Below are 55,296 nucleotides of genomic sequence, written 5' to 3' on the forward strand. Positions count from 1 at the left end.
CCCCCCCCCCCCCCCCCCCCCCCCCCCCCCCCCCCCCCCCCCCCCCCCCCCCCCCCCCCCCCCCCCCCCCCCCCCCCGGTCCGAGCCGACGGTCAGTAACGGTTCGCGATCGGCAGTTCCTCGGCGGGAAAGAGCGAGATCACCTCCACCCCGGTCTCGGTGACCACGACCTCCTCCTCGATCCGGGCGGCGGAATAGCCGTCCGCCGCCGGGCAGTAGGTCTCCAGTGCGAACACCATGCCGGTCTGGATCTCCATCGGGTGCTCGAGGCTGACCGCCCGGCTGATGATCGGCCGCTCGTGCAGCGCGAGGCCGAGCCCGTGGCCGAACTGCAGGCCGAAGGCCGCGTCCTCGGAGGGGAAGCCGAACTCCTCGGCCCGGGGCCAGACGGCGGCGACCTTGTCGGTGGTGACGCCCGGCCTGATCATCTCGATCGAGGCGTCGATCCATTCGCGTGCCTTGACGTAGGCGTCGTGCTGGGCGGGGGTGGCGCGGCCGATGTTGAAGGTCCGGTAATAGCAGGTCCGGTAGCCCTGGTAGGACTGCAGGATGTCGAAGAAGGCCTGGTCGCCGGGGCGGAAATAGCGGTCGGTGAAGTTGTGCGGGTGCGGATTGCAGCGCTCTCCGCTGATCGCGTTGATCGCCTCGACGTCGTCCGACCCCATCTCGTAGAGCATCTTGTTGGACATGGCGACGATGTCGTTCTCGCGGATGCCCGGCTTCAGCTCCTCGTAGATCATGTGGTAGACGCCATCGACCATGGCGGCCGCCTGGGTCAGAAGCTGGATCTCGTCCCAGTTCTTGATCTCGCGCGCGGCGAGCATGATCTGCTGGCCGTCGACGACGTGCAGCCCCTCCTCCTGGAGCGCGTGGAACATCGCCGTCTCGGCGTAGTCCACGCCCACCGGCATGTCCGCCATGCCCGCATCCTTGATCAGCTGGGCGATCTGACGCGCGTATTTCCGCATCAGCCCGAACTCGGGCGGGATGGTGCCGCGCATGCCGACGACGCCGGCGAGGCAGTGGTCGGGTTCCAGCCAGTCGGAAAATTTCTGATGGTGCACGGCGGCCGAGCCGAAATCCCACACATAAGGCGACTCGTCGCCCGTCAGCAGGCAGAAGCGGCACATCTTGTCCCGTTCCCATTCGCCGATCTTGGTGGCCGAGACGTAGCGGATGTTGTTCACGTCGAAGAGCAGCAGCGTGCCCGCGTTCGACGCTTCGAGCGCCTGTCGCGTCCGGGCGAGGCGGTAGCGGCGAAGCCGGTCATGGTCGATGCGGCGCTCGAAATCCACCGACATGTGGCCCGGCGCGGGCAGGCGTCCTTCCCAGCGCCAGTTGGGTTCGAGGTCCTGCGGCGTCAGCACGTTGGGTTTTAGGGCGAGGTTCATGGGTGTTCTCCCTGAGGCTGCGTGTCTGCACGCAGTGTCGTCCGGGGGTTTCGGGGTCGGGGGGCGTGCAAGCACGCTCCCCGCGGTGTCACTGGATGCACCAGCCGCCGTCGATGTGGATCATCTGGCCGGTCATGTAGTCGCTGTCACCGCTTGCGAGGAACGCGGCCGTTCCCTTCACGTCGTCGGGGTAGGAGACCCGCTTGATCTGCAGCGCTTCGCGCACGATGTCGTCGTAGGCCTGGCCCTCGCGCTCCTTGAAGCCGATGTCGATCAGGTCCTTGTCGAGCTGCTCCCAGAGCGGCGTCACCACGACGCCCGGCGCGTAGCCGTTCACGGTGATGTTGTGCTCCGAAAGCGCGACCGCGCCGCAATGCGTGAGCGCGAGGCAGCCGTATTTCGAGGTGCAGTAGACGGTGACGTCGACCAGCGGCTTGCGGCTGGCGATGGAGCCCACGTTGATGATCTTGTAGGGATAGTCGCGCTTGCCCTGGGCGATCATCTGGCGCGCGGTCTCCTGCATGCCGAGCCACATCGCCTTGGTGTTGACGTTCATGATCATGTCCCAGTTGTCTTCGTCGATATCCATGAAGAACCGGGGCTTGTTCATGCCCGCGTTGAAGAGGCCCACGTTGATCTCGCCGAAGGCGTCCACCGTGGCGGCCACGGCGGCGGCGTTGTCCTCGCGTCGCGTCACGTCCATCTTCACCGCGATGGCCTGCCCGTTGCCGCGGGCGTTGATCGCCTCGGCCACCTGCTGCGCCTCGTCGATGTCGATATCCCCGATGCAGACGTTCGCGCCCTGCTCGGCGAAGTGCTCGGCATTGGCCGCGCCCATGCCCTTCGCGGCGCCGGTGATCAGGATGTTCTTGCCCTTCAGGCGGTTGGGGTCCATTCCGTTCCTCCCTTGGTCCCGCGTCTCTCAGAACAGCGCGTCGGCCCGGGACTGGGCCGCGCGCAGCGTCTCGCGCGGGGTTTTCAGGCCCCGCAGCATGTCGTGGAATTCCTCGCCGCAGATGCGGATGATGTCGCTGATCGCGGGGATCGGCGGGCGCGGCCAGAACTGAAGCTCGTCGCGCCACGACATCGCCTCCACCGCCTCGAAGATGGTCGAGATGCGGCGGACCTCCGGGTCGGCGCCCACGGAATAGCGCGGGTTCGTGCGGCCGCCGTTGAGCACGAAGAGCTTCTGCGCTTCGGGCGAGGTGAAGACGGTCAGCGCCTCGGCGGCGGCCTCGCGCCGTTCGGGCGAGAGATTGGCCGGGATGCCGAGTGCGTAACCGCCCACCGGGGCGACCGGGCTGCCGCCCGGCCCGGGCGGGTGCGGCAGGTAGCCCGTCTGCCCGCAGGCCGGCGAGGACGGGTCGAGCTCGAAATAGGGCGCGAGCAGCGTGTAGCCGTAGGTCATCGCGATCGAGCCCGCGGCGTAGGGGCGGATACGCTCGTACCAGGACATCGAAAGGATGTCGGGCGGCGAGTAGTCGAGCAACTCGCGCAGGAATTCCGCGGCCGCGAGCCCGGCCTCGGTGTCGATCGTCGGACGATGGTCGCCGCTGGCGAGGTCGGCGCAGTCGTAGCCGCCCGAGATCGGCGCGAGGTCGAGCACCGGCTGGCCGAAATCGGCAAGCGTCATCAGCACCGTGTGGCCGAGCGCGGTGCCGCGCGCGGCGTTCCAGGCGATGCCGTGCACGCCGCGCGCCGGGTCGTGCAGCGCGCGCGCTGCGGCAAGCAGGGACCCTGTCGTCGTCGGCGGCTCCAGCCCCGCCCGCGCGAACATGTCCTTGCGATAGAAGAGAAGCTCGGGCGTCGTCTGCGCCGGCACGCCGTAGGGACGCCCGCCCCAATGCGTGGCCGCCCAGCCGGCGGTGTGGAAGTCGGCCGGATCGAGGCGGGCGACGTCCATCACCTCGTCGAGCGGCAGCAGCACGCCCTTCTCGACGAATTCGCCGATCCAGGGCAGGTCGACCGCCACGATGTCGTAGCGGCTGGCGGCACGCTCCGCGTTCTTGAGCGCCTCGTCGCGCAGCCGGTCGATCGAGAAGGCGCGCTGGTGTATCGAGACGCCGATCGACTGCTCGAACTGGCGCTTGAGATTGTCCATCACCATGAAGGTCGGGTCGCCATGCGCGAGCACCCGCAGCCCCCCGGCCAGGCGTAGCGGCTCGTTGCGCACGCCGAGTGCCGGAAGCGCGTAGGCCACCCGGTAGGAGCCGCCGTAGTAGTAGTCTTCCGTCGCGGGGTCGCGCGCGCCCTGGCCGAGGCGCGCCTCGGTCAGCCGGCGGAGCCGGTCGGAAAGCTGCGTCCAGGCCTCCAGAAGGGTCGGGCTGGGATGAAGCGAGAAGGTCTTGCCGCTCGCCGTGCGCGGGCGCTGCTCGACCAGCCCGGCCGCGACCATGTCGCGCAGACGACGGTTCGCGGTCGCGTAGGGAACGCTGCTGGCGCCGATCAGCGAGGTCGGCGTGACGGTTCGGCCCTCGAAATGGCTCCGCAGCAGGTAGAGCGCCATGCGCAGATGCGGATCGGTCGAGACCAGGTCGAGCGTGCCTTCGACCTCCTCGCAGAGATCCTCCATGTAGCCGATCAGGCGCAGCGCGTCGCCCTTCACGGCGGGCGGCGCTTTGGAACCTGCATCTAAAGGGCGTATCATGGTCACGGCGGAGGTCGCTCTGGGCGGGGCAGGCGCCTTGGCGCCCGCGATTTTATTCGATCTGGATTTTTTCGGCTGCGTCATCGACGGCCTCCACAGCATGTTCATTCCGGATGGAGCTTGATATCACCACCTTATCCGAAATGGACATTATACTATTCAATATGGACATGTTCCGGGCATCGCCGCCGGACGCCCCGACGCAGAGTCAACGTCGTTCGCCGCCTCGAAAGACGGCGATTCCCCCGCCTGGAGGAGCGTGGGGGCGAAAACGGATTGCAGACGAACCGGGAGGAGAAACTTAATGAAACTGCGCAGCACCCTTGCCGCCACCACCGCCGCGGGCCTCGGCCTTGCCGGCGCCGCGGCCGCTCAGGACTACACGATCGGCATCACGCAAAACAACGTGGGCGTCGACAGCTACCAGACCACCTACGAGAAGGCCTTCATCGCCGCGGCCGAAGCCAACGACGCCGTGCAGGCCGTGGTGCTCGACGCGGGCGGCGACGTGGCCCGCCAGATCGCGCAGATGGAGGACCTGATCCAGCAGGAGGTGGACGCCATCATCATCTGGCCCACGAATGGCGAGGCGGTGATCCCGGCGGTCCGCAAGGCCTTTCAGGCCGATATCCCGGTGATCGTCACCAATTCCAACATCGCCGAGCAGGGCTTCGACTTCGTCGCCTCCTTCTCGGGCCCGGACAACATCACCCAGGGCGCGCGCTCTGCCGAGATCATGTGCGACCGCTTCAAGGAGATGGGCATGGAGGATGAGGCCGAGATCGTGCAGATTTCCGGCCAGCCCGGCTACACGACCGCGATCGAGCGCGCGAAGGGCTTCGAGGATCGCCTGCCCGAGGTCTGCCCGAACGTCACCCTCATAGAGACGCAGCCGGGCGACTGGAACCGCGAGAAGAGCCAGCAGGTGATGGAGGCCTTCCTCGTTAAGTACGACAATATCGACGGGGTCTACGCCGGCGACGACAACATGGGCGTGGGTGCGCTCAACGCCGCGAAGGCCGCGGGCCGCGCCGAGGACATCGTCTTCGTCGGCGCCACGAACTTCGCCGTGGGCTATGACGCGATGGCCGCCGGCGACTACTGGGGGTCGATCTACCAGTCGCCCGTGGACGACGCCGAGGCCGCGCTGCAAACGGCGATCGACGTGCTCGAGGGCGGGGACGTGCCCTTCCTGAACTATTTCGACACGCCGAAGATCACCCAGGAGAACATGGGCGACTTCTCCAAGCCCGTCTTCTGAGCGGGCCTCCCTGGCCGGCTGCGGCGCCTCGGCGCCGCGGCCGCTTCCGAAAAGGCACGGAGACGTCGAGCGGGAGGTCGGCATGGGACGCGTATCGGGGCGGGTCTGCCTGGTGACGGGCGCGGCCCGGGGGATCGGGCGAGCCATTGGCGAGGCGCTTCTGTCGGAGGGCGCGCAGGTCTGCTTCGCCGATCTCGACGGCAATGGCGCGGCGCAAGTCGCCGAGGCGGCGAATGCGCGCCTCAACGGCAATGCCGGCAACGCCATGGCCGTCGGGCTCGACGTGCGTGACCGCGCCTCGGTGCGGAACGCGATTTCCAAGGTGGCGGAGCGCTACGGGCGGCTCGACGTGACGTTCAACAATGCGGGCGTGAACAAGCCCATGAACTTCATGGACGTGACCGAGGAGAACTGGAACTTCGTCATGGGCGTGAACGGTCTGGGCTGTCTGATCGGCATGCAGGAGGCGGCGCGCCAGATGATCGCGCAGGGCCGGGGGGCGGACGGGATCGCGGGCAAGATCGTCAACACCGCCTCGATCGCCAGCCGCCAGGGCTTCGACAACGTGGCGCCTTACTGCGCGTCCAAGTGGGCGGTGGTCTCGCTCACGCAATCGGGGGCGCGGGACCTTGCGCGCCATGGTATCACCGTGACGGGTTTCGCGCCCGGCGTGGTGGCCACGGAGATGTGGGACCAGGTGGACCACGACCTGATGGAGATCGGCGCCGCCGAGCGGCCCGGGCAGGCGATGGAGGAGTTCGCCGCCGACATCCTGAAGGGACGCGTGGCGACGCCCGCCGACATCACCGGCACGACGACGTTCCTGGCGTCCAGGGACAGCGACTACATGACGGGGCAGATCGTGATGATCGACGGGGGCATGACCCTCGTCTGACGGACCTGCCCGCCATTCGCCCCGCCGGGGCACGGGAGGAGTTGAGCCATGAGCGAGGCCATGCAGAGCCGGCCCGCCGCCAGGGCGGGCAGCCTGACGGGGGCGAGGGTGGGGACGTTCCTCGCCCGCCAGGGGATCCTGATCGCCTTCGTCCTTTTCATGATCGGGTTCACCATCGCCAACGACCGGTTCCTTCAGCCCGACAACATCCTGGGCGTGATCCGGTCCTCGGCCATTCTCGGGGTCATGGCGCTCGGGGTGACCTTCGTGGTGATCAGCGGCAATCTGGACCTCTCGGTGGGCTCGCTCATGAGCTTCTCGACGATCGTGGTCCTCGACCTGCATGACAAGATCGGGCCGGCGCTGGCGATCCCGGCGATGTTCGCCATGACGCTGGCGATCGGGGCGGTGATCGGCTTTCTCGTGGGGTATCTGCGGCTCAACTCCCTGATCGTGACGCTGGGCATGCTTTCGGCGATCCACGGCCTGACGCTGACCTGGTCCGGCGGCCAGAACATGGACATCGCCGACAAGGGAGAGACCTGGTTCGCCGTGTTCGGACAGGGCGAGGCGATGGGCATCCCCGTGCCGATCCTCATCTTCGCGCTTCTGGCCGCCCTTCTGGGGATCGTGCTGGCCAAGACGCCCTTCGGGCGCAAGGTCTATGCAGTCGGCGGCAACGGCACGGCGGCGACCTTCTCGGGCATCCGGCGGGCGCGGGTCGTCTTCTCCTGCTACCTCGTCTCGGCCTTCTGCGTGGCCACGGCCGGGCTCATCCAGGCCAGCCGCTCGATGGGCTCGCAGAACACGGTGGGGCAGGGAATGGAGCTCGAGGTGCTCGCGGCCGTCATCCTTGGCGGCGCCTCGCTGATGGGCGGCTCGGGCACGATCTTCAAGACGGTGATCGGCGTGCTGATCCTGGGCTTCATCCAGAACGGGCTGCTGCTGATCGGGCTCGAATTCTACGTCCAGTACGTCGTGACGTGGATCATCATCATCCTGGCGGTCTGGCTGGACGTCGCGGCAAAGCGCGGCCGGCTGCTCTCGCCCGTCGCGTGAAGGAGGGGATCATGGCACCGGGACAACTGAGCGCCTTCCTGAAGCGCGGCGCGATCTGGGGCTTCATCGTGCTCGAGCTGATCTTCTTCTCGGTCGCGGGGGAATTCCTGTCGATCTCCGACAAGGCGTTCGTCAACTGGGACAACATGCTGCTTCTGCTCAAGCAGTCGGCGCCGCTGGGCATCATCGCCATGGGCATGACGCTGGTCATGGTGAACGGCAATATCGACCTGAGCGTCGGCGCCATCTTCGCGCTGGCTGCCGTGATCCTGCTGGACAGCATGACCTGGCCGTTCATGGCCGCGATGGGCGACTGGGCCATCCCCTTCGCATGGATGTTCGCGCTGCTCACCGGCGTGGCGGTCGGCGCGATCAACGGCTTCATCGTCTGGAAGACCGGGGTGGACGCGTTCATCGTGACACTGGGCGCGATGCTCGGCTTCCGCGGGCTCGTCTTCATGTACAACGGCGAGCAGCCGACCTCGCATCTCAACTGGACGCTCGTGGACTTCGCAGAGGCGCAGTTCCTGGGCCTGCACACGGCGACCTGGTTCCTGCTCATGGTGACGGCCGCGATGTGGTACCTGATGAACCGCACCGTCCACGGGCGCAATGCCTACGCCATCGGCGACAACCGCGAGGCGGCGGTGAACGCGGGCATCCGCGTGGGCCCTCACATGATGATCAACTTCATGATCATCGGCTTCCTCGCCGCGCTGTCGGCGGTGGTCTTCTACTCCGAGTCGGGGTCGGTGAACCCCAATGACGGCACGCTCTACGAGCTCTGGGTCATCACCGCCGTCGTCCTGGGCGGGACCAAGCTGACGGGCGGCTCGGGCTCCATCATCTCGACGCTCGGTGGCGTGCTGGCGATCCAGATCCTGCGCCGCGGGCTCAACCATATCGGCGCGGACACAGAGACGGTGAACCTCGTGATCGGCCTCATCCTGATCGCGGTGCTCTTCCTCGACCGTCAGCTCAACGTGAGGGGCAAGGAGGCCCTGCGGATATGACCGACAAGACACCGGCGCTCCGGCTCGAGAACATCGTGAAGACCTTCCCGGGCGTGCGCGCGCTCGACGGGGTGTCGTTCGAGGTCGTCCCGGGCGAGGTCCATGCGCTCATGGGCGAGAACGGGGCCGGCAAGAGCACCCTGATGAAGGTCCTGGGCGGCATCCACCAGCCGAACGAGGGCCGCATCCTCGTGGGCGAGGCGCCCGTGGTGATGGCGAACCCGCTGGAGGCGAAGGCCAAGGGCATCGTCTTCATCCACCAGGAACTGAGCCTCGCCGAGGAACTCACCGTGGCCGAGAACATCTATCTCGGTGAGCTGCCGCGGAAGTCCTTCGGCCGCGTGGACTGGAAGACGCTCTACGCCCGCACGGACGAGATCCTCGCCCAGCTCAAGGTGGGCTTCGACGCGCGGACGGTGGTCGGTACGCTCTCCATCGCGAACCAGCAGATGGTGGAGATCGCCCGCGCCCTGACGGTGGACGCCAAGGCGGTGATCTTCGACGAGCCGACCGCCTCGCTGACCGACGCCGAGAAGGTGGTGCTCTTCGAGGTGATCGAGGACCTCAAGCGCCAGGGCGTGGGGATCATCTACATCTCCCACCGCATGGAGGAGATCTTCCGGATCACCGACCGGATCAGCGTGCTGCGCGACGGGCAGTATCGCGGCACGCTCGTGACGGCGGAGACGAACGAGGACGAGGTGACGCAGCTGATGATCGGCCGCGCGCTCGACCTGTCGCGCAACGAAAACCATGCCGAGCCGGGCGACGTGGCGCTGGAGGTCAGGGGCCTTTCCTGCGGGGATCTCTACCGCGACGTGAGCTTCGAGATCCGCCGCGGCGAGGTGGTGGGGTTCTACGGGCTCGTCGGCGCCGGCCGCACCGAGATCGCCGAGACGCTTTTCGGTCTGCGCGCCCCCTCCGCCGGGCAGATCCTTCTGGAGGGAGAGGAGGTCCGGCTGCATTCGCCCGCCGACGCTATCTCCCGCGGCATCAGCCTCGTGCCCGAGGACCGCAAGGGGCAGGGGCTGGTGCTCGGCATGAACTGCCGGGACAACATGACCCTGCCGCAGGTGAACGACCTGAAGGCCGGACCCTTCGTGGCCGAGGGCGCCGAGGTCGCGATCTTCGACCAGTACCGCGACCGGCTCGACATCCGCACGCCGGGCTGGCGCCAGCTCGTCGGCAACCTGTCCGGCGGCAACCAGCAGAAGATCGTGATCGGCAAGTGGCTGTCGATGCATCCGACGCTTCTGATCGTGGACGAGCCGACGCGGGGGATCGACGTGGGCTCCAAGTCGGAGATCCACAAGCTCATCCGCGATCTCGCGGGGCAGGGCTACGCGGTGATGGTGATCTCCTCGGAGATGCCGGAGGTGCTCCATGTCTCGGACCGGATCGTGGCGATGTATCACGGCGAGCTGATCCGGACCTTCACCTCGGACGAGGTGACGGAGGACAACCTGATCCAGGCGATCTCCGGCATCCGCCCCGACGACAAGGCCGCGTGATGGGCGATTTGGCGACCCCGGCCTGCGCCATGGCAGGGCGGCGGACGGCTCCGGCCTTTCGCGGTGACTGAAAGTCGGACGCGCGCGGCGGACGGCGACGGAGAGACGTCCGCACCGGCTCCTCGACCAAGACGCATCGGCAAGCCCGCGCCGCTGGCCCCGGGCGACGAACCGCGCTATCCGGCGCCGGGACCATCCGCTCGGACCAACTGGACGCGACTCCCCGCAGCCTAGGGCGGCGCGACCTGCTTGCGCTTCGCCAGTTCTGGGGCAGGCTGCTAGACTGGGTCGCCGTGGGCGCGTCGGACCGCGGATGCGTGGCCCGACGGGAAGAAGCAAAGGACATTCCGATCATGGAAGACTGGGTGCGGCCAACCTTGATTCTCGGCGCGGTCGCCGTGCTGCTGGTGCTGAACGTGCTGGAGTTCCGATCCAAGCGGCGCGCGGACCGGGCCGAAACGGCGCGCTTCGCGGAAGACGACAGCTCGACAATGTGGTTCGCGCGAAAGCGTCATGCCACGTTGCAGAACATCGAGCAGGTGCTGCACATCATCAACACGGTGCTGATCGCCATCCTGATCGCGATCCTCACCGCGTGAGGGACGGCGCGCTCCGGGAAAGGAACACGCACTGGGGGGACGGACATGAACATCCTCGTCTTCGGAGCAACGGGCGGATCGGGCCGGGCCGTCGTGGCGCGCGCCCTCGACGCGGGGCACGAGGTGACGGCCTTCGTGCGCGATCCCTCGCGCATGGAGGCCGCACCGCGCCTGACCGTCGTCGCGGGCGACGCGACATGCGCGGACGACGTGGCGCGCGCGCTGCCGGGGCACGATGCGATCGTAATCAGCCTGGGGGACCGGCCGAAACCGTTCGACTGGTTGCCCGGACGGCGCCGCGCCGCCTCGAGCCGCGTCTGCGAAATCGGCACGCGGAACATCCTGGCCGCGATGCCGTCGGACGCGCCGCCCCGTATCGTCGTGGTGAGCGCCTTCGGCGTCGGCGACACGCGCGAGACCGCGCCCTGGTATCATCGCCTCTACCTGCGCCTGTTCATGGAGGATCTCATGGCCGACAAGGAGCGGCAGGAAACCTTGCTGAAGAAGGCCGATCCCGACTTCCTGATCGTGCAGCCGGTCGCGCTGACCGACGCGGGGGCGAGCGGGCGATGGACGGCCAGCACGGAGGGCGCCATCGGCAGGCAGCAGGTCTCGCGCGGCGACCTCGCGGCGTTCATCGTGGACGAGTTGACCGAAAGACAGCACCGGCGGGAAACCGTGGCGTTTTCCGGGTGAACGGTCGCCGGCGCGCCTCGGGCGTGGCGACGGTCCGGTCCGGCAGTGGCGCGCGCCGCCCGCGGGACGGGCCGGGCCGCGGTGACCCGCGCCCGATCCCCGCGCCGCCGCGGCGTCAGTCGCCGGGCCCGATCCCGAAATAGAGCAGGTATTTGTCGATCGCCTTGGCGATCGCGTCCTCGGGGTCCTCGGGGCCGTTCATCCCGTAGATGTGCGTCCTGATCCCGATATAGACGATGCCGCCATGCAGGTTCCAGATATCCTCCATGCTCGGCCGCGCGCCGCCGCGCGCCAGCGCCTCGGTCTCGTCGAGGACCGGGCGGAGAATCACCTCGCCCAGATGCTCGAGATAGCGGTGGTTGAGCGCCGCCCCGGCCAGACCGGAGAACATGAAAATCCGCATCCAGTCGCGCTCGAAGATGAGGGCGCTGTATTCCGTGTAGAACGCGAGTAGCCGCTGCCGCAGCGGCACGGAGCGATCCGTGAGGCGGTCCGGCCAGTCCGGCGAGAGCCGGTCGAGGTAGACCTTTTCATAGACCGCTTCGAGCAGGTCGTGCTTCGTCGGGAAGTAGTTGAAAAGTAGAGATTGCGTCACCCCGAGCCGCTTGGCGAGCTGGCGTGTGTTTCCCTCGAGGCCGACCTCGGCGAAGAAGCGCACGGCTTCTGCCACGATCTGCTTGCGACGCTCCTCGGGGGGCATGCGCCGACGCGCCGCGCCTTCGATGGAATGTATGTTTTCGCTGTCCAACCCGGCACCCATGATCCTGCCAGCCCGCCCCTTTAAACACTTTTTCCTTGAAACGCGCATCTTTTTAAAGATCATGCGATCAACAAGGGTGAGCATCCGATCAATAACGCCGGCGACCGGCGCGGGACGCGGATGGGGAGGATTACCGGATGAAGGCATCGGCGGGCGGATATGCCCGGGCCAGGGACGTGCCGCACGCGCTCGACCTGCTGGCGGCGTCGGACGGCGCGGGGCGGATCCTGGCGGGCGGGCAGAGCCTGATCGCGGCGATGAACATGCGCCTGTCGGAAGGCGACATGCTGATCGACATCTCCCGCATCGCCGGTCTGCAGGGCGTCACCGAAGAGGCGGACACGCTGCGCATCGGCGCGCTGACCCGCCACGCGGCGGTCGGGGCCGATCCGCTGATTTCGGCGCACGCGCCGCTGCTGGCGGAGGCGGTGGGCTACATCGCCCATGCCGCCATCCGCAACCGCGGCACGATCGGGGGCGCGCTGGCGCATGCCGATCCGGCCGCGGAGTTTCCCGCCTGTGCCGTCGCGCTGGGCGCGACGATCCATGTCGAGGGAAAGGGCGGCGCGCGGGAGATCCCGGCCGAGGCGTTCTTCGAGGACGTCTTCACCACGGCGCTCGCCGACGACGAGATCCTGACGGCGATCTCCGTGCCCAAGGCGGAGCCGGGCGAGGTGCAGCTTCTCGAAGAGGTCGCGCGGCGGTCGGGCGACTACGCGCTGACGGGGCTGTGCCTGGTCAGGCGGGCGACGGGGCACCGCGTGACGGTGTTCTCGGCCGGGCCGACGCCGCTTCTGGCGCGGGACGCCATGACCGCGCTTGACGGGGGCGACCTCCACGGCGCGGTGGCGGCGCTCGTCGAGGCGCTCGACCCGCCCTCGGACACGCAGGCGAGCGCGTCCTATCGCAGACATCTTGCAGGGGTTCTGCTGCGCAGGGCCGTGGCACGGATCGAGGAACAGAAGGCATGACGGCGGCATTCTCGAACAAGGTCGACATCGAACTCACGGTGAACGGAGAGCCGGTCGAGGCGCGCGTTCCGGCGGGCCAGCACCTGGTGGATTTCCTGCGGCTCGACCTCGGGCTGACCGGGGCGCACGCCTCCTGCGAGCACGGCGTCTGCGGCGCGTGCACCCTTCGCGTCGACGGAGAGGCCGTGCGCGGCTGCCTGATGCTCGCCGCGCAGGCCGACGGCGCCGAGGTCTGGACGGTGGAGGGGCTGACCGATCAGGGAACGAGCGCGGATCTGCAGCAGGCCTTCGTGGCGCGAAACGCGTTGCAGTGCGGCTTCTGCACGCCGGGCATGATCGTCGCGGCCGAGGACCTGCTGGCACGAGGCGATGTGCCCACACGGGCGGCGATCCGCGAGCACCTGTCGGGCAACTACTGCCGTTGCACCGGCTACGAGGCGATCATCGACGCGGTCGAAAGCGTGGCGCGGGCGCGCGCTGGAAAGGATGCCGCATGACCATCCAGTTCGGAAACCCCGATCGGCCCAATTCCTATATCGGCAAGACCGTTCCGCGCCCCAACGCGGAAAAGCTCGTGCAGGGGCGCGGGCGCTATGTCGACGACATCGTGCTGCCGCGGATGGTGCATGTGGCCTTCGTCCGATCGCCGGTGGCCCATGCCCGGATCAGCGGCCTCGACACTGAGGCGGCGAAAGCGGTGAAGGGCGTTCTGCGGGTCTTCACCGGGGCCGACCTTGCCGATGTCTGCACGCCCTGGGTCGCGGTGCTGGCGCATCTCAAGGGCCTGAAATCGCCGCCGCAGCACGCCATGGCCGTGGACCGGGCCTGCTGGGTGGGCGAGCCGGTGGCGGCCGTCGTCGCCACCACGCGCGCCGCGGCTGAGGAAGGCGCGGCGCTCGTCGATGTGGACTACGATCCGCTTCCGGTCGTCACCGACACGATGACCGCGCTGGATGACGACACGCCGGTGATCCATCCCGACCTCGGCGACAATCTTGCCTTCCGGCGGCTGCACGAGGAAGGCGACGTCGAGGCGGCCATGGAAGCGGCGCACAAGGTGGTGTCGGCCCGCTTCCGCACCGCGCGCCATACCGGGGTGACCCTGGAGCCGCGCTCGATCCTCGTCGACTGGAACCCGGCCGAGGAGCAGCTGACGGCCTATCACGCGACGCAGGCCCCGCACATGATGCAGACGGTGTTCGCGGAGCATCTGGGAATCCCCGAGGGCCGCGTCCGGGTGGTCTGCGGAGACGTGGGCGGATCCTACGGGATCAAGGTCCATGTCTATCCCGACGAGATGGCCACCGCCGCCATCGCGAAGGTCCTGGCGCGTCCGGTCAAGTTCATCGCCGACCGGCTGGAAAGTTTCACCACCGACATCCATGCCCGCGATCACGAGATCGAGGCACGGATCGCCGTGGACGCGGAGGGCAAGATCCTCGCCATCGACGTCGACGACTGGACCGGGATCGGGCCCTACTCGGTCTATCCGCGCACCTCGGCCATCGAGGGCAACCAGGTCGTGAACCTGTGCGGGGGCCCCTACGACTTCTCCAATTACAGGGCGCGGACCACGGTCGTGTTCCAGAACAAGACGCCGACCTGCCAGTACCGGGCCGTCGGCCACCCGATCGCCGTGGCGATCACCGAAGGGCTGGTGGACATGGCCGCCGCCGCCATCGGGATGGATCCGGTCGAGATGCGGCGCCGGAACATGTATGCGGACGACGCCTATCCCGTGACGTCGCCCGCGAAGATGAAGTTCGAGGGGCTGTCGCATCACGCCTCGATGGACCGGCTGATGGAGCTGATGGACTACGACGCGCTGCGCGCCGATCAGGAAGAGGCACGCAAGCAGGGCAAGCATCGCGGCATCGGCATCGCGTCCTTCATCGAGCTGACGAACCCCTCTCCGTTCATGTACGGGATCGGCGGCGCGCGCATCTCCGCGCAGGACGGCTGCACCGTCCGCATGGATCCCGACGGCTCGGTCGTGGCGCTGTCGGGCGTGACGGAACAGGGGCAGGGCACGGAGGCGATGCTGTCGCAGATCGTCGCCGAAAGCGTGGGCGTCACGCCCGACAAGGTCCGGATCATCACGGGCGACACCCAGGTCACGCCCTATGGCGGCGGCACCTGGGCGTCGCGCGGGGCGGGGATCGGCGGCGAAGCCGCGCTTCAGGCGGGACGCGCGTTGCGCGGCTCGATCCTCGAGGTGGCGGCGGCGATGCTCCAGTCCGACGAGGGCAGGCTCGACATCCGCGACGGCCAGGTGGTCGACGCCGATACGGGCGAGACGCGGATGCCGCTCGAGGAGCTGGGCCGCATCGTCTACTTCCGTGGCGACACGCTGCCCAAGGGCCTGCCGCGCGAACTGGTCCAGACCCGGCACTTCATCACCATGGACTATCCCTTCGCCTTCACCAACGGCGTCCAGGCCTCCTATCTGGAGGTGGACACGGATACCGGTGTCGTGACATTGCTGAAGCACTGGTGCGTGGAGGATTGCGGCCGGATCATCAATCCGCAGCTCGTCGACGAGCAGATACGGGGCGGGATCGTGCAGGGCCTCGGGGGCGCGCTTTTCGAGGAAATCCACTACGACGAGGACGGGCAGCTGCTGAACGGCTCGATGGCCGACTACCTCGTGCCCATGGCCGCCGAGATGCCCGACATGATCGTCGGTCACGTGGAGACGCCCACGGCGGAAAGCGAGCTTGGGGCGAAGGGGGCCGGAGAGGCCGGCACTGCCGGGGCCCCTGCCGCGGTGATGAACGCGATCAACGACGCCTTGCGCCCGCTTGGCGCCGAGGTCACCGAAATGCCCTTCACGCCGGAACGCATCCTGCGCGCGCTGGGCAAGATCAAAGACTGAACCAAGGGGGCGCGGGAGGCGCCCCGACAAAGGGAGGGAAACACATGAAGATCACGGCATTCGCGACGGCCACGGCCATACTGACGAGCGGTGCGGCCTTTGCCCAACAGCAGATTACCGTCAACATCGGCTCTTCGCACCCGGAACAGAACATCTGGGTCTACGCGATGAAGAACACGTTCCAGCCCGAGGTGAACCGCATCCTCGCCGAGAACGGCAACGACTATCAGGTCAACTGGGTCGAGAGCTACGCCGGCACGCTCTACAAGTTCACCGACACCCGCGAGGCGGTGATGGACGGCATCGTCGACGTGGGCATGGTCGGCACGGTCTGGGAGGGGGCCAACATGCCGCTTCAGAACGTGACCTACTTCACCCCCTTCGCCACCGAAGATCACCGCATGATCATCGAGATCTTCGACGATCTGTCGGAAAACCTTCCGGCGCTGAAGAACAGCTGGTCCGAGAACGGCATGGTGCATCTCAGCTCGCTCATCACCGACAGCTACGACATCTACGCGACCTTCCCCGTGACCTCGATGGAGGATCTTCAGAACCGCAAGCTGAACGCGCCGGGCACCTCGGCGAACTGGCTGCGCGAGACCGGGGCCACGCCGGTCGACGGGGCGCTGACCACCTATTACACGAACATCCAGACCGGCGTGACCGAGGGAACCCTGTCCTTCGCCTCGGGCATCCGCCCGACCCGGGTCTACGAAGTCGCGCCAGAGCTGACGCGCGTGGGCATCGGGTCGATGTATTTCGGCGGCATCGCGGCCAACGAGGATTTCTTCGACGCCCTGCCGGAAGAGGTGCAGCAGGCGATGCGAGAGGCCGCGCAGGCCACCTCGGTGGCGCATGGGGACTATGTGGCCGATCTTGCCGCGACGGCGATCGACGAGATGCAGGAGGCCGGGCTGACCATTCACCAGCTGCCCGACGAGGAGAAGGCCAAGTGGGTGAACGGCCTGCCGAACATCGTGGAGCCGTGGCTGGAGCAGACCGGCGAGGACGGCAGGATCGTGCTCAAGGCCTATTTCGACGCGTTGCGCGAACGCGGCGCAACGCCGCTGCGGGACTGGGACGAAGGTCTCTGATCGGCTGAAGACAAGCAATGACAAGGCGATGCCGCCCGTCGCACCGCGCCGGGCGCATCCGTCATGGACGGCGGGATCGTGGCAATGAGCAATGACGACGCGGCCGGGCTGGAAGACGACGACGGCTTCGTTCCGGCCTTTTTCGACGCGCCGGTCGGCGCCGTGCTGGCCACGATCGCGGCGACGCTGTCGGCGATCGGGACCGCCGCGATCGGCGCGCTGATGCTTCTCATCGTGGCGGACGTGATCGGGCGGAATTTTCTGGACGCGCCCGTCACCGGCGTTTCCGAGATCGCCGCCCGCGCGGTGGTCGCGATCGTGTTCCTTCAGGTGCCTGCGGCGATCCTGCAAAAGCGCCTCACGCGCGCCGATTTCCTGCTGCGCCGGATCGAGCGCGTGTCGCCGCGCGTCCTCTGCCTGCTGGAGACGTTCTTCTGCATCGCCGGGGCCGTGGTCTTCGCGCTCATCCTGTGGCCGTCCTGGCCGAAACTCGTCGAAAGCTGGGCGTCGGCCGAATTCTTCGGCGTCCAGGGCGTCTGGACGATCCCCACCTGGCCGTTCCGCCTGATCACCGTGGTCGGATCGGCCGTGGCGGTGCTCTGCGCGCTTTACCGCGCGAGCGAGGAAATTCGAATGATGCGAAGACCGGCATGACCACGCTCGCCTTCGGTTTCGTCCTGATCGCCGTTCTGGTGGCCCTGGTGCTGATGGGCCTGCAGATCGCCTACGCGCTCTTCGGGGTGGCCTTCGTCGGAATCTGGCTGATCCGCGACAATATCGGGCTGGCGTTCCGCATGCTCGAGCTGACCGCCTATTCCGGGATCGCCGATTACCTCTTCGCCACGATCCCGCTTTTCGTTCTGATGGGCCTGCTCGTCAGCGTCTCGAATGTCGGGCGCGACACGTTCGAGGTGGCGGAGGAATTGCTGCGCCGGATGATCTGCGGGCTCGGGGTCGCGACCGTCGCGGCCAACACCATCTTCGCGGCCGTCACCGGCGTCTCCATCGCGTCCGCGGCGGTCTTCACCCGGGTCGCGGTGCCCGAGATGACGCGCCACGGCTACCGCCCGGCCTTTTCTGCGGGAACGGTCGCGGGCTCGTCCGTGCTGGGCATGCTCATTCCGCCGAGCCTTCTGCTGATCATCTACGGGGTGCTGGCCGAGGTTTCGATCGGCGGCATGTTCATAGCGGGCATCGTGCCGGGCTTCATGCTGGCGGGCGGCTTCGTCGCCATGTTGATCGCCATCACGATCGCCTTTCCGAAATTCGTGCTGATCGATCCCGAGGACACGAAGGCGCGGCGCCTCGACCGGGACCATACCCCGATGCCCGCGGGCGAGATGCTGCGCAAGCTCGTCCCGATCGTCCTGCTCGTGATCCTGGTTCTGGGGGGCCTTTACACGGGCTTCTTCACGCCGACCGAAGCCGGCGGGGTCGGGGCGTTCGGCGCGCTTCTCGTGGCGCTGTCGCGGCGCAGCCTGGATCGGAAACGGCTCTGGAAGGTGATGAAACAGACCGGCGTCATCTCCGTGTCCATCCTGCTTCTCCTGATCGCCGCGTCCTTCTATTCGCGCATGCTGGCCATCGCCGGGCTGCCCAACGCGATCTCGGGGCTCGTGACCGACTCCGGCTTCGGGCCCTTGGAGTTCCTCTTCTTCTACGCGCTCATCATCCTGCTGATGGGGATGATCCTCGACAGCACCTCGATCCTGCTGATCATGGTGCCGATCGCGGCGCCCATCGCCCAGGGCCTTGGGATCGACCTAATGCATTTCGGCATCGTGACCGTCATCGCGGTCGAGATCGGCCTGCTGACGCCACCGTTCGGCATATCCGTCTTCACCGTGCACAACACGCTGAACGATCCGTCCGTGACGGTGGAGCAGGTTTTCGGCGCGACGCTGCCCTTCATCGCGGTGATGCTGATCGTGCTGGTCATCGTGGCGCTGGTGCCGGGAACCGTCACGGTGTTCCTGTAGGCCGCATCGCGCCGGCGCCTGCGCTCCGACCCCCCCCCCCCCCGCGACGCCCCCTCGGCTTGGACCAGAAGACCGGCAAGGCCGCGGGAGGTCGGTCCGATCGGTGGGCGATCATCCCGGCCGCGCGGCCCCGTCAAGACGCCGTGCTTTTCCGTTGCCAATTTGTTATGCATGTGCAGCATTCAGAACCTGCGTGCGTGTGGCGCGGCGGCGGGGCCTGCCGCCAGAAGGGTGAGGCAGAGGTCGACCCATGTCCGGCTCGACAAGATTCCTGATCGCGGCGCTCGTGCTGGCTCTCTCCGGGGCGGCGCTCTGGTACGCGGTCTTGAGGGACGGTGACGACCTGCCGCCCGGCTTCGCGAAGGCCAACGGCCGCATCGAAGCCGGGCGCGTGGACGTCGCGACCAAGTTCGCGGGACGTCTTGCCGAAATCCTCGTGAGCGAGGGCGACCGGGTCGAGGCCGGGCAGATCCTGGCGCGCCTCGACGATGCGCAGATCAGGGCGCAGCTTCGCGAGGCGGAAGCGCAGGTGAGTTCGGCCCGCCAGACGCTGGCGGAGCGCCGCGCGGTCCTCGAGGAACGAAAAAGCGCCCTCGTTTTCGCGGAAAAGGAACTGTTCCGCGCGCGCGAACTGGGCGAACGCGGCTTCGCGCCGGAGGAACGCATCGATCTTCGCCTGTCCCAAAAGGAGTCCGCCGCCGCGGCCGTGACCTCGGCGAAGGCCGGCATCGCGGCCGCCGAAGCCCAGGTCGAGGCGGCGCAGGCCACCGTCGACCGGTTGCGCGCCGATCTCGAGGATTACGCGCTCCACGCGCCGCGGGCCGGGCGCGTGCAATACCGCCTGGCCGAGCCGGGCGAGGTTCTGGGCGCGGGCACGCGGGTGCTGACGCTGATCGACCTGACCGATGTGGTGATGACCGTGTATCTGCCGACAGGTGCCGCGGGCCGCCTGGCCTACGGTGCCGAGGCGCGGCTGGTGCTGGACGCGGCCCCCGAATACGTCATCCCCGCAAGCGTCACTTTCGTCGCGGGCGAGGCGCAGTTCACGCCCAAATACGTCGAGACGGAGGAAGAGCGCGAGACCCTGATGTTCCGCGTCAAGCTCCGCATCCCGCCGGAAATCCTCGCCGACTACCAGGATGTGGTGAAGACCGGGGTGCCGGGCGTGGCGCATGTTCGGGTCGATCCGTCCGCGTCCTGGCCCGAAGAGCTGACCGTCCGCCTGCCCGATGCCCGCTGAGCCGGTCGTCGCGGAACTCACCGGTCTCAGCCATCGCTACGGCGCGATCACGGCGCTGGACGATGTCAGCCTGAGCTTCTCCGAAGGGCGCATGGTCGGGCTGATCGGGCCCGACGGGGTGGGCAAATCGACCCTACTGGGGCTGCTGGCCGGGGTGCGCCGGATCCAGCAGGGCCGCGTCGAGGTGCTGGGCGGCGACATGGCCTGCGCCGCGCATCGCTCGGAGAGTTTCTCGCGCATCGCCTACATGCCGCAGGGGCTGGGACAGAACCTCTATCCCACGCTGTCGGTCCACGAGAATGTCGATTTCTTCGGGCGGCTCTTCGGACAGGGGGCTTGCGAACGAGAGGCGCGCATCGCGGAGCTGCTGGAAAGCACCGGGCTCGCGCCGTTTTCCGGCCGCCCGGCGGGCAAGCTTTCGGGGGGCATGAAGCAGAAGCTCTCGCTGTGCTGCGCGCTGATGCACGCCCCCGACCTGCTCATCCTCGACGAACCCACGACCGGCGTCGATCCGCTGTCGCGCAAGCAGTTCTGGGAACTGATCGACCGGCTGCGCGAGCGTCGTCCGGAGATGACGCTGGTCACGTCGACCGCCTACATGTCAGAGGCGGAACGCTTCGACCGGCTGGTGGCGATGGATGCGGGCCGGGTGCTGGCCACCGGAACGCCGGACGAGTTGCGCGGCGAGGCCGGGGCCGACACGCTGGAAAAGGCGTTCATCGCCTTCCTGCCGCCGGAAAAGCGCGAGGGCCATGGCGAGGTGCACCTGCCGCCGCGCCCCGAAGGCGACCGCCCCGTCGCGATCGAGGCCGAGGGCCTGACCAAGCGGTTCGGTGACTTCACCGCCGTCAACGATGTCAGCTTTCGCATCGAGAAGGGCGAGATCTTCGGCTTTCTGGGCTCGAACGGCTGCGGCAAGACCACGACCATGAAGATGCTCACGGGCCTGCTGGAGCCGACGGAGGGCCACGCGGAACTTTTCGGAAAGCCGGTCGACAGCTCCGACCTCGCGACGCGGCGGCGGGTCGGCTACATGTCGCAATCCTTCTCGCTTTACGCGGAACTCTCGGTGCGGCAGAACCTCGTGCTGCACGCGCAGCTGTTCCAGCTGAGCGCCGCGCGGCAGCGCGAGCGGGTGGCCGAGCTGCTGGAGCGGTTCGACCTCGGGGACGTCGCCGGCAGCCGCCCCGCGAACCTGCCGCTCGGCGTGCGCCAGCGCCTGCAACTCGCCGTCGCCGTGCTGCACGAGCCCGAGATGCTGATCCTGGACGAGCCCACCTCCGGCGTCGATCCGGTGGCGCGGGACCGTTTCTGGGAGTTGCTGATCGCGCTGTCGCGGGACGACGGGGTGACGATCTTCATCTCGACCCATTTCATGAACGAGGCCGAGCGCTGCGACCGGATCTCGCTGATGCATGCGGGAGAGGTTCTGGCGGTCGGCGCGCCCGGCGACCTGCGCGACCGCCGTGACGCCGAGAGCCTGGAAGAGGCGTTCATCGCCTATCTCGAGGAGGCCGCCGACGACGCCACGCCCGAGCAGGCGCCGGATCCGGGTTCGGAGCGGACAGGCGCCGGGCACCGGCGCGGCCTCTTCTCCGCGGCGCGGTCCTGGGCCGTCGCCCGGCGCGAGGCGATGGAGCTCGGGCGCGACCCGATCCGGCTGGCCTTCGCCCTGCTGGGGCCGGTCATCCTCATGATCGCCGTGGGCTTCGGCATCTCCTTCGACGTCGAGGACATCAACTACGCCGTCGTCGACCAGGACCGAAGCGCCGAAAGCCGCATGCTGGGGCGCCAGTTCTCGGGTTCGCGGTATTTCCTCGAGCAGGCCGAACTGGACACGCCCGCCGGGATGGACGCCCTGCTGCGGCGGGGCGAGATCACCATGGCGCTGGTCATCCCGCCCGACTTCGGCCGCGACCTGCTGGGCGGCGACGACCCCGAGGTGGCGCTGTGGCTCGACGGGTCGAACACGGTGCGCGCCGAAAGCGCGCGGCGTTACGCCGAGGCCGCCTTCGCGGGGTTCCTGAGCGAACTTGCGCAGATCGAAACCGGGCGTGTGCCCACGCTTTATCCCGCGACCATCGAGCCGCGCTTTCGCTACAATCAGAGCTTTTCCTCCGATTACGCCATCCCGCCGGGGGTGCTGATGATGATGCTGATCATGATCCCGACGATGATGACGGCGCTGGGCATCGTGCGCGAAAAGGAGCTCGGTTCGATCACCAATCTCTACGCGGCCCCGGTCCGGAAGCTGGAATTCCTGATCGGCAAGCAGGCCCCCTATGTCGCCGTGGCCATGATCAGCTTCGTGATCCTCGTGGGCATGCTTCTTGCGGTGTTCGGATTGCGGATCGAGGGCAGCCTGCCGGCGCTGGTCCTGGGCGCCCTGCTCTACACGGTGGCGGCGACGGCCTTCGGGCTGGTGATCTCGACCTTCGTGCGCAGCCAGATCGCCGCGATCTTCGGCAGCGCGATCATCGTCATCATCCCGACGGTCAATTTCTCGGGGATGCTCTACCCCGTCTCGACGCTGGACCCGCTGACCCGGACGATCGGGCAGTCCTTTCCGCCGTTCTACTTCCAGCGGATCAGCACCGGCGTGTTCAACAAGGGGCTCGGGGCCGGTGATCTCTGGCTCAACCACCTTGCCCTCGCAGGGTTCTGCCTGCTGTTCTGGGCGCTTGCGGCGCTGCTGCTGAAAAAGCAGGAGGCTTGAGGCGATGCGCGCTCTTCGCAACATCTTCCGCCTCGGCCTCAAGGAACTGTGGAGCTTGTTCCGGGACCCGGTCCTGATGGCGCTGGTGGTCTACACCTTCACCGCGGCGGTCTACGCCGTGGCGCACGGCGTGCAGACGGAGGTGCGCAACGCCGCGATCGCCGTGGTCGACGAGGACAGGTCGATCCTGTCGGGCCGTATCCGCGGGGCTTTCCTGCCGCCGCAGTTCCGCGACGCCGACCTCATCGGGATCTCCGAGATGGAGCAGGCGCTCGATACGGGGCGCTACAGCTTCGTGCTGCACGTGCCCGCGCGGTTCGAGGCCGACGTGCTGGCCGGGCGCCAGCCCTCGCTGCAACTGAACGTCGATGCGACCGCGATGACGCTGGCGGGCAACGGCACGGCCTACATCCAGCGGATCGTCCAGGACGAACTGGCCGTCTTCCTGTCGGGCGACGACGCCGGCACCGCCCTTCCGGCGAGCCTCGTGCCGCGGGCGCGGTTCAACCCGAACCTGCAGTCGCAATGGTTCTTCGCGGTGATGCAGGTGATCGGCAACGTCACCATCCTGTCGGTGGTGCTGTCGGGCGCCGCCGTGATCCGGGAGCGCGAGCACGGCACGATCGAGCACCTGATGGTGATGCCGGTCACCGCGCTGGAGATCATGCTGGCCAAGATCTGGGCCAACGGGCTGGTGATCGTCGCCGCGGCGGTGCTTTCGCTTCTTGTCGTGGTCGAGGGGCTGATGGGCATTCCGGTGCCGGGGTCGATCCCCGTCTTCGCCGTCGGCGCCGCCGTCTATCTCTTCGCGGTCACGTCGCTCGGGATCATGCTGGCGACCTTCGCGACCACGATGCCGCAATTCGGGCTGCTCGCGATCCCTGTCTTCGTCGTTCTCTACCTGCTCTCGGGCGGGGTGACGCCGCTGGAGGCGATGCCCGACCTGCTGCGCAACCTGATGCAGCTGTCGCCCGCCACGCATTTCACGAGTTTCGCCGAGGCGGTCCTTTACCGCGATGCCGGACTGCTTCTTGTGTGGAAGGAACTCCTGGCCGTCGCCTGCATCGGCGGCGTTTTCCTCGCCCTCGCCCTCAGCCGGTTTCGCGGGACGATGGCGGCCGCACGCTGAGCGCGCCCCAGGCACGCGCCGGCCGGCGGCGATGTTCCGGTCTCGGCGACCGGCGGCGAAGGCGGGCTTTCACAGTGGGCCGCGATGGGCGGGCGATCCCGCGCCGGGAAGGGCAGGGCGCCTTCAGTGGGTGCTCGACCCGCGCCGGATCTCTCCGTGATCGAGGACCGGGGCGGCGTCGAGGTCGGCGGCGTTCAGCATCGAGGCCACGCGCTCGAGCGAGGCCACGATCATCGCCTGCTCCCAGTCCTCGAGCGCCTCGAAGGCCTTCACGTATTGCTGCTGAAGCGCGTCGGGCGCGCGCCCGATCACGTCGCGCCCGTTTTCCGTCAGTTCCACGTTGGTCTGCCTGCGGTCGGTCTCCGAGCGTTCGCGCCGGACCATGCCCTTGGCGGCGAGGCGGTCGAGCAGGGTCGAGATCGTCGCCTGGCTCACCCCCATCTGCGCCGAGATCTGTTTCGGCGTGACGACTCCGTGGGCCGAGACGATCTGCAGGACCCGGATCTGCACGGGGGTAAGGCCCGCGACGCGGGCAAGCTCCCGGCCGTACAGTTCGGTCGCGCGCAGGATGCGGCGCAAGGCGATCAGGCTCGTGTCTGTGCGGTCCACGTCGGGGCCCATCGGCTGGTGAAATGTCATGACTGTGTCAGCCTCCGTCCGGTCGGACAAGATATCATTAGTTAGTCTAATTAAGGAAAGCGCGGCAGGATTCCAAGGAAAAAGGCGCCGTCGCCATCCGGTAGCGAAGCCATGCAAAGGTATAAATACCAGAAGAACAAGATTTTAGACGTCACATGCCGTGATTTGTTTAGCCTAGTTGATTTTCTTTGCGTGATGCGTATATCTTCCGGCAACGCAGCAAGAGAGGAAGCAGTCCCGTGAACCAGATCCGCTCGATCGACATGCGCCGCCCCGGCGCAATCGCTTTTCGGAAGCCGATGCCGCAGGACGGTGCCGCGGTCTGGCAACTCGTGTCGGCCTGCAAGCCGCTCGACGAGAATTCGATGTACTGCAACCTGATCCAGTGCGACCACTTCCGCGACACCTGCGTGGTGGCAGAGCGCGACGGCGCGCTTCTGGGCTGGATCTCCGCCTACGTGCTGCCCAACGACCCCGAGACGCTCTTCGTCTGGCAGGTGGCCGTTTCCGAAGCGGCGCGCGGCGAGGGCCTCGCCGGACGCATGCTGACGCATCTGCTCTCGCGCGAAGAGGCGCGGGACGTGACGCGCATCCAGACGACGATCACCCGCGACAACGACGCGAGCTGGGCGCTATTCAAGCGTTTCGCAAGCAAGCACGGTGCAGAGCTCGACGCGCAGGCGCACTACGCGCAAGACACCCACTTCCAGGGCGCCCACGCCACCGAACACATGGTGACGATCAAGCTGCCCGCGGCGATGGGCCGCGCGGCCTGACGGCCGTCCCCAACACCCGCACATTCCAGAATTTCAAAGCGAGGATATCCTCATGACCGCTGACATGTCAGCCGACAAAGCCATTTTCCACCGACGCGAGTCGCAGGTGCGCAGCTATTGCCGCAGCTTCGACACGGTGTTCGCCTCCGCGAAGGGGGCGATCCTGATCGACACCGAGGGCCGGGACTACATCGACTTCCTGGCCGGGTGCTCGTCGCTCAACTACGGTCACAACGATCCGGACATGAAGGCCGCGCTGGTCGATCACGTCACCTCGGACGGCATCGCCCACGGGCTCGACATGTATTCGCGCGAGAAGGCGGCCTTCCTCGAGGCGTTCGAACGCATCGTGCTCGCCCCGCGCGGCATGGACCACAAGGTGATGATGACCGGGCCCACCGGCACCAACGCCGTCGAGGCCGCGATCAAGCTCGCCCGCAAGGTGACGGGCCGGACCGAGGTTGTTGCCTTCACCAACGGGTTCCACGGCATGACGCTGGGCGCGCTCGCGCTGACCGGCAACCGCGGCAAGCGCGCGGGTGCGGGCCAGCCGCTCGGCAACGTGACCCATCTGCCCTATGACGGCGCTCTGGGCGAGGATGTCGATACGCTTCCCATGATCGAGGCGATGATCGAGAACTCGTCGAGCGGGGCCGACCTGCCCGCCGCCTTCGTGGTGGAGCCGGTGCAGGGCGAGGGCGGTCTGAACGCCGCCTCGGCCGCGTGGCTCAAGGGGCTCGAGACGCTGGCGCGCAAGCACGGCATCCTGCTTATCGTCGACGACATCCAGTCGGGCATCGGCCGCGCCGGAGGCTTCTTCGCCACCGACGGCATGGACATCGAGCCGGACATGATCACGCTCGCGAAGTCGCTGTCGGGTTTCGGGCTGCCTTTCGCGCTCACCCTCGTCAGGCCCGAGCACGACATCTGGAAGCCGGCCGAGCACAACGGCACCTTCCGCGGCAACACCCATGCCTTCGTCACCGCCCGCGTGGCGCTGGAGAAGTTCTGGGCCGACGACGCCTTCGAGACCGAGGTTGCCCGCAAGGGCGCGCATCTGGAAAAGCGTCTGACCGAGATGGCCGCGATGATCCCGGGCGCCCGGCTGAAGGGGCGCGGCATGATGCGCGGCATCGACGTGGGCTCGGGCGAGCTGGCCGGCGAGATCTGCGCCCGCGCCTTCCGCGACGGTCTGGTGATCGAGACCTCGGGGGCCGACGACGAGGTGGTGAAGGTGCTGGCGCCGCTCACCATCGAGGACGCGGTGTTCGACCGCGGCCTCGACATCCTGGAGGCCGCGATCCGCGAGGAAACGGCGAAACCCATGGCGGCGGAGTAACACAATGATCGTTCGTGATTTCGAAGACCTGAAGACCGGCGACAGGACCGTGAGCGACGCGCAATGGACGAGCGTGCGCATGCTTCTGGCCGATGACGGGATGGGATTTTCCTTCCACATCACCTTCCTCGACGCCGGCAGCGAGCACACGTTCGAATACAAGCACCATTTCGAAAGCGTCTATTGCATGTCGGGCACCGGCGCGATCACCGATCTGGCCACCGGCGAGACCCACGCGATCAAGCCGGGCGTGATGTACGCGCTCGACAAGCACGACCGCCACACCGTGCGCGCCGATCCCGAGGCGGAACTCGTGATGGCCTGCGTCTTCAACCCGCCGGTCACGGGCAAGGAGGTGCACCGCGAGGACGGCTCCTACGCCCCGGCGGAAGAACAGGCCTGACCCTGCGCAAGGCCGCCGCGAACCGGCGGCAGGCAAACCTGAAATGATCCGCGACCGCGCGCGCCTCGCGCCCGGTCGCGGTTTCGAAAAGGCAAGAACCATGACCGAGCGCCACGCCCACACCGTCGAGAAGATCGGCGGCACCTCCATGAGCCGCTCTCGCGAGCTTCTGGAGCCGCTTTTCCTCCACGGCGGTGCAGACCCCTACAACCGCGTTTTCGTCGTCTCCGCCTATGGCGGCATCACGGATCTGCTGCTCGAGCACAAGAAGAGCGGCGAGCCGGGCGTCTATGCCCTTTTCGCCAACGCCGAGAACGATCACGGCTGGTCGGATGCCCTCAACCGCGTGGCCGAGGCGATGAAGGTCGCGCACCGCGAGGTGCTGGAAGCCCCCGGCGACATCCAGGAGGCCGACGATTTCGTGCGCGAGCGCATCGAGGGCGCGCGCTCCTGCCTGATCGACCTTCAGCGACTCTGTTCCTACGGGCATTTCCGTCTGGACCAGCACATGGGGCTGATCCGCGAGCTGCTTTCGGGGCTGGGCGAGGCGCATTCGGCGCAGGCGACCGCGCTTCTGCTGCGCCGCGCGGGCGTCAACGCGCGGTTCGTGGACCTCTCCGGCTGGCGCGACGAGGCCGAGGTCTCGCTCGAAGAGCGGATCGCGCGGGGGTTCGAGGATATCGACCTCGCGACGGAACTTCCCGTCGTGACGGGCTACGCGCAGTGTTCCGAAGGGCTGATGAAGCATTACGACCGCGGCTATTCCGAGGTCACCTTCTCGCGCATCGCCGCGGCCACCGGTGCGGCAGAGGCGATCATCCACAAGGAATTCCACCTCTCTTCCGCCGATCCGCGGCTCGTGGGGCTGGAGAACGTGCGCAAGCTCGGCCGCACCAATTACGACGTGGCCGACCAGCTTTCCAACATGGGGATGGAGGCGATCCACCCGTCGGCGGCCAAGACCCTGCGCCAGGCGGGTATCCCGCTGCGCGTGACCAACGCCTTCGACCCGGCCGATCCCGGCACGCTGATCGACGAGGCGCCGGCCGAGGCGCCGGCGGTGGAGATCGTGACCTCGCTGCCGGTGATCGCGCTCGAACTCTTCGAACCCGACATGGTGGGCGTGAAAGGCTACGACGCGTCCATCCTCGAGGCGCTCACACGGCACAAGGTGCGGATCGTGGCGAAGTCGTCGAACGCCAACGCGATCACGCATTACGTGGACGCCTCTCTGAAATCCGTGCGCCGCGTGGAAGCCGACCTCGTGCGGGTCCACCCCTCGGCCGAGGTCACCACCCGCGCGCTCGCGGTGGTCTCCGCCATCGGGCGCGATATCTCCGGCCTCCGGGCGCTCGGCCGCGGGCTGGTCGCGCTCGACCGGGCCGGTCTGGCGCCCGTCGCGGTCAGCCAGGGGCCGCGCAACGTCGATATCCAGTTCGTCATGGCGCGCGAGGACGCCGACACGGCGGTGAAGGCGCTGCACCGCGCGCTCGTCGAGGAGGCCGACGCGCAGGCCCCGGAGGCGCCCGAAGAGTCGGAGATCGGCGCCGCCGCCGCGCCCAAGCTCGTGGCCTGAGCGCAATTCACAAGTTGTTGAGGGCCCTTAAACGTCCGCCGGCGCGGCCTAAGTGACACATCAAGGCGTCGGTACGGAACACCGGCGTCTTACTTCACTGTCCCTCGTTCCGACACTGGCGCCCGGAATTTTCTCCGGGCGCTTTTTTGTGCGCCCCTGTGGCGCTACGCTCCGAGCATGAGTGAAACCCATCCCGACTCGGTCCTCCGAGAGATCCTGACCCGCACCCGCGTCATCGCGCTGGTGGGGATCTCGACGAACCCGGTGCGCCCGAGCGCCTATGTCGCGCGCTACCTCGCGCTCAAGGGCTTTCGCGTGATCCCCGTCAACCCTGGCCACGCCGGCAAGACGCTTCACGGCGAGACGGTGCGCGCCTCTCTCACGGAGGTCGCCGAGGCGGGCATCGAGGCCGACATGGTCGATATCTTCCGCCGCTCCGAGGCGGTGCCGCCCATCGTCGAGGAGGCGCTGGCGGTGCTGCCCGCGCTCCGGACGATCTGGATGCAGATCGGCGTCTCGCATCCGGAGGCCGCGGCCATGGCCCGGGCGCAGGGCGTCGACGTTGTAATGAACCGCTGCCCCAAGATCGAGTATCAGCGCCTCTTCGGCGAGCTTCGCATGGGCGGCTTCGCCACCGGCGTCATCTCCTCGAAGCTCTGAGCCGCGCGGGGCTACCCTTCGCGCCCCGCCTTTTCCTCGAGCCCCGATCGGCCCTGGCGCCGCTCGAGCTCGGCCAGCACCTCGGCGAGCGTCACGTCGCGGGCGCGCAGCATGACGATCAGGTGGAAGAGCACGTCCGCCGCCTCGGCGGTCAGCCTCTCGCGGTCGCCGCGCACCGCCTCGATCACGGCCTCCACCGCCTCCTCGCCGAACTTCTCGGCGCATTTCTCGGGCCCGGCGGCGAGAAGCCGCGCGGTCCAGCTTTCCTCCGGATCGCCGCCCATGCGGGAGGCCACCAGCGCGTCGAGCGCCTCGAGAATGTTCATGCGGCCCTCATGGGGATGCCGGCCGCGGCCATGTGCGCCTTGGCCTCGGCGATTGAATGGGTGCCGAAATGGAAGATCGACGCGGCGAGCACCGCGCTCGCGCCGCCCTCTCTCACGCCGGCCACGAGGTGGTCGAGCGTGCCCACGCCGCCGCTCGCGATCACGGGCACGTCCACCGCCGCCACCACGGCGCGGGTGAGCGCGAGGTCGAAGCCGTCGCGGGTGCCGTCCCGGTCCATCGAGGTGAGCAGGATTTCCCCCGCGCCCTCCGATTCCACCCGCCGGGCGAAGGCGAGCGCATCCACCCCGGTCGCGCGGCGCCCGCCATGGGTGAAGATCTCCCACCGGCCCGGCGCGACCTGCTTGGCGTCGATGGCCACCACGATGCACTGGCTGCCGAAGCGGTCGGCGCAGCGGCGCACCACCGTGGGGTCGGCCACCGCGGCGGAGTTGAGGCTCACCTTGTCGGCGCCGGCGAGCAGCAGCGCGCGCACGTCCTCGGGCCCTTTCACGCCGCCGCCCACGGTGAGCGGGATGAAGCACTGCTCGGCGGTGCGGCGCACCACGTCGAACATGGTGGCGCGATTCTCGTGGGTGGCGTGGATGTCGAGAAAGCAGATCTCGTCCGCGCCCGCGGCGTCGTAGGCCCGCGCCGCCTCCACCGGGTCGCCCGCGTCCACCAGGTCGACGAAGTTGACGCCCTTCACCACGCGGCCGTCGGCCACGTCGAGGCAGGGGATGAGGCGGGTCTTGAGCATGACCCGGGTGATACGCCCGCCACCCCGCCACGGCAAGGGCGGCACTCACCTCTGCGTGAGCAACGAATTCGTGACTGGCCGCGCCGGGCGGGGTGCCGGACTGTCGCTGCGCAGAACGCGGGAAAGGAGATCCCCATGCCGGTTCGCACTTCCCTCGCCGCGCTCGCATTGTCGCTGGCCCCGCTGCCATCGCTGGCGCAGGACATCGCGCGCGTTTCCGCCGACAAGAGCGTGGCGGCCACGGCCGACGCCTTCGTCGCCGCGGTCGAGGACGCGGGCGTGACCGTGTTCGCGCGGGTCGATCACGGCGCGGGCGCCCGAAGCGTCGGATCGGATGTGGGCGCCTCGCAACTCGTCGTCTTCGGCAGCCCCAAGGTCGGCACTCCGGCGATCGAGGCCGACCGGCTGGCGGGGCTTGCCCTGCCGCTCAAGGTGCTGGTCTACGAGGATCGCGACGGCCGGGTCTGGCTGGCCTATGAGCCGCCGGCCTCGGCGCTCGGCCGCTTCGACGGGATCGACCCCGATGCCCCGGTGATCGGGGCGATGGCCGCCGCTCTCGAAAGGTTCACGAAGGCCGCGGCCGAATAGCCTCAGCCCGCGAGCGCGGCGAGCGCCGCCTTCAGGTCGAGCTTCCCGTCATAAAGCGCGCGGCCCGAGATCGCGCCCGCGATCACGCCGGTGTCGCGAAGCGCGACGAGATCGTCGAGCGACGACACGCCCCCCGACGCGATGACCGGGATGGAGACCGCGCGGGCGAGCGCCGCGGTGGCCGCCACGTTGGGCCCGCCCATCGCCCCGTCGCGGTCGATGTCGGTGTAGATGATCGCGGCCACGCCGGCGTCCTCGAAGCGGCGGGCGAGGTCGGTGGCCTCCACCTCCGTCTCCTCGGCCCATCCGCGCGTGGCGACCCGGCCCGCGCGCGCGTCGATGCCCACCGCGACCTTGCCAGGGAAGGCCCGCGCGGCCTCGCGCACTAGCTCGGGCTGTTCCACCGCGACGGTGCCGAGGATCACCCGGGCGAGCCCCGCGCCCAGCCAGCGCTCGATCGTCGCCATGTCCCGGATGCCGCCGCCGAGCTGCGCGGGGATGCCGGGGCAGGCGGCGAGGATCGCCTCCACGGCGCCCGCGTTCACCGGCCGCCCCGCGAAGGCGCCGTTCAGGTCCACGAGGTGCAGCCACTCCGCGCCCGCCTCGACGAAGGCGCGGGCCTGCGCGGCGGGGTCGTCGTTGAAGACCGTCGCCTTCTCCATCTCGCCGCGCAGGAGGCGCACCGCCTTGCCGTCCTTCAGGTCGATCGCGGGGTAGAGGATCATGGGCGCGCTCCGTTTCGGGGTCGGGGCGCTTCTGCCCGGACGGCGCGGCGAATGCAATGTGCGCCCGCCGACGCGGGGTCACGCTTGATCGGCCGGGCGCGCGCCGCGCAGGATGCCGGCCGGGAGGACCGAAAAGGGAGGACAGGAATGACACGCATGCTCGCCGCCGTCGCGGCGCTCCTGCTCGGGGCCGACGCGGCGCTCGCCGATCCGGTGCTCGGCACCTGGCAGACCGAGCCCGACGACGGGGCCTTCGCCCATGTGAGGATGCAGCCCTGCGGCGACGCCATCTGCGGGACCATCGCGCGCACCTTCAACGCAGAGGGCGAATACCGCTCCGACACGATCGGGCGGCAGATCGTCCGCGGCATGGTACCGCAAGGGGACGGCCGCTACGAGGGGCGGGTCTGGCGGCCCTCCAACGACAAGGTCTATCTCGGCAAGATTGACCTCGCGGGGGACCGGCTGAAGCTGCGCGGCTGCGTGGCGGGCGGGCTCATCTGCGCGAGCCAGACCTGGGCGCGGGTGGACTGAGCCGGGCTGCGCGCCTCAGGGCCGCCAGCGCAGGAAATTGGCGATGAGGTGGAGCCCTGTCGCCGCGCTCTTTTCCGGGTGGAACTGCGTGCCGAAAAGCGTGTCGCGCCCCACGATCGCGGTCACCTCGCCGGCGTAGTCGACATGGGCGATGCGGTGGGCCGGCGCTTCGGCCACGAAGTGGTAGGAGTGCACGAAATAGGCGTGATCGCCGGTGGCGATCCCGTCGAGCACGGGGTGGGGCGTGTCGATCACGAGGTCGTTCCAGCCCATGTGCGGCACCTTGAGGCCAGGGTCGGCGGGCGCGATGCGCGCCACCGTGCCGGGGATCCAGCCGAAGCCCGGCGTCTCCTCGTATTCGAGCCCGCGCGAGGCCATCATCTGCATCCCAATGCAGATGCCGAGGAACGGCCGGCCGCGGGCGATCGCCGCCTCCTCGATCGCCTCGAACAATCCCGATTGCTCGAAGAGCGCCCGGCGGCAGGCCGGGAAGGCGCCGTCGCCCGGCAGCACGACGCGCTCGGCGCGTGCGACCGTCTCGGGATCGGCGGTGACCATGACCGCGCCCGCGCCCGTCTCGGCGGCCATGCGCTGGAACGCCTTCTCGGCCGAGTGGAGGTTGCCGCTCTCGTAATCGACGATGACGGTGGTCATGGGCTCAGAGCGCGCCCTTGGTGGACGGGATCGCCTCGCCCGCCCGCGGATCGGGCTCCACGGCCTGGCGCAGCGCACGCGCCACGGCCTTGAACGCGGCCTCGGCGATGTGGTGGCTGTTGATCCCGGCCCGCGCGGAGACGTGGAGCGTGATCCCGCCGCGGCTCGCCAGCGCCTGGAAGAACTCGCGCACGAGCTCGGTGTCGAAGGCGCCGATCTTCTGGGTCGGGAACGCCACCTCCCAGGCGAGCCAGGGCCGCCCCGAGAGGTCGAGCGCCGCCTCCACCCGCGCGTCGTCCATCACCAGCGTGAAGGCGCCGTAGCGGCGGATGCCGCGCTTTTCGCCGAGCGCCTCGGCGAGCGCCTGGCCGAGCGCGAGCCCGCAATCCTCCACCGTGTGGTGGTCGTCGATGTGCAGGTCGCCCTCGGCCGAGAGGTCGATGTCGATCAGCGAATGCCGCGAGAGCTGCGCCAGCATGTGGTCGAAGAAGCCCACGCCCGTGGCGATCTCGTGCGCCCCGGTGCCATCGAGCGCGACGCGGGCGGTGATCGCCGTCTCGGCGGTGGTGCGGCTGATGCGGGCCTCGCGCATGGGGCGGCTCCTCGGGTTTCGGGTGGCGCGGTTATAGGCTCCTGCGGGGCTGGCGGAAAGGCCCCGACCGGCGGGGATTGTGCCGGCGTGGCGGCTGTGCCAGCCTCGGCGCTCCCACAGGAGAGGCCCCGATGAGCACCTGCGTCTTCATCCAGATCCGCTGCAAGCCCGGCAGCACCTATCGCGTCGCCGAGGACATCGCGCTGCGCGAACTCCACTCCGAACTCTATTCCACCAGCGGGGAATACGATCTGCTCATGAAGCTCTACATCCCGGAGGGCGAGGACGTGGGCAAGTACATCAACGACCGCCTTCTCGATATCGAGGGGATAGAGCGGTCGCTGACCACGCTGACCTTCAAGGCGTTCTGATCCGCGCCCGTCTTCGGCCGGGGATCGCCCCCGCGCGCATCCTTCCACGACACGGTGCGGCCCGCGGCCGGTCCGGTCAGTGTCGATCTGTTGAAATTGGAGCGGGCGATGAGATTCGAACTCACGACCCTTACCTTGGCAAGGTAATGCTCTACCCCTGAGCTACGCCCGCATCCTTGGGTGAGGCGTGGGATAGTCAAACGCGCCGCGCGCTGCAAGGGGAAATTTCGGGAAAGAGAGTGTTTCCCCACGCCACTCTTCCATTACTTCACACGCGCACGATCGCCGGCTATGATGACGCTGCGTCAAGTATTCGGAGCGTTCCTGAGCGGGGGTGACATGATGGACACCGCGATCGATCTTCTGCCGGGTGATCCGGCGCCCTGGTTCCGGCAGCGCACGCCCTCCAACCCGCAATTCGCGTTCGACACGGCGGCGGGGCGCTACCTCGTGCTCTGCTTCCTCGGCTCCGCCGGGGACGCCCATGCCCAGGCCGCGCTGCGCGCCGTGGCCGAGCGGCCCGGTTTCTTCGACGACAATACCGCCTGTTTCTTCGCGGTCTCCGTGGATCCCGGCGACGAGACCGCCGTGCGGATCGACAACCGGATCCCGGGCTACAGGGTCTTCTGGGATTTCGATCTCGCGGTCAGCAAGCTTTACGGCGCGGTGCCGCCCGACGCGAAGGCGGGGCCCGAGGGCGTGCCGCATCGCCGGTTCTGGCTGGTGATAGACCCCACGATGCGCGTGCTCGCGCGCATCCCCTTCGGCCAGGACCAGCAAGACATCCCCGGCTTCTGACCTTCCTCGACACCCTGCCGCCGCCCGAACGTTTCGCCGGCTTCGAGGTGCCGGCGCCCGTCCTCGTTCTTCCCAACGTGTTCGAACCCGAGCTGTGCCGCCACCTCATCCAGCTTTACGAGCGCAACGGCGGGCAGGAGTCGGGCTTCATGCGCGACGTCGACGGCAAGACGGTGGCCCTTCACGATGCCAGTCACAAGCGACGGCGCGATTACCTGATCGAGGATCGGCGGCTCAGCGACGCGCTGCGCGCGCGGTTCGTGCGGCGCGTCGTGCCGGAAATCTTCAAGGTGCACCAGTTCCAGGTCACACGCATGGAGCGTTACATCGTATCCTGCTACGACGCCTCCGAGGGCGGGCATTTCTCGGCCCACCGGGACAACACGACGAAAGGCACGGCGCATCGCCGTTTCGCGGTGTCGGTCAACCTGAACGACGATTTCGAGGGCGGCCGGGTCAGCTTTCCCGAATACGGCCCGCGCGGCTTCAAGGCGCCCGCCGGTGGGGCGGTGGTCTTCTCGTGCTCGCTTCTTCACAAGGTCTCGCCGGTCACGAGCGGGCGGCGCTACGCCTTCCTGCCCTTCCTCTACGACGATGCCGCCGCGCGCATCCGCGAGGCCAACAACGCCCATCTCGGCGAGAACGTCGGCCAGTATCGCGGGGCGGCGCAAGACGCGTCCCCGGTGCCCAGCACGGCCGAAGGCGCCTGACGCGCGGCATCCGGCACGGCCGGCGGCCCGATGATGGGCCCTTCTGCGCGCGCCCGATCCCGCACCGGGGACGAGGCGGCCGCACCGCGCGTCCGCGGCAGGGCCGATGCCGGGCGACGGTGCGACCCGGTCACTCCTCGGCTTCGTATTCCACCAGAAGATCCTTGGCGTCGATCTGGCCTCCGGGCTGGACGTGCACGGTCTTCACCGTCGCATCCCGCTCGGCGTGGAGCCCGGTCTCCATCTTCATCGCCTCGATGGTGAGCAGCAGATCGCCCTCGGCCACCTTCTGGCCCGCGCTCACGCTCACGCTCGCCACGACGCCGGGCATGGGGGCGGCCACATGGGCCGCGTTGCCCGGCTCGGCCTTCGGGCGCTGGGCCGTCTGCGACTTCACCATGCGGTCGGGCACGCGCACCACGCGCGGCTGGCCGTTCAGCTCGAAGAAGACGCGGACCTCGCCGTCGTCATGGGTCTCGCCCACGGCCTGCAGGCGGACCTCGAGCGTCTTGCCGGGATCGATCTCGGCGGTGACCTCCTCGCCCGGCTCCATGCCGTAGAAGAAGGTGCGCGTGGGCAAGGTGCGCACGGGGCCGTAAAGGTCGTGCCGCTCTGCGTAGTCGAGGAACACCCTGGGATACATCAGGTAGCCGTTGAGGTCCTCGTCGTCGAACTCGCGCCCGTCGAGCTTGTCCGACAACTCCCGGCGCTTGGCCTCCAGATCCTCCGGCGGAAGATGGGCGCCCGGGCGCTCCGTGTTGGGGCGCTCGTTCTTGAGAACCTTCTTCACGATCGCCTCGGGAAAGCCGCCCGGGGGCTGGCCGAGATTGCCGCGCATCATGTCGATGACCGAGTCGGGAAAGCTCACCTCCTTCTCCGGGTTCTCGACATCGGCGCGGGTCAGGTGCTGGCTGACCATCATCAGCGCCATGTCGCCCACCACCTTCGACGACGGCGTGACCTTCACGATGTCGCCGAACATCTGGTTCACCTCCGCATAGGCGTGGGCGATCTCGTGCCAGCGCTCCTCGAGCCCGAGCGAGCGCGCCTGCGCCTTGAGGTTGGTGAACTGCCCGCCCGGCATCTCGTGCAGGTAGACCTCGGAGGCGGGCGACTGCAGGCCCGATTCGAACGCCGTGTAGTGCAGGCGCACCGCCTCCCAGTAGTTGGAGATCTCGCGCACCGCGTCGATGTCGATGCCGGTGTCGCGATCGGTGAAGGCCAGCGCCTCCACGATGGTGCCGAGCGTGGCCTGGCTCGTATTCCCGGAAAGCGCGTCCATCGCGCAGTCCACCGCGTCCACCCCGGTCTCGGCGGCGGCGAGGATCGTGCCGCAGGCGATGCCGGCGGTGTCGTGGGTGTGGAAGTGGATGGGCAGCCCCACCTCTTCCTTGAGCGCCTTGAAGAGCGTGCGCGCGGCGGCCGGTTTCAGAAGCCCCGCCATGTCCTTCAGCCCCAGCACATGCGCGCCCGCGTCGCGCAGCGCCTTGCCCATCTCGACGTAGTATTTCAGGTCGTATTTCGACCGGTCGGGATCGAGGATGTTGCCGGTGTAGCAGATCGCGCCCTCGCAGACGCGGTCGTTCTCGCACACCGCATCCATCGCCACGCGCATGTTCTCGACCCAGTTCAGGCTGTCGAAGACACGGAACACATCCACGCCCGAGGCGGCGGCCTGGCGCACGAACTCGCGCACCACGTTGTCGGGATAGTTCGTGTAGCCCACCCCGTTCGCGCCGCGGAGCAGCATCTGCGTCATGATGTTGGGCATCCGCTCACGCAGGTCGCGCAGCCGCTGCCAGGGACATTCCTGCAGGAAGCGGTAGGCCACGTCGAAGGTGGCCCCGCCCCAGCACTCGACGCTGAAAAGCTGCGGCAGGTTGTGGGCGTAGGCCGGCGCCACCTTGACCATGTCGAGCGAGCGCATCCTCGTGGCCAGCAGCGACTGGTGGGCGTCGCGCATCGTCGTGTCGGTGACGAGCAGCTTCGTCTGCGCCGCCATCCAGTCGGCCACCGCCTGCGGCCCCTTCTCCTCCAGCAGCGTCTTGGTGCCGGGCGGTGGCGTCTCGGCACGCAGCTTCGGCGGGCGCGGATCCTTCACGTCGGCGGGTGGGCGCGGGCGGCCCTTCGTCTCGGGGTGACCGTTCACCGTGATGTCCGCGATGTAGGTCAGCACGCGCGTGCCGCGGTCCTTGCGCTTGGGAAACTGGAACAGCTCCGCGGTCTCGTCGATGAAACGGGTCGTGTATTCGTTCGACAGGAATTTCGGGTGCTTGAGCAGGTTCTCGACGAAGGCGATGTTCGTGGCCACGCCGCGGATTCGGAACTCGCGCAGAGCCCGGTCCATTCGCGCGATGGCCTGGTCCGGCGTGGGCGCCCAGGCGGTGACCTTCACCAGCAGCGAATCGTAGTAGCGGGTGATGACGCCGCCCGCATAGGCCGTGCCGCCGTCGAGGCGGATGCCCATGCCCGTGGCCGAGCGGTAGGCGGTGATGCGCCCGTAGTCGGGGATGAAGTTGTTCTGCGGATCTTCCGTGGTGATCCGGGTCTGAAGCGCGTGGCCGTTGAGCGCGATGTCGCCCTGGCTCGGCATCCCGGTCGCCTCGGAGAGCGACTTGCCCTCGGCGATCAGGATCTGCGCCCGCACGATGTCGATGCCCGTGACCTCCTCGGTCACGGTATGCTCGACCTGGATGCGGGGGTTGACCTCGATGAAGTAGAAATTGCCGGTGTCCATGTCCATAAGGAACTCGACGGTGCCGGCGCACTCGTAGTTCACATGGGCGCAGATCTTGCGGCCGAGTTCGCACAGCTCGGCGCGCTGCTCCTCGCTCAGGTAGGGGGCGGGCGCGCGCTCCACGACCTTCTGGTTGCGCCGCTGGACCGAGCAGTCGCGCTCGAAGAGGTGATAGATGTTGCCCTGCGTGTCGCCGAGGATCTGCACCTCGACGTGGCGGGCGCGGGTGATCATCTTCTCGAGGTAGCCTTCGCCGTTGCCGAAGGCGGCCTCGGCCTCGCGCCGGCCCTCCAGCACCTTCTCTTCCAGCTCGTCGGGGCCGCTGATGGGGCGCATCCCGCGCCCGCCGCCGCCCCAGCTGGCCTTCAGCATGAGCGGATAGCCGATGTCCTCGGCCTCGCGGCGGATCGCCGCCATGTCGTCGCCCAGCACCTCGGTGGCGGGGATCACCGGCACGCCGGCCTCGATCGCCACGCGCCGCGCGCTGGCCTTGTCGCCGAGCTGGCGCATGGTCTCGGCCCGCGGCCCGATGAAGGCGATGCCCGCGGCGTCGCAGGCATCCACGAAATCCGGGTTCTCGGACAGCAGGCCATAGCCCGGGTGGATCGCGTCGGCGCCGCACTCCTTCGCCACGCGGATGATCTCGGGGATCGACAGGTAGGCCTGCACCGGTCCCAGACCCTCGCCGATGCGGTAGGCTTCGTCCGCCTTGAAGCGGTGGAGCGACAGCTTGTCTTCCTCGGCGAAGATCGCGACGGTGCGTTTGCCCATCTCGTTGGCCGCGCGCAGCACGCGAATCGCGATCTCGCCCCTGTTGGCGACCAGGATCTTGCGGAAGTCGGTCATCGGCGCTGTCCCTTTGCGTTCGCTATGCGATGTCTAGGCACAATCCCGCGCTTCGTAAACTCGGCGTGATCGCGCCGGTGGATTTTTACCCGTTGTCAACTCGCGTCTGGTTCGTTTGCGGCGTCACGTCGCCGGGTGCGCCATATGATCTTTCGCTATCTCTACTGGAGCACGGCACGCGGCGGCCAGCCCTCCGCCGACGAGGTGTCGGATATCCTCGCCGCCTCGCGGCGCAACAACACGGTGGCCGACATTACCGGCCTGCTGCTGCTGCACGAGGGAAGCTACTTCCAGGTGCTCGAGGGCGAGGAGACGGTGGTGCGCGCCTGCTTCGCGCGGATCGGCCGCGATCCCCGCCATCACGGGCTGGTCACGCTGCGCGCGGGCGCCGAGCCAGAGCGCGCCTTTCCCCATTGGCGGATGGGCTTCGCCCGGCTCGACAGCCTGCCGGGCACATGCCGCGACTCGGCGCTCGACCTGGCGAAGCTGGCACAGCGCGGCGAGGTGTCCGGCGAGCCCCGGATCGACCGCCTGATCCAGACCTTCCTCGCCGGCTTCCGCTCGCTGGGATACGAGGCCGGGCGCGAGTTGCGGGCAGAGGGCCTGACGGGTCAGTCGCGCACCAGGCGCGATGGCAGCGCGCCGTAATCGCGCGCGCCGAGCTGGCCCATGTTGGCCTCCAGATCCTTGCGCAGCAAGTCCACCAGATGCGTCGGGCCATCCGCCCCCAGCGCGGCGATCGCGTAGTGCCAGGGCCGTCCCATCATCACGAAATCCGCGCCGAGCGCGATGGCGCGCAGCATGTCGAGCCCGCCCTCGACGCCCCCGTCGAGGATCACCGGCAGCTTCGTGGCCGCGCGGATCGCGGGCAGCGCCTCGATCGTGGCGGGCGCGGCGTCGAACTGCCGGCCGGCATGGTTCGACACCCAGATCGCGTCCGCGCCCTCGGCCTGAAGCATGGCGGCGTCCTCGGCGCCCAGCACGCCCTTGACGACGAGCGGCCCCTCCCAGTTGTCCCGCAGCCAGCGCAGGTAGTCGCGGTCGGGCGAGGTGCGCAGAAGGTAGCCCACATGCGCGTTCGAGGGCAGCGCGCCCGAGGCGAGACCCTCCTTGTAGGGATCGAGCGTTCGCATCCGGGGCATCCCCGCCCGCGCGGTGGCGAGCGCCCAGGCCGGCCGCGCGGCCACCTGCAACGCCAGCCGCGGGGTAAGGCGCGGCGGGTTCGTCAGGCCAGAGCGCGTCTGGCGCTCGCGCCGGCTTGCCACCGGGACGTCAACGGTCAGCACCAGCGTGCGGAACCCCGCCGCCCGGGCGCGCCGCAGCATGTCGCGGCGGATGTCCTCGTCGCGCGGCGGATAGAGCTGGAACCAGCCGTTCTCCCCGGCCTCGGGCCCGACCTCCTCGGGGGTGGCGGTGGCGACGGTGGACAGCGTGTAGGGCAGACCCGCCTCCGCCGCGGCGGCGGCGAGCCTGCGTTCCGCCCCGGGCCAGATCAGGCCCGACATCCCCACCGGCGCGACGCCGAAGGGCAGGGCGTGGCGGCGGCCCAGAAGCTCGACGGAAAGATCCGGCGCGATCTCGCCGTGCAGGATGGAGGGACGCAGCACGACCCGGTCGAGCGCGGCGCGGTTGCGCGCCTGCGTGGCCTCCGCGCCGGTGGCGCTGTCGAGATATTCCCAGACGAAGCGGGGCAGCCGCGCGCGGGCGCGGGCACGAAGGTCCGAGATGGCGGGGAAGCGTGCGTCGAGGGTCATCGGCAGCATGTTTCCGTCAGCGGCGGGGGATTGTCCAGCACGCGGGCGCGGCCCGCGCCGCGGGCGGAACATACGCCGAACAATTCTTTAAACCCGCCGCCGGCTGCGCTAGATTGCGCGCCATGAGCAGTTTCGACGACGCCGACGCCTTCGAGGCGGCCTCGCTGTCCGCCCGTGCCATGGCCGCGCGGCCTGCGCCCTATCTTCACGAGCTGAACGCCGCGCAGCGCGCCGCGGTGGAGGCGCTCGACGGGCCCGTGCTGATGCTGGCGGGCGCGGGCACGGGCAAGACCAAGGCGTTGACCACGCGCATCGCGCATCTTCTCAACACCGGCCGCGCGCGCCCGGACGAGATCCTGGCCGTGACCTTCACCAACAAGGCCGCGCGCGAGATGAAGGACCGCGTGGCGCGCCTTCTCGGCCACGCGGTGGAGGGGGTGCCCTGGCTCGGCACCTTCCACGCGATCTGCGTCAAGCTGCTGCGCCGCCATGCGGAGCTTGCGGGGCTCAAGCCGTCGTTCACGATCCTCGACACCGACGACCAGCTTCGCCTCCTCAAGCAGCTCGTCGCGGCCGAGGGGATCGACGAGAAGCGCTGGCCCGCGCGCCAGCTCGCCGGGATCATCGATCACTGGAAGAACCGCGCCTGGACGCCCGAGCGCGTGCCCGCCTCGGAGGCCGGTGCCTACAATCGCCGCGGCGTCGAGCTCTACGCTCAGTACCAGGCCCGCCTGAAGGAGCTGAACGCGGTCGATTTCGGCGACCTGCTTCTCCATGTCGTCACCATCTTCCAGACCCATGACGACGTGCTCGAGCGATACCGCCGCTGGTTCCGCTACATCCTCGTGGACGAGTACCAGGACACCAACGTCGCGCAGTATCTCTGGCTGCGGCTACTGGCCGGCGGTCACCACAACATCTGCTGCGTGGGCGACGACGACCAGTCGATCTATGGCTGGCGCGGTGCGGAGGTGGGCAACATCCTGCGCTTCGAGACGGATTTCCCCGGCGCGAAGGTCGTCCGGCTGGAGCAGAACTACCGCTCGACCCCGCATATTCTCGCCGCCGCGTCGGGCGTGATCGCCGCCAACGAGGGGCGGCTCGGCAAGACGCTCTGGACCGAGGCCGAGGCGGGCGAGAAGGTCCGCCTCATCGGGCACTGGGACGGCGAGGAGGAGGCGCGCTGGATCGGCGAGGAGATCGAGGCGATGCAGGGCGGCACGCGGGGGATGCGGCCCTTCTCGCTCGACGAGATCGCGATCCTCGTGCGCGCCTCCCACCAGATGCGCGCCTTCGAGGACCGGTTCCTGACCATCGGCCTGCCCTACCGCGTGATCGGCGGGCCGCGCTTCTACGAGCGGATGGAGATCCGCGACGCGATGGCCTATTTCCGGCTCGTCGTCTCGCCCGCGGACGATCTGGCCTTCGAGCGGATCGTGAACACGCCCAAGCGCGGGCTCGGCGACAAGGCCCAGCAGAAGATCCGCGCCGCGGCGCGGGCCCGGGGCGTGAGCCTTCTGGAGGGCGCGCGGGCGCTGCTGGCCGAGAAGGGGCTCTCGGGCAAGGGCGCGGCGGAGCTTGCGAAGCTTCTCGACGGGCTCGACAGGTGGGGCCGGATGGCGGGCGATCCCGGCCTCAGCCACGTCGAGCTTGCGGAAATCGTTCTCGACGAGTCGGGCTACACGGGCATGTGGCAGAAGGACAAGACGCCCGAGGCGCCGGGGCGTCTCGACAACCTCAAGGAACTCGTCAAGGCGCTCGAGGAGTTCGAGAACCTCACCGGCTTCCTGGAGCATGTGAGCCTCATCATGGACAACGAGGCGGGCGCCGAGGGCGAGAAGGTCTCGGTGATGACGCTGCATGCCGCCAAGGGGCTGGAGTTCCCGGCCGTCTTCCTGCCGGGCTGGGAGGACGGGCTTTTCCCCTCGCAGCGGTCCATGGACGAGCAGGGCCTCAAGGGCCTCGAGGAGGAACGCCGCCTCGCCTATGTCGGCATCACCCGCGCGGGCGAGCTCTGCACGATTTCCTTCGCCGGCAACCGGCGCGTCTTCGGCCAGTGGCAGTCGCAGATGCCCTCGCGCTTCATCGACGAGCTGCCGGAGGAGCATGTCGAGGTTCTGACGCCGCCGGGGCTTTACGGGGGCGGCTACGGTGCCGCGGCCACGGCGGGCATCGAGCGCCGCGCGGCCGAGGCCAACGCCTACAACTCTCCCGGCTGGCGCCGGATGCAGGAGCGCGCCGGCGCGCGCCCGGTCAGCCAGCCGCGCGAGACGCGCGGGCAGGTGATCGACCTCGAAGCGGTCAGCGCCCACAGCGTGGGTGATCGCGTTTTCCACCAGAAGTTCGGCTACGGGACAATCAAGGGCATCGAGGGCGACAAGCTCGAGGTCGCCTTCGAGAAGGCGGGCGACAAGAAAGTGGTCGCCCGCTACGTCACCGGCGCCGACGACGTCCCGTTCTGAGCCAATCCGCGCGACCGGCGCAACGTCCGGCCGGGCGTGAAAATCGCTTTCGCCTGACGGGGAATCGGCTACGCTCGGTCGTGTCAGGGTGCCGCGGCGCGTGCGTCGCGGAGAATTGGGAAGCCGGTGAGACCCCGGCGCTGCCCCCGCAACGGTGAGGGCGGGATGCGACAGGCAATGCCACTGGGACCGCTCCCGGGAAGGCGCCTGGCGCGGGGCCACCGGCCCCACCCGCCCCGAGCCCGGAAACCAGCCCTGGCATGACGTCGAACCGCGGGTGGCGGTGTGGGCGGGGACGTCGTGCGGCGCCGCCGCGGTGCTGTCCCGCTCTTCCAGTCATCCGCTCCAATGGCCGCGGGGCGCGGCCCGGGAGATGAGAGATGGTTGACCGGACGGGCCGCGCAGGCCGGCGGGCAGGGCGCAAATGACGGCGCTGGCGATCATGGACGGGCTGCAAAGGCTCTCGCGAGAGGGCGACGCGGCCGAGCAGGCCGCGCGGCTCGGGTTCCTCGAATGGGTTTTTGCCCTGCCGCCGGACGCCAGCCCGCAGCAGGCGGCGAGCCGGGCGCTCGACGGGCTCGACCCGCCCGAGGCGCCCAGCGCCGCCGCGGCGGCCTTCCTGGAGTTTCTGGAACAGGCGACGCGGCCGAGCGTCGTGGGCGCGACTCGCCGGGGCGGGGCGCGCGGACGCCGTCGCGCGCTGCACTGACGCGCAGGCGCCGCGCCGCGACGGGAAATCACGGGACATCCCGTTTTTCGAAGCTTGGGAAAGAGAAACGGCGACGCCCGGGAGGAGGAGGAAGGCGCCGCCGTTTCGATTTCGAAGGCCCCAGGGAGGAGGAGAGGGGGCGCTTCGATCCTGTGTCCGCATCCCGCACCCGAGGGCGACGGGCTGCGTCGTATAAGGTGCGGCGGCATCGGGGAGGAGGAGAGATGCCGCCGCCAGTTTTCAGAAAACCCAGGGAGGAGGAGAGGGTTTCCTGATCCGTATGTCTGCGGGCGCCTGCCTTGCGTGTTGGCGTCAGCCTGCGCCGCGTTCCTTCCAAAGATACGTTTATGCTGCGCTTGCACAATAGCCGGCGGCTCAATGCTGCTATGCGGCAAATGCATATGACATACTGACCTTTTCCGGGCAGCTCTGCCCGTTCCTTGTGCGCTTCGTGAACGCTTGGGCTCGCCTGCCCACGCTGCGCCCGGGCTTGCCTGGAAGATGGGCGGCCTGTGCACGGCGACGCCCGCTCATTTCCCGTCGATGGCATCCGGCGGAATGCCGGAACGCCCGACTCGCGCCCGGCGAGCGATTCGCCCGGGCCGGGCGACGGATCTTCGGCGACGCGACAGTTTTCTGGATACGGGTGGGAAATCATGGGCCAAAAAGGGAGTCCGGAAATTCGCACCATATATGGAGCAGTTTTCAGAGACGGTCATATATATTGTATTTCAGTCCCGCGGGAGCATGGCAAAAGCCGCTCATGCAAGGCGCTGACACGTCTGCGGTTGCCTGTCGTCCCACAAAAACTTGTTGATTTCCATGAATTCCCATGGCATCCCTTTTCTCACGATGAGGGACGGGACGAAGGGGCGGAAAAGAACCCCGAACAAGGCTCCCATAAAAAGTCAGGTTTCATACAGGCACCCCGCTTTCATCGTGAAAGAGAGATCCGGTGCGCGGGCGAGCAGACATCCCCCCAGGTGGCGCGCGCAACCGGACACCCCGGCGACGGGACGAGGGCGGCGGATCGGGCTTTGGCAGCAGCTCGATCCGCCGTTTTCGTAAGGCGCCGGGCCTTCGGGGGCGAAGGTTGAAAGGGCGGTAGGGACAGTGGGCCGCAGGTTCAGAGGCGAGAGCCGCAACAAGGTGGACGGGAAGGGCCGGGTGTCGATCCCGGCCTCGTTCCGCCGCGTGCTCGAGGCCGCCGACCCGAACTGGACCGATGGGCTCAACCCCGAACTGGTGATCGTCTACGGCGACCACCGCCGCAATTACCTCGAATGCTACACCATGGAGGCGATCGCCGAGGTCGACGAGAAGATCGACGCGATGCCGCGCGGCTCGATGCAGCGCAAGATGCTGCAACGCCTCTTCCACGGCCAGAGCTATCCCACCAACGTGGACGAGACCGGCCGCCTCGTCCTGCCGGCGAAGCTGCGCCAGAAGATCGGGCTCGAGGGCGAGGCGTTCTTCATCGCCGCCGGCGACACGTTCCAGATCTGGAAGCCCGAGACCTACGACGCCGAAGAGCTGGCGCGGACCGAAGCCTGGCTCGACGAGCTGCCCGAGGATTTCGACCCGCTGATGCTGCTGGACGATCCGCAGCCCGGCGGCCCGGCGGGGGCGTAGGCCATGACCTGCCCGGCCGCGTCCGCCCCGAGCTCCGCGCCGCCCCATGTTCCGGTCCTGCTCGGCCCGCTTCTCGATCTCGTGGCGCCGGTGCGCGGCGTCTGGCTCGACGGCACCTTCGGTGCGGGCGGCTATGCCCGCGCGCTGCTGGAGGCGGGCGCGGACAAGGTCGTCGCGATGGATCGCGATCCGCTCGCCTTCGAACTCGCGGCGGGATGGGCCGGCGCCTATGGCGACCGTCTGGAGATGGTCGAGGACGTCTTCTCGAGGCTCGATGATTACGGCAGCGACCTCGCCGGCGTGGTGCTCGACCTTGGCGTCTCGTCGATGCAGCTCGACCGCGCCGAGCGCGGCTTTTCCTTCCAGAAGGAGGGGCCGCTCGACATGCGCATGGGGCGGGAGGGCCCGACCGCGGCCGATATCGTGAACGCCGCCTCCGAGAGGGAGCTGGCCGACATCCTCTTTCTCTACGGCGAGGAGCGCGCGAGCCGGCGCATCGCCCGCGCCATCCTGCGTGCGCGCGCCGAGGCGCCGATCGAGACGACGCTCGATCTCGCCCGCGTCGTCGAATCCTGCCTTCCGCGGGCGAAGCCGGGGCAGGCGCACCCCGCCACCCGCAGTTTCCAGGCGCTCAGGATCGCCGTGAACGACGAGTTCGGGGAGCTGTTCCAAGGTCTCGTCGCCGCCGAGCGCGCGCTTGCGCCCGGCGGCGCGCTCGCCGTGGTGACCTTCCATTCCATCGAGGACCGGATGGTGAAGCGCTTTTTCCAGGCGCGGGCGGGCTCCACCGGCGCGGCCAATCGTTTCGCGCCGGCGGGCACCCCCGAGCGTGCGCGCTTCGAGATCCTCACGCGCAAGGCGGTCGGCCCCGACGCGGAGGAGCTTGCCCGCAACCCCCGCGCGCGTTCGGCCCGGCTTCGGGTGGCGCGCCGCACCGATGCGCCCGCGGGCGCCCCCGATCCCGCCCGGATCGGCATGCCGGTCGTGAAAGGATAGACCAGATGCGCACCCTGCTTTTCGTGACCACCGCGTGCACCGTGATCGGACTCGCCTTCTGGGCCTACCACCAGAACTATCGCACCCAGCAGGCCATCGCCGAGACCGAGGCCCTGCAGCGCCAGATCGCCGAGACGCGGGCGCGCTTCGCGGTGCTGCGGGCCGAATGGGCCTATCTCAACCGGCCCGACCGGCTGATGGAGCTTGCCGAGATGAACTTCGACACGCTCGGGCTTCTGCCCTTCCGGCCCGAGCAGTTCGGCCGCGTCGAGCAGGTCGCCTATCCTGCTGAGGACGCGCCCGAGCCCATCGCCAACGTGGTCGAGATTTCCGAGCAGGGAGAGTCGACGCCATGATCCGCAAGCCGCTGCGCCCGCTCGCCCGGATCCTCGAGGCCCGCGCCAGGGGCGAAAGCCCCGACGCGATCGAGCGCGAGAACATCCGCCTGCGCCACGAGGAGATGCGCGACCGGCTGCGCCAGCGCGCCGAGGCGCGGCTGCTGGTGCTGGGCGTGGCCTTCGTCTTCGCCTTCGCCCTCGTGGGCGGGCGGACCGCGCATCTCGCGGCCTCAGAGCCCGAAGAGCCGCGCGTGCGCGCGCCGGGCGCCTCCATCCTCGCGCAGCGCGCCGACATCACCGACCGGCACGGCCGGGTGCTGGCCACCAACATGGGCACGCACAGCCTTTACGCGCAGCCGCCCCTGATGGTGGACCCCGACACGGCCGCGCGCGAGCTTGCGCGGATCTTCCCGGACCTCGATGCCGAGAAGCTGCGCGCCGATTTCACGGGCGCGCGCAAGTTCCTGTGGATCAAGCGAAAGATCAGCCCCGAGCAGAAGCAGGCGGTGCACGACATCGGCGAGCCGGGGCTGCTTTTCGGGCCGCGCGAGATGCGGCTTTATCCCAACGGACGCCTCGCGGCGCATGTGCTGGGCGGGGCGGGCTTCGGGCGCGAGGGCGTGCACGCCGCAGAGGTGATCGGCGTCGCGGGCGTGGAAAAGACCTTCGACGCGCGCCTGCGCGACCCGGCCCGTGCGGGCGCGCCGCTCGCGCTGTCGCTCGACCTCACGGTGCAGGCCGCCGCAGAGCGCGTGCTGGACGGCGGCATGCGGCTTCTCAACGCCAAGGGCGCGGCCGCGGTGCTGATGGACGTGAAGACCGGAGAGATCGTCAGCCTGGTGAGCCTGCCGGATTTCGATCCCAACGACCGGCCCGCGCCGCCGCCGCGCGGGGAGGCCGCCGACAGCCCGCTTTTCAACCGCGCGGTGCAGGGCGTCTACGAGCTGGGTTCCACCTTCAAGACCTTCACGGCGGTGCAGGCGCTCGAGCTGGGGCTCGCCGATGACGACACGCTGATCGACACCTCGGGGCCGATGCGGGTGTCCGGTTTCGCGATCCGGGAGTTCCGCAACAAGGATTACGGCGAGCAGACCGTGGACGGCATCCTCGTGCACAGCTCGAACCGGGGGACGGCGCGGCTCGCGCTGCAGATCGGGCCGGAGCGCCAGCGCGCGTTTCTCGACCGTCTGGGCCTGCTCGAGCCGGTTCCCGTCGAGATGCCCGAGGCGGCGCAGGGCGCGCCGCTGCTGCCCGAGCGCTGGACCGATCTTTCGGCGGTGACGATCTCCTACGGGCACGGGCTTTCGGTCACGCCGCTCCACCTCGCCGCGGGCTACGCGGCGATCGCCAATGGCGGCTTTCGCGTGACGCCGACGCTGCTGCGCCAGGACGCCCCCCGCCTCGGCGAGCGGGTGATGACGGCCGCCTCGGCGGACAAGGCGCGCACCATGCTGCGCCGCGTGGTCACCGAGGGCACCGCGAGCCTGGGCGAGGTGCGCGGCTATCGCGTCGGCGGCAAGACCGGGACCGCCGACAAGCCGCGCAAGGCCGGTGGCGGCTATTACGAGGACAAGGTGATCGCCGTCTTTGCCTCGATCTTTCCCGCCGACGACCCGCGATACGTGCTCGTCGTGGCGCTCGACGAACCGGTGGAGACCTCGGGCGCGGAACCGCGGCGTTCGGCGGGCTGGACGGCGGTGCCCGTGGCCGCCGAGATGATCCGCCGCGTCGCGCCGATCCTGGGGCTGCGGCCCGAGATTGAACCCGCCCCGCAGACTGGTGTAACGCTCACCGCCAACTGAAGGCACGGCACGCGTGCCGGGGCGGCGGGCAGGCATGGCACGAACGGAGCGGCAGGGCATGGGCGAGCGGGAGAAGGGCCTTTCGGAACTGGGCCTGACCGCGCAAGGCGGCCGTGCGGCCCGCGTCACCGGGATTTCCGTGGACAGCCGCAAGGTCGCGCCCGGCCATCTTTTCGCGGCGCTGCCGGGCACGCGCGCCCACGGCGCGGCGTTCCTGCCCGCCGCGCTTGCAAAGGGTGCCGCGGCGGTGCTCACGGATGCCGAGGGCGCGCGCCTCGCCGCCGAGCCGCTCGCGGCCTCCGCTACCGCGCTCGTGGTGGCCGAGGATCCGCGCCAGGCGCTCGCCCGCGCCGCGGCGCTCTGGTTCGGCGCCCAGCCCGAGGTGATGGCGGCGGTGACCGGAACCAACGGCAAGACCTCCGTCGCCAGCTTCCTGCGCCAGATCTGGACCGCGCTGGGCGAGGTCGCGGTCAATCTCGGCACCACCGGCGTGGAGGGCGCGTGGGATCACCCGCTCGGCCACACCACGCCAGAGCCCGTGACGCTTCACCGCGTGCTCGCCGAGGCCGCCGCCGCGGGTGTGACCCACGCGGCGATGGAGGCGTCCTCCCACGGGCTCGAGCAGCGCCGCCTCGACGGCGTGGTGCTGCGCGCCGCGGGGTTTTCCAGCTTCAGCCAGGATCATCTCGACTACCACGAGAGCCTGGAGGCGTATTTCGAGGCCAAGGCCGGGCTCTTTTCCCGCGTGCTGCCCGAGGACGGGGTGGCCGTGGTCAACCTCGACGCGGCGCGGGGCGAGGATGTCGCCCGGATCGCCCGCGCCCGCGGGCAGCGCGTGATCGGCGTGGGCCGGGGCGAGGCGGCCGATCTGCGCATCCTCGCGCAGCGCTGCGAGCCCCAGGGCCAGGAACTGCGCCTGTCCTGGGAGGGCCGCGCCTTTCAGGCGAAGCTCGCCCTCGTGGGCGATTTCCAGGCGTGGAACGCGGCGCTCGCCGCCGGGCTCGCCATCGGTTGCGGCGCCGAGGCCGAGCGCGTCCTTGCGTCGCTGCCCGCGCTCTCCACCGTGCGCGGGCGGATGCAGCTTGCCGCCACGCGCGCGAACGGGGCCGGCGTCTATGTCGATTACGCGCACACCCCCGACGCCATCGCGACCGCGCTGCGCGCGCTGCGGCCGCATGTGATGGGGCGGCTCGTCGCGGTGATCGGCGCAGGAGGCGACCGCGACACCACCAAGCGCGCGCCCATGGGCGCGGCGGCGGCCGCGCATGCCGATCTCGTCATCGTCACCGACGACAATCCGCGTTCGGAGGCGCCGGCGGCGATCCGCGCCGCGGTGATGGAAGGCGCCCCCGGCGCGGCCGAGGTGGGCGACCGGGCCGAAGCGATCCTGCGCGGGGTGGCCGCGCTCGGCCCCGGCGACGCGCTCTTGATCTGCGGGAAGGGCCACGAGACGGGCCAGGAGGTCGCGGGCACGGTCTATCCCTTCGACGACGCCGAGCAGGCGAGCCTCGCCGTCGCCGCGCTCGAAGGGCGGGCGCCGTGACGCTCTGGACCTCCGCCGACGCCGCCCGCGCCACCGGCGGGCGCGCGACCCGCGACTGGGCCGCCACGGGCGTCTCCATCGATACCCGCACGCTCGCGCCCGGCGACCTCTTCGTGGCGCTCACCGCGGCGCGGGACGGCCACGACTTCGTGGCCGACGCGCTGGCGAGGGGGGCCGCGGCGGCGATGGTCGCGCGCGTGCCCGAGGACGTGGCCGGCGACGCGCCGCTGCTGGTCGTGGAGGATGTGCAGGCCGCGCTCGAGGCGCTCGGTGCCGCGGCGCGCGCGCGCGCCACCGGGTGCAGGGTGGTCGCCGTGACCGGCTCGGTCGGCAAGACCTCGACCAAGGAGATGCTGAAGACGGTCTGCGCCGGGCAGGGGGTGACGCACGCCTCGGTGGCGAGCTACAACAATCACTGGGGCGTGCCGCTCACGCTCGCCCGGATGCCCGCCGACACGCGCTATGCCGTCATCGAGATCGGCATGAACGCGCCGGGCGAGATCGCGCCCTTGGCGCGCCAGGCGCGCCCCGACGTGGCGGTGATCACCACGGTCGCGCCCGCGCATCTCGGCGCCTTCGGCAGCCTGGAGGGCATCGCGGCCGAGAAGGCCTCGATCATGGCGGGGCTTCGCCCCGGCGGCACGGCGGTCGTGAACGGCGATCTGGACACCTCGCCCCTTCTCGAGGCGGCGGCGCGGCGGGCGGGCGCACGCCGCGTGGTCACCTTCGGCGAGGCGGCGCGCAACCACCACCGACTGCTCCGCGCCACCATCCGCGACACCGCCACCGTCTGCGAGGCGCGGGCCTGGCGGGCCCCGATCCTTTACAAGGTGCAGGCGCCGGGGCGGCATTTCGCGCTCAACGCGCTTGCCGTGCTCGCCGCGGGCTGGGCGCTCGGCCTCGACCGCGCGGTGGCGATCGCGGACCTCGCCCGTTGGCGGCCGGTCGCCGGGCGCGGCGCGCGCGAGGTCGTGCGGCTCGATCCCGTGGACAGCCGCCTGGCCATCGACCTCATCGACGAGGCCTACAACGCCAACCCGGCCTCCGTCGGCGCGGCGCTCGAGGTGCTGGCGGGCGCCGAGGTGCGCCACGACGTCGGGCGCAAGGCGCGGGGGCGGCGGGTGGCCTATCTCGGCGACATGAAGGAGCTCGGTGGCGGCGAGGCCGAGATGCACGCCGCGCTGGCCCGGCATCCGGCGATGGCCGGGATCGACGTGGTCCACACCGTGGGCCCCCTCGCGCGGCACCTGTGGGAAGCGCTGCCGCCCGCAAAGCGCGGCCGGCACGCGACGCGCGCGAAGGAGATGGCCGCCGGCGTGCGGCGCGATCTCGACGCGGGCGACGTGGTCATGGTCAAGGGGTCGCTTTCCACCGGGCTTTCGGCCGTTGTTGACGCTGTGCGGAAACTCGGGCATCCCGCCGCGCAAGCCCTTTCGGGAGACGAGTAGATGCTCTACTGGCTCACGCTGCTGAGCGACGGCGGGGATGTGTTCAACCTCTTCCGCTACATCACCTTCCGGGCGGGCGGCGCCTTTCTGACCGCGCTGCTGTTCGGCTTCCTGTTCGGACCGCCGCTCATCAACGTGCTGCGCCGGCGCCAGGGCAAGGGCCAGCCGATCCGCTCGGACGGGCCGGAAACCCATGTCACGAAGGCGGGCACGCCCACCATGGGCGGGCTGCTGATCGTGGGCGCGCTCACCGTCTCGACCCTGCTGTGGGCGCGGCTCGACAACGGGTATGTCTGGATCGTACTCTTCGTCACGCTGGCCTTCGGACTGATCGGCTTCGCCGACGACTACGCCAAGGTGTCGCGGCAGAACGTGAAGGGCGTGCCGGGCCGGCTGCGGGTCGCGCTCGGCGTCCTGATCGCGGGCATCGCGGCCTTCTGGGCGGCCCAGCTGCACCCCGCGGAGCTGACCAACCAGCTCGCCCTGCCGGTCTTCAAGGACACGCTGGTCAATCTGGGCATCCTCTTCGTGCCCTTCGCGATGGTGGTGATCGTGGGCGCGGCCAACGCCGTGAACCTGACCGACGGGCTCGACGGGCTCGCCATCATGCCCTCGATGATCGCTGCGGGCACGCTCGGCGTGATCGCCTACGCCGTGGGGCGGGTGGACTTCACCGAGTATCTCGACGTCCACTACGTGCCGGGCACCGGGGAGATCCTGATCTTCACCGCCGGGCTGATCGGCGGCGGCCTCGGCTTCCTGTGGTACAACGCGCCGCCCGCGGCGGTCTTCATGGGCGACACCGGAAGCCTCGCGCTGGGCGGCGCGCTGGGCGCGATCGCGGTGGCCACCAAGCACGAGATCGTGCTGGCCATCGTGGGCGGGCTCTTCGTGGTCGAGGCGCTGTCGGTCATCATCCAGGTGCTCTACTTCAAGCGCACAGGCAAGCGCGTCTTCCTGATGGCGCCCATACATCACCACTACGAGAAGAAGGGCTGGGCCGAGCCCACCATCGTGATCCGTTTCTGGATCATCTCGCTGATCCTCGCCGTGATCGGGCTGGCCACCCTCAAGGTGCGGTGATGCGCGGGCGGCGCGCGATCGTGAAGGCGGGCAAGGGGGCGCTGCCCCCGTCGCGCGCGGGGCGCGCGGCTCCCCCGGAGTATTTGGATCCAAGAAGAAGAAGGACGGCGCCCGGTGCGCGGCGCCGGCGCGGGAGGCCCGCATGATCCCGGTCTCCGGATTTGCCGGCCAGAGGGTCGCGGTGCTCGGGCTGGGACGGTCCGGGCTGTCGGCCGCACGAAGCCTCGCGGCGGGGGGCGCCCGCCCGCTTCTCTGGGACGACAGCCCCGAGGCGCGGGCGCGCGCCGAGGCGGAGGGCCTGCCGCTTCACGATCTCTCAAGCGCGGGCGCCTTCGAGGGCGTCGCGCGGCTCGTGCTTTCTCCGGGCATCCCGCATCTCTATCCGGCGCCGCACCCGGTGGTGGCGGCGGCGGTCGCGGCGGGGATACCGGTCGACAACGACGTGGGCCTTTTCTTCGCCTCCCTCGGGCGCGGCGACTGGGACGGCTTCGACACGCCGCCGAGGGTGGTGGCCGTCACCGGCTCGAACGGGAAGTCCACCACCGCGGCGCTGATCCACCATGTCCTGGGCGAGGCCGGGCGGCCCGCGCAGCTTGCCGGGAACATCGGGCGCGGCGTGCTCGACATCGACCCGCCCGGCGAGGCGGAGGTGATCGTGCTCGAGCTTTCCTCCTACCAGACCGAACTCGCCCGCGCGCTCACGCCCGATATCGCGGTGTTCACGAACCTGACCCCAGACCACCTCGAGCGTCACGGCGGGCTCGGCGGCTATTTCGCCGCGAAGCGGCGGCTCTTCGCCGAGGGCGGCCCGGACCGCGCGGTGATCGGGGTGGACGAGCCGGAGGGCCGCTTCCTCGCCGGCCAGCTCGCCGAGGCGCCGGGGGACGACCGGGTGATCCGCGTCTCGGGCGAGGGCAAGCTCGCCGGACCGGGCTGGTCGGTCTGCGCGCGCAAGGGGTTTCTGGCGGAGTGGCGCAAGGCGCGGCAGGTGGCCTCGGTCGACCTGCGCGGGATCAAGGGCCTTCCCGGCGCGCACAACCACCAGAATGCCTGCGCAGCCTACGCCGCGGCGCGCGCGCTCGGGCTCGGCCCGCGCCAGATCGAGGCGGGGTTCGCGAGTTTCGCGGGCCTGCCGCACCGCAGCCAGGTCATCGCGGAGGCAGGCGGGGTCACTTACGTCAACGATTCCAAGGCCACCAACATCGACAGCGCCGCGCGCGCGCTCGGCGCGTTCCCGCGGATCCGCTGGATCTGCGGCGGGCTGGAGAAGACGGGCGGGCTCTCGGCGCTCGAGGGGCGCATGGGCGCGGTGGTGAAGGCCTACGTCATCGGCCGCGAGGCAGAGCGCTTCGCGGTGGCGCTTCGCGGTGTGGACACGGAGGTCTGCAGCGTCATGGGCCGCGCGGTGGAGCGCGCCATGGAAGAGGCGGAGCCGGGCGACACGGTGCTGCTTGCGCCGGCCGCCGCGAGCTTCGACCAGTACGACAACTTCGAGCAGCGCGGCGAGGATTTCATCGCCGAGGTGCGCGCCCGGCTGGGCTGAGGCGCAGCATGCGCGGTCTTTGCGCTGGCGCGCGGGCGGTGTTTTCGTTATCCTTTCGTCCAAGTCCCGCCAAAAGGGACACGGACAGAGGCAGCGAGCGGCAGGACCCATGACGGAAATGGTCTATGGCTCCGTTCCGGTACGGGACGGCGAGCCCATCCTTTCGAAGTGGTGGCGCACGGTGGATCGCTGGACGATCTCCTGCGTGCTCATCCTGTTCGGCATCGGCCTGCTTCTGGGGTTCGCCGCCTCGCCGCCGCTCGCGGCGCGCAACGGCTTCGACGCCTTCCACTACGTCGAGCGGCAGGCGATTTTCGGGGTCGCGGCGCTCCTGGCCATGCTCGCGGTCTCCATGATGACCCCCCACACCGTGCGGCGCCTCGCCGTGCTGGGCTTTCTCGCCGCCTTCGTGGCGCTCGTCTTCCTGCCCGTCTTCGGCACCGATTTCGGCAAGGGGGCCGTGCGCTGGTACTCGCTCGGTTTCGCCTCGGTGCAGCCCTCGGAGTTCCTCAAGCCCGCCTTCGTCGTGGTCGCCGCCTGGCTCGTCGCGGCCAGCCAGGAGATCAACGGCCCGCCGGGGCGCACGTGGTCCTTCGCGCTGACCGTCGCCATCGTGCTCATGCTCGCGCTTCAGCCCGATTTCGGGCAGGCCGCGCTGGTGCTTTTCGGGTGGGGCGTGATCTACTTCGTGGCCGGGGCGCCGCTTTTCATTTTGGCCGGGATCGCGGGGATCGTGGTGCTGGCGGGCTCGGTCGCCTATTCCGGCTCGGAGCATTTCGCCCGCCGCATCGACGGCTTCCTCGCCCCCGAGGTCGATCCCAACACTCAGCTCGGCTTCGCCACCAACGCGATCCGCGAGGGCGGCTTCTTCGGGGTCGGCGTGGGGGAGGGGCAGGTGAAATGGTCGCTGCCCGACGCGCACACCGATTTCATCATCGCGGTCGCGGCCGAGGAATACGGGCTTGTCCTCGTGTTCGTTCTCATCGCGCTCTACACCACGGTGGTCGTGCGCGCCTTCTCGCGGCTGATGCGCGAGCGTGACCCGTTCATCCGCCTGGCCGGAACCGGGCTTGCCGCGATGTTCGGTGTGCAGGCCATGATCAACATGGGCGTGG

Annotated in this window: 51 protein-coding genes, 1 tRNA gene and 1 riboswitch (1 of these 53 only partly in view); of the genes, 39 read left to right on the plus strand and 13 right to left on the minus strand. The window is 69.1% G+C overall.

Features of this window, described 5'->3' with window-relative positions; genetic code table 11:
- Positions 1–92: 92 nt before the first annotated feature.
- The 3 genes from AB6A69_RS00005 to AB6A69_RS00015 all read right to left on the minus strand — a co-directional run bounded on the left by AB6A69_RS00005 (position 93) and on the right by AB6A69_RS00015 (position 4,038).
- Complete coding sequence (locus AB6A69_RS00005) at positions 93–1,391, minus strand: M24 family metallopeptidase (protein WP_371036784.1); 1,299 nt, start codon at positions 1,389–1,391, stop codon at positions 93–95.
- Between the two features lie 88 nt (positions 1,392–1,479).
- Positions 1,480–2,286 (minus strand): SDR family NAD(P)-dependent oxidoreductase, encoded by an 807-nt coding sequence (locus AB6A69_RS00010; RefSeq protein ID WP_371059158.1) that lies wholly within the window; start codon positions 2,284–2,286, stop codon positions 1,480–1,482.
- A 27-nt stretch (positions 2,287–2,313) separates the two neighbouring features.
- Positions 2,314–4,038 carry an ABC transporter substrate-binding protein gene (locus tag AB6A69_RS00015; protein WP_371059159.1) on the minus strand — a complete coding sequence of 575 codons (1,725 nt, stop codon included), beginning with the start codon at positions 4,036–4,038 and terminating at the stop codon, positions 2,314–2,316.
- Between AB6A69_RS00015 and AB6A69_RS00020 the strand changes: the two genes are divergently transcribed.
- The 8 genes from AB6A69_RS00020 (at position 4,037) to AB6A69_RS00055 (ending at position 11,072) form a co-directional block, all read left to right on the plus strand.
- The gene (locus AB6A69_RS00020) at positions 4,037–4,162 is read left to right on the plus strand and encodes a hypothetical protein (protein ID WP_371059160.1); all 126 of its coding nucleotides are present in this window, start codon (positions 4,037–4,039) and stop codon (positions 4,160–4,162) included. The genes AB6A69_RS00015 and AB6A69_RS00020 overlap by 2 nt on opposite strands.
- Positions 4,163–4,342: 180 nt before the next feature.
- The gene (locus AB6A69_RS00025; protein WP_371036781.1) at positions 4,343–5,299 is read left to right on the plus strand and encodes a sugar ABC transporter substrate-binding protein; all 957 of its coding nucleotides are present in this window, start codon (positions 4,343–4,345) and stop codon (positions 5,297–5,299) included.
- 82 nt (positions 5,300–5,381) lie between these two features.
- Positions 5,382–6,194, plus strand: coding sequence for an SDR family oxidoreductase (locus AB6A69_RS00030; RefSeq protein WP_371059161.1), 813 nt, complete (start codon positions 5,382–5,384; stop codon positions 6,192–6,194).
- Positions 6,195–6,254: 60 nt separating this feature from the next.
- Positions 6,255–7,253 carry an ABC transporter permease gene (locus AB6A69_RS00035; protein ID WP_371059607.1) on the plus strand — a complete coding sequence of 333 codons (999 nt, stop codon included), beginning with the start codon at positions 6,255–6,257 and terminating at the stop codon, positions 7,251–7,253.
- An 11-nt stretch (positions 7,254–7,264) separates the two neighbouring features.
- Entirely contained in the window at positions 7,265–8,266 is a 1,002-nt protein-coding gene (locus tag AB6A69_RS00040) for an ABC transporter permease (protein ID WP_371059162.1), read from the plus strand.
- Entirely contained in the window at positions 8,263–9,777 is a 1,515-nt protein-coding gene (locus AB6A69_RS00045) for a sugar ABC transporter ATP-binding protein (RefSeq protein WP_371059163.1), read from the plus strand. The genes AB6A69_RS00040 and AB6A69_RS00045 overlap by 4 nt, the downstream gene beginning before the upstream one ends.
- A 353-nt stretch (positions 9,778–10,130) precedes the next feature.
- On the plus strand, positions 10,131–10,376 hold the full coding sequence (locus tag AB6A69_RS00050; RefSeq protein WP_371059164.1) for a hypothetical protein: 246 nt from the start codon (positions 10,131–10,133) through the stop codon (positions 10,374–10,376).
- Between the two features lie 45 nt (positions 10,377–10,421).
- A complete protein-coding gene (locus AB6A69_RS00055; protein WP_371059165.1) occupies positions 10,422–11,072 on the plus strand; it encodes an NAD(P)-dependent oxidoreductase in 651 nt (216 codons plus the stop codon).
- 115 nt (positions 11,073–11,187) lie between these two features.
- On the opposite strand, the gene AB6A69_RS00060 is transcribed toward AB6A69_RS00055, so the two are convergent.
- A complete protein-coding gene (locus AB6A69_RS00060) occupies positions 11,188–11,772 on the minus strand; it encodes a TetR/AcrR family transcriptional regulator (protein ID WP_371036775.1) in 585 nt (194 codons plus the stop codon).
- Between the two features lie 197 nt (positions 11,773–11,969).
- On the opposite strand from AB6A69_RS00060, the gene AB6A69_RS00065 reads away from it, so the two are divergent.
- The 9 genes from AB6A69_RS00065 (at position 11,970) to AB6A69_RS00105 (ending at position 23,839) form a co-directional block, all read left to right on the plus strand.
- Positions 11,970–12,803 (plus strand): xanthine dehydrogenase family protein subunit M, encoded by an 834-nt coding sequence (locus tag AB6A69_RS00065; RefSeq protein ID WP_371059166.1) that lies wholly within the window; start codon positions 11,970–11,972, stop codon positions 12,801–12,803.
- Positions 12,800–13,300, plus strand: coding sequence for a (2Fe-2S)-binding protein (locus AB6A69_RS00070; RefSeq protein WP_371059167.1), 501 nt, complete (start codon positions 12,800–12,802; stop codon positions 13,298–13,300). Before AB6A69_RS00065 ends, AB6A69_RS00070 begins: the two co-directional genes overlap by 4 nt.
- Positions 13,297–15,678: a xanthine dehydrogenase family protein molybdopterin-binding subunit gene (locus tag AB6A69_RS00075; protein ID WP_371059168.1), complete on the plus strand. Its 2,382-nt coding sequence runs from the start codon at positions 13,297–13,299 to the stop codon at positions 15,676–15,678. The genes AB6A69_RS00070 and AB6A69_RS00075 overlap by 4 nt, the downstream gene beginning before the upstream one ends.
- A 44-nt stretch (positions 15,679–15,722) precedes the next feature.
- Positions 15,723–16,775, plus strand: coding sequence for a C4-dicarboxylate TRAP transporter substrate-binding protein (locus tag AB6A69_RS00080; RefSeq protein WP_371036771.1), 1,053 nt, complete (start codon positions 15,723–15,725; stop codon positions 16,773–16,775).
- An 84-nt stretch (positions 16,776–16,859) separates the two neighbouring features.
- Positions 16,860–17,429, plus strand: coding sequence for a TRAP transporter small permease subunit (locus AB6A69_RS00085; protein ID WP_371059169.1), 570 nt, complete (start codon positions 16,860–16,862; stop codon positions 17,427–17,429).
- The gene (locus tag AB6A69_RS00090) at positions 17,426–18,754 is read left to right on the plus strand and encodes a TRAP transporter large permease (RefSeq protein WP_371054672.1); all 1,329 of its coding nucleotides are present in this window, start codon (positions 17,426–17,428) and stop codon (positions 18,752–18,754) included. The genes AB6A69_RS00085 and AB6A69_RS00090 overlap by 4 nt, the downstream gene beginning before the upstream one ends.
- 250 nt (positions 18,755–19,004) lie before the next feature.
- Positions 19,005–19,994 (plus strand): HlyD family secretion protein, encoded by a 990-nt coding sequence (locus AB6A69_RS00095; RefSeq protein ID WP_371059170.1) that lies wholly within the window; start codon positions 19,005–19,007, stop codon positions 19,992–19,994.
- On the plus strand, positions 19,984–22,710 hold the full coding sequence (gene rbbA / locus AB6A69_RS00100) for a ribosome-associated ATPase/putative transporter RbbA (RefSeq protein ID WP_371059171.1): 2,727 nt from the start codon (positions 19,984–19,986) through the stop codon (positions 22,708–22,710). The genes AB6A69_RS00095 and rbbA overlap by 11 nt, the downstream gene beginning before the upstream one ends.
- A gap of 4 nt (positions 22,711–22,714) precedes the next feature.
- Entirely contained in the window at positions 22,715–23,839 is a 1,125-nt protein-coding gene (locus AB6A69_RS00105; RefSeq protein WP_371059172.1) for an ABC transporter permease, read from the plus strand.
- Between the two features lie 123 nt (positions 23,840–23,962).
- On the opposite strand, the gene AB6A69_RS00110 is transcribed toward AB6A69_RS00105, so the two are convergent.
- Positions 23,963–24,478, minus strand: coding sequence for a MarR family winged helix-turn-helix transcriptional regulator (locus tag AB6A69_RS00110; protein WP_371036765.1), 516 nt, complete (start codon positions 24,476–24,478; stop codon positions 23,963–23,965).
- A gap of 263 nt (positions 24,479–24,741) precedes the next feature.
- Here AB6A69_RS00110 and ectA point away from each other — a divergent pair, with 263 nt between their 5' ends.
- The 5 genes from ectA to AB6A69_RS00135 all read left to right on the plus strand — a co-directional run bounded on the left by ectA (position 24,742) and on the right by AB6A69_RS00135 (position 29,232).
- Positions 24,742–25,254, plus strand: a complete 513-nt coding sequence (gene ectA / locus AB6A69_RS00115; protein ID WP_371059608.1) for a diaminobutyrate acetyltransferase — start codon at positions 24,742–24,744, stop codon at positions 25,252–25,254.
- Between the two features lie 64 nt (positions 25,255–25,318).
- Positions 25,319–26,593, plus strand: a complete 1,275-nt coding sequence (gene ectB / locus AB6A69_RS00120) for a diaminobutyrate--2-oxoglutarate transaminase (protein ID WP_371059173.1) — start codon at positions 25,319–25,321, stop codon at positions 26,591–26,593.
- A 4-nt stretch (positions 26,594–26,597) separates the two neighbouring features.
- Positions 26,598–26,996: an ectoine synthase gene (locus AB6A69_RS00125; protein WP_371036763.1), complete on the plus strand. Its 399-nt coding sequence runs from the start codon at positions 26,598–26,600 to the stop codon at positions 26,994–26,996.
- A gap of 100 nt (positions 26,997–27,096) precedes the next feature.
- Positions 27,097–28,572: an aspartate kinase gene (locus AB6A69_RS00130; protein ID WP_371059174.1), complete on the plus strand. Its 1,476-nt coding sequence runs from the start codon at positions 27,097–27,099 to the stop codon at positions 28,570–28,572.
- Positions 28,573–28,749: 177 nt separating this feature from the next.
- Positions 28,750–29,232, plus strand: coding sequence for a CoA-binding protein (locus AB6A69_RS00135; protein ID WP_371059175.1), 483 nt, complete (start codon positions 28,750–28,752; stop codon positions 29,230–29,232).
- Between the two features lie 11 nt (positions 29,233–29,243).
- Here the strand turns inward: AB6A69_RS00135 and AB6A69_RS00140 are convergent, their stop codons facing one another.
- Both AB6A69_RS00140 and hisF read right to left on the minus strand, forming a co-directional pair.
- Positions 29,244–29,558, minus strand: coding sequence for a phosphoribosyl-ATP diphosphatase (locus tag AB6A69_RS00140; protein ID WP_371036760.1), 315 nt, complete (start codon positions 29,556–29,558; stop codon positions 29,244–29,246).
- Positions 29,555–30,316 (minus strand): imidazole glycerol phosphate synthase subunit HisF, encoded by a 762-nt coding sequence (hisF, locus tag AB6A69_RS00145; RefSeq protein WP_371059176.1) that lies wholly within the window; start codon positions 30,314–30,316, stop codon positions 29,555–29,557. The genes AB6A69_RS00140 and hisF overlap by 4 nt, the downstream gene beginning before the upstream one ends.
- Positions 30,317–30,451: 135 nt before the next feature.
- Between hisF and AB6A69_RS00150 the strand changes: the two genes are divergently transcribed.
- A complete protein-coding gene (locus AB6A69_RS00150; RefSeq protein WP_371059177.1) occupies positions 30,452–30,904 on the plus strand; it encodes a DUF302 domain-containing protein in 453 nt (150 codons plus the stop codon).
- 2 nt (positions 30,905–30,906) lie between these two features.
- Here AB6A69_RS00150 and hisA read toward each other — a convergent pair whose 3' ends face one another.
- Positions 30,907–31,629: a 1-(5-phosphoribosyl)-5-[(5-phosphoribosylamino)methylideneamino]imidazole-4-carboxamide isomerase gene (hisA, locus tag AB6A69_RS00155; RefSeq protein WP_371059178.1), complete on the minus strand. Its 723-nt coding sequence runs from the start codon at positions 31,627–31,629 to the stop codon at positions 30,907–30,909.
- 147 nt (positions 31,630–31,776) lie between these two features.
- On the opposite strand from hisA, the gene AB6A69_RS00160 reads away from it, so the two are divergent.
- A complete protein-coding gene (locus AB6A69_RS00160; protein WP_371059179.1) occupies positions 31,777–32,163 on the plus strand; it encodes a DUF2147 domain-containing protein in 387 nt (128 codons plus the stop codon).
- Positions 32,164–32,178: 15 nt separating this feature from the next.
- Here the strand turns inward: AB6A69_RS00160 and hisH are convergent, their stop codons facing one another.
- Both hisH and hisB read right to left on the minus strand, forming a co-directional pair.
- Positions 32,179–32,817 carry an imidazole glycerol phosphate synthase subunit HisH gene (hisH, locus tag AB6A69_RS00165; RefSeq protein ID WP_371059180.1) on the minus strand — a complete coding sequence of 213 codons (639 nt, stop codon included), beginning with the start codon at positions 32,815–32,817 and terminating at the stop codon, positions 32,179–32,181.
- 4 nt (positions 32,818–32,821) lie between these two features.
- Positions 32,822–33,409, minus strand: coding sequence for an imidazoleglycerol-phosphate dehydratase HisB (gene hisB / locus AB6A69_RS00170; RefSeq protein ID WP_371059181.1), 588 nt, complete (start codon positions 33,407–33,409; stop codon positions 32,822–32,824).
- Positions 33,410–33,540: 131 nt separating this feature from the next.
- Between hisB and AB6A69_RS00175 the strand changes: the two genes are divergently transcribed.
- Positions 33,541–33,780: an Lrp/AsnC ligand binding domain-containing protein gene (locus AB6A69_RS00175; protein ID WP_371059182.1), complete on the plus strand. Its 240-nt coding sequence runs from the start codon at positions 33,541–33,543 to the stop codon at positions 33,778–33,780.
- 97 nt (positions 33,781–33,877) lie between these two features.
- Here AB6A69_RS00175 and AB6A69_RS00180 read toward each other — a convergent pair.
- Positions 33,878–33,952, minus strand: a tRNA-Gly gene (locus tag AB6A69_RS00180).
- Positions 33,953–34,122: 170 nt separating this feature from the next.
- Between AB6A69_RS00180 and AB6A69_RS00185 the strand changes: the two genes are divergently transcribed.
- A complete protein-coding gene (locus tag AB6A69_RS00185) occupies positions 34,123–34,578 on the plus strand; it encodes a redoxin domain-containing protein (RefSeq protein WP_371059183.1) in 456 nt (151 codons plus the stop codon).
- 47 nt (positions 34,579–34,625) lie between these two features.
- The gene (locus AB6A69_RS00190; RefSeq protein WP_371059184.1) at positions 34,626–35,288 is read left to right on the plus strand and encodes a 2OG-Fe(II) oxygenase; all 663 of its coding nucleotides are present in this window, start codon (positions 34,626–34,628) and stop codon (positions 35,286–35,288) included.
- A 130-nt stretch (positions 35,289–35,418) separates the two neighbouring features.
- On the opposite strand, the gene AB6A69_RS00195 is transcribed toward AB6A69_RS00190, so the two are convergent.
- Complete coding sequence (locus AB6A69_RS00195; RefSeq protein WP_371059185.1) at positions 35,419–38,871, minus strand: pyruvate carboxylase; 3,453 nt, start codon at positions 38,869–38,871, stop codon at positions 35,419–35,421.
- 144 nt (positions 38,872–39,015) lie between these two features.
- On the opposite strand from AB6A69_RS00195, the gene AB6A69_RS00200 reads away from it, so the two are divergent.
- Positions 39,016–39,519 (plus strand): BLUF domain-containing protein, encoded by a 504-nt coding sequence (locus tag AB6A69_RS00200; RefSeq protein WP_371059186.1) that lies wholly within the window; start codon positions 39,016–39,018, stop codon positions 39,517–39,519.
- On the opposite strand, the gene AB6A69_RS00205 is transcribed toward AB6A69_RS00200, so the two are convergent.
- On the minus strand, positions 39,483–40,634 hold the full coding sequence (locus AB6A69_RS00205) for an alpha-hydroxy acid oxidase (protein ID WP_371059187.1): 1,152 nt from the start codon (positions 40,632–40,634) through the stop codon (positions 39,483–39,485). The genes AB6A69_RS00200 and AB6A69_RS00205 overlap by 37 nt on opposite strands.
- Before the next feature lie 113 nt (positions 40,635–40,747).
- On the opposite strand from AB6A69_RS00205, the gene AB6A69_RS00210 reads away from it, so the two are divergent.
- From AB6A69_RS00210 to ftsW, 11 genes are all read left to right on the plus strand, one after another.
- Positions 40,748–43,087, plus strand: coding sequence for an ATP-dependent helicase (locus AB6A69_RS00210; RefSeq protein ID WP_371059188.1), 2,340 nt, complete (start codon positions 40,748–40,750; stop codon positions 43,085–43,087).
- 69 nt (positions 43,088–43,156) lie between these two features.
- A riboswitch (cobalamin riboswitch) is annotated at positions 43,157–43,360 on the plus strand.
- A 151-nt stretch (positions 43,361–43,511) separates the two neighbouring features.
- A complete protein-coding gene (locus AB6A69_RS00215) occupies positions 43,512–43,796 on the plus strand; it encodes a hypothetical protein (protein WP_371059189.1) in 285 nt (94 codons plus the stop codon).
- 1,113 nt (positions 43,797–44,909) lie between these two features.
- Positions 44,910–45,428 (plus strand): division/cell wall cluster transcriptional repressor MraZ, encoded by a 519-nt coding sequence (mraZ, locus tag AB6A69_RS00220; protein ID WP_371059190.1) that lies wholly within the window; start codon positions 44,910–44,912, stop codon positions 45,426–45,428.
- A gap of 3 nt (positions 45,429–45,431) precedes the next feature.
- Positions 45,432–46,424 (plus strand): 16S rRNA (cytosine(1402)-N(4))-methyltransferase RsmH, encoded by a 993-nt coding sequence (gene rsmH / locus AB6A69_RS00225; protein ID WP_371059191.1) that lies wholly within the window; start codon positions 45,432–45,434, stop codon positions 46,422–46,424.
- 5 nt (positions 46,425–46,429) lie between these two features.
- On the plus strand, positions 46,430–46,780 hold the full coding sequence (locus tag AB6A69_RS00230; protein WP_371054691.1) for a cell division protein FtsL: 351 nt from the start codon (positions 46,430–46,432) through the stop codon (positions 46,778–46,780).
- Positions 46,777–48,564 (plus strand): peptidoglycan D,D-transpeptidase FtsI family protein, encoded by a 1,788-nt coding sequence (locus tag AB6A69_RS00235; RefSeq protein ID WP_371036744.1) that lies wholly within the window; start codon positions 46,777–46,779, stop codon positions 48,562–48,564. Before AB6A69_RS00230 ends, AB6A69_RS00235 begins: the two co-directional genes overlap by 4 nt.
- A gap of 58 nt (positions 48,565–48,622) precedes the next feature.
- On the plus strand, positions 48,623–50,107 hold the full coding sequence (locus AB6A69_RS00240; protein WP_371059609.1) for a UDP-N-acetylmuramoyl-L-alanyl-D-glutamate--2,6-diaminopimelate ligase: 1,485 nt from the start codon (positions 48,623–48,625) through the stop codon (positions 50,105–50,107).
- Positions 50,104–51,555, plus strand: a complete 1,452-nt coding sequence (murF, locus tag AB6A69_RS00245; RefSeq protein ID WP_371059192.1) for a UDP-N-acetylmuramoyl-tripeptide--D-alanyl-D-alanine ligase — start codon at positions 50,104–50,106, stop codon at positions 51,553–51,555. Before AB6A69_RS00240 ends, murF begins: the two co-directional genes overlap by 4 nt.
- The gene (mraY, locus tag AB6A69_RS00250; protein WP_371054694.1) at positions 51,556–52,638 is read left to right on the plus strand and encodes a phospho-N-acetylmuramoyl-pentapeptide-transferase; all 1,083 of its coding nucleotides are present in this window, start codon (positions 51,556–51,558) and stop codon (positions 52,636–52,638) included.
- A gap of 142 nt (positions 52,639–52,780) precedes the next feature.
- Positions 52,781–54,181 (plus strand): UDP-N-acetylmuramoyl-L-alanine--D-glutamate ligase, encoded by a 1,401-nt coding sequence (gene murD / locus AB6A69_RS00255; protein WP_371059193.1) that lies wholly within the window; start codon positions 52,781–52,783, stop codon positions 54,179–54,181.
- 109 nt (positions 54,182–54,290) lie between these two features.
- Positions 54,291–55,296, plus strand: partial view of a putative lipid II flippase FtsW gene (gene ftsW / locus AB6A69_RS00260; protein WP_371036740.1) — the 5' portion only. The gene runs 161 nt beyond the window's last position; only the first 1,006 of its 1,167 coding nucleotides appear in the window; its start codon is at positions 54,291–54,293; the stop codon falls past the right edge of the window.

Origin of the sequence: Rhodosalinus sp. 5P4 (assembly GCF_041365695.1) — a bacterium.
Lineage (GTDB): Bacteria > Pseudomonadota > Alphaproteobacteria > Rhodobacterales > Rhodobacteraceae > Rhodosalinus.

Bases quoted from the DNA above. Each gene is read 5' to 3' on its own strand.
- AB6A69_RS00110 (WP_371036765.1), bottom strand. From the start codon at position 24,478: ATGACATTTCACCAGCCGATGGGCCCCGACGTGGACCGCACAGACACG.
- AB6A69_RS00230 (WP_371054691.1), top strand. From the start codon at position 46,430: ATGCGCACCCTGCTTTTCGTGACCACCGCGTGCACCGTGATCGGACTC.
- ectA (WP_371059608.1), top strand. From the start codon at position 24,742: ATGCGCCGCCCCGGCGCAATCGCTTTTCGGAAGCCGATGCCGCAGGAC.
- hisF (WP_371059176.1), bottom strand. From the start codon at position 30,316: ATGCTCAAGACCCGCCTCATCCCCTGCCTCGACGTGGCCGACGGCCGC.
- AB6A69_RS00125 (WP_371036763.1), top strand. From the start codon at position 26,598: ATGATCGTTCGTGATTTCGAAGACCTGAAGACCGGCGACAGGACCGTG.
- mraY (WP_371054694.1), top strand. From the start codon at position 51,556: ATGCTCTACTGGCTCACGCTGCTGAGCGACGGCGGGGATGTGTTCAAC.
- hisA (WP_371059178.1), bottom strand. From the start codon at position 31,629: ATGATCCTCTACCCCGCGATCGACCTGAAGGACGGCAAGGCGGTGCGC.
- AB6A69_RS00035 (WP_371059607.1), top strand. From the start codon at position 6,255: ATGCAGAGCCGGCCCGCCGCCAGGGCGGGCAGCCTGACGGGGGCGAGG.
- AB6A69_RS00185 (WP_371059183.1), top strand. From the start codon at position 34,123: ATGGACACCGCGATCGATCTTCTGCCGGGTGATCCGGCGCCCTGGTTC.
- hisB (WP_371059181.1), bottom strand. From the start codon at position 33,409: ATGCGCGAGGCCCGCATCAGCCGCACCACCGCCGAGACGGCGATCACC.
- AB6A69_RS00175 (WP_371059182.1), top strand. From the start codon at position 33,541: ATGAGCACCTGCGTCTTCATCCAGATCCGCTGCAAGCCCGGCAGCACC.
- AB6A69_RS00065 (WP_371059166.1), top strand. From the start codon at position 11,970: ATGAAGGCATCGGCGGGCGGATATGCCCGGGCCAGGGACGTGCCGCAC.
- AB6A69_RS00215 (WP_371059189.1), top strand. From the start codon at position 43,512: ATGACGGCGCTGGCGATCATGGACGGGCTGCAAAGGCTCTCGCGAGAG.
- AB6A69_RS00200 (WP_371059186.1), top strand. From the start codon at position 39,016: ATGATCTTTCGCTATCTCTACTGGAGCACGGCACGCGGCGGCCAGCCC.
- ectB (WP_371059173.1), top strand. From the start codon at position 25,319: ATGTCAGCCGACAAAGCCATTTTCCACCGACGCGAGTCGCAGGTGCGC.
- hisH (WP_371059180.1), bottom strand. From the start codon at position 32,817: ATGACCACCGTCATCGTCGATTACGAGAGCGGCAACCTCCACTCGGCC.
- murD (WP_371059193.1), top strand. From the start codon at position 52,781: ATGATCCCGGTCTCCGGATTTGCCGGCCAGAGGGTCGCGGTGCTCGGG.
- AB6A69_RS00045 (WP_371059163.1), top strand. From the start codon at position 8,263: ATGACCGACAAGACACCGGCGCTCCGGCTCGAGAACATCGTGAAGACC.
- AB6A69_RS00020 (WP_371059160.1), top strand. From the start codon at position 4,037: ATGGTCACGGCGGAGGTCGCTCTGGGCGGGGCAGGCGCCTTGGCGCCC.
- AB6A69_RS00135 (WP_371059175.1), top strand. From the start codon at position 28,750: ATGAGTGAAACCCATCCCGACTCGGTCCTCCGAGAGATCCTGACCCGC.
- AB6A69_RS00150 (WP_371059177.1), top strand. From the start codon at position 30,452: ATGCCGGTTCGCACTTCCCTCGCCGCGCTCGCATTGTCGCTGGCCCCG.
- AB6A69_RS00085 (WP_371059169.1), top strand. From the start codon at position 16,860: ATGAGCAATGACGACGCGGCCGGGCTGGAAGACGACGACGGCTTCGTT.
- AB6A69_RS00195 (WP_371059185.1), bottom strand. From the start codon at position 38,871: ATGACCGACTTCCGCAAGATCCTGGTCGCCAACAGGGGCGAGATCGCG.
- AB6A69_RS00140 (WP_371036760.1), bottom strand. From the start codon at position 29,558: ATGAACATTCTCGAGGCGCTCGACGCGCTGGTGGCCTCCCGCATGGGC.
- AB6A69_RS00130 (WP_371059174.1), top strand. From the start codon at position 27,097: ATGACCGAGCGCCACGCCCACACCGTCGAGAAGATCGGCGGCACCTCC.
- AB6A69_RS00015 (WP_371059159.1), bottom strand. From the start codon at position 4,038: ATGATACGCCCTTTAGATGCAGGTTCCAAAGCGCCGCCCGCCGTGAAG.
- AB6A69_RS00025 (WP_371036781.1), top strand. From the start codon at position 4,343: ATGAAACTGCGCAGCACCCTTGCCGCCACCACCGCCGCGGGCCTCGGC.
- rbbA (WP_371059171.1), top strand. From the start codon at position 19,984: ATGCCCGCTGAGCCGGTCGTCGCGGAACTCACCGGTCTCAGCCATCGC.
- AB6A69_RS00105 (WP_371059172.1), top strand. From the start codon at position 22,715: ATGCGCGCTCTTCGCAACATCTTCCGCCTCGGCCTCAAGGAACTGTGG.
- AB6A69_RS00235 (WP_371036744.1), top strand. From the start codon at position 46,777: ATGATCCGCAAGCCGCTGCGCCCGCTCGCCCGGATCCTCGAGGCCCGC.
- AB6A69_RS00040 (WP_371059162.1), top strand. From the start codon at position 7,265: ATGGCACCGGGACAACTGAGCGCCTTCCTGAAGCGCGGCGCGATCTGG.
- AB6A69_RS00050 (WP_371059164.1), top strand. From the start codon at position 10,131: ATGGAAGACTGGGTGCGGCCAACCTTGATTCTCGGCGCGGTCGCCGTG.
- AB6A69_RS00060 (WP_371036775.1), bottom strand. From the start codon at position 11,772: ATGCCCCCCGAGGAGCGTCGCAAGCAGATCGTGGCAGAAGCCGTGCGC.
- AB6A69_RS00160 (WP_371059179.1), top strand. From the start codon at position 31,777: ATGACACGCATGCTCGCCGCCGTCGCGGCGCTCCTGCTCGGGGCCGAC.
- AB6A69_RS00005 (WP_371036784.1), bottom strand. From the start codon at position 1,391: ATGAACCTCGCCCTAAAACCCAACGTGCTGACGCCGCAGGACCTCGAA.
- AB6A69_RS00240 (WP_371059609.1), top strand. From the start codon at position 48,623: ATGGGCGAGCGGGAGAAGGGCCTTTCGGAACTGGGCCTGACCGCGCAA.
- AB6A69_RS00205 (WP_371059187.1), bottom strand. From the start codon at position 40,634: ATGCTGCCGATGACCCTCGACGCACGCTTCCCCGCCATCTCGGACCTT.
- AB6A69_RS00075 (WP_371059168.1), top strand. From the start codon at position 13,297: ATGACCATCCAGTTCGGAAACCCCGATCGGCCCAATTCCTATATCGGC.
- AB6A69_RS00080 (WP_371036771.1), top strand. From the start codon at position 15,723: ATGAAGATCACGGCATTCGCGACGGCCACGGCCATACTGACGAGCGGT.
- AB6A69_RS00010 (WP_371059158.1), bottom strand. From the start codon at position 2,286: ATGGACCCCAACCGCCTGAAGGGCAAGAACATCCTGATCACCGGCGCC.
- AB6A69_RS00070 (WP_371059167.1), top strand. From the start codon at position 12,800: ATGACGGCGGCATTCTCGAACAAGGTCGACATCGAACTCACGGTGAAC.
- AB6A69_RS00210 (WP_371059188.1), top strand. From the start codon at position 40,748: ATGAGCAGTTTCGACGACGCCGACGCCTTCGAGGCGGCCTCGCTGTCC.
- AB6A69_RS00055 (WP_371059165.1), top strand. From the start codon at position 10,422: ATGAACATCCTCGTCTTCGGAGCAACGGGCGGATCGGGCCGGGCCGTC.
- AB6A69_RS00090 (WP_371054672.1), top strand. From the start codon at position 17,426: ATGACCACGCTCGCCTTCGGTTTCGTCCTGATCGCCGTTCTGGTGGCC.
- rsmH (WP_371059191.1), top strand. From the start codon at position 45,432: ATGACCTGCCCGGCCGCGTCCGCCCCGAGCTCCGCGCCGCCCCATGTT.
- AB6A69_RS00030 (WP_371059161.1), top strand. From the start codon at position 5,382: ATGGGACGCGTATCGGGGCGGGTCTGCCTGGTGACGGGCGCGGCCCGG.
- AB6A69_RS00095 (WP_371059170.1), top strand. From the start codon at position 19,005: ATGTCCGGCTCGACAAGATTCCTGATCGCGGCGCTCGTGCTGGCTCTC.